This is a genomic window from Kordiimonas lacus (genome assembly GCF_001550055.1).
In the GTDB taxonomy this organism is placed as follows: Bacteria; Pseudomonadota; Alphaproteobacteria; order Sphingomonadales; family Kordiimonadaceae; genus Kordiimonas; species Kordiimonas lacus.
On record NZ_LRUA01000006.1, the window covers coordinates 117843 to 174383 of the forward strand.

Consider the following 56541-nt stretch of genomic DNA (forward strand, 5'->3'; position numbering starts at 1 on the left):
TGGCCTTTCACATGGGTGGCCAGCGTTGCGCCCAGCATGGCTTCATACTGTTTCCAGGTGCCCCAGAAGGCATCGAACACCGCCTTGCGGTCATCGCGGTTCTGCACAGCCCGGTATTTGGTGTAGGCCGACTGGTTCAGAAGTTTCACTTCCTCGCCGTTCGAGAGGGTAATCGATGGCCACGGGATGCTGGCATTGGCCATCAGACCATAGATCTGGCCAGGACCCGACAGTACATCCCCCGCATTTGCCAATACTTTTTCGGCTTCCTTGCTGAGCGTATAGTCTTTCTGCCTCAGTGTGTCCCTGAGGTTGAAGGCATGCTTTTCAAGGCCGGGCTCGGCGGCAATGAAGCTTTCCACCTTTTCAGGCCCGACCTCCAAAAGCTCCGGCGCGATAAAGGATGTTGCCTGGCTCAGTTCGGCGAAAAGCGACTGGGCAAGGGTGCGGCGTTCCTGCGTTTCGGATACGCGCAGGTCTTCATCTGCCGACAGGGTCGCATAGACCAGAAGGCGCAGGGCCGATTTCTGCAGTGCAGAAATTTTGTCTGCGGCCTCAAGAAGGGTGGCTGCGCTTTCCCCGAGTCGGCCACGATATGCGTCCAGCTCCTTCATATCCGCAAGGACTTGCTGGCGTTCGGCTTCCCATGTCGCAGGGCTGGCATAAAGGTCAGTCAGGTCCCACATGGTGGCCTGCGCGTCGTCCGCCGAATGGGCGGGCATCACAGCAGGTGTTGTGGCCATAAGGGCTGTCGATGTAAGCAGGGCGGCCAGAGGCAGCCGCAGTTTTCTTGTGATTTTCATTGTTTCCTCCCACAAATAAGAAGCCGATAGATTGGCGCTGGAATGCTGGGCTGGCAAGACAACCAAAGTTGATTTCGTGGCTTTCAGAACACTCTGCTGTCACGGCATGGCGAGAATACAACAGTTTCAGTGTCACCATTATTTGATTGGAAGAGAAGAACCTGTTTCAATATGTTTTTGAATTCAAACAGTTAGTGTTGGGGTTAGAATGAAATTCAGAATGCTTGCGCTGGTCTTCGGGCTTATGGGCCCACAGGTCGCAGCTGCCGACCTTGCCGTTGAAATCAGGGACAGCGGCGGCCAGCCTGTGCCAAATGCAGTTGTTTCGTTCGCGCCAAAATTCACGCTGACACAACCGGTGCCGGCGTCAGCCAGCGCCGAGATGCGTCAGGAAGGCACGATGTTTTCGCCGTTTGTCTTGCCGGTTCAGGTTGGTACAACGGTTTCATTCCCCAACTTTGATGAGTTCCGCCACCAGGTTTATTCCTTTTCCAAGCCCAAAAGGTTCGAGCTTCGGCTGTATGGCCAGGATGAAAGCAAGACCATTCATTTTGAAAACTCGGGCGTTGTTGCCCTTGGGTGCAATATCCACGACAATATGCTGGCCTATATCTATGTGAGCGAGCACCCAATCGTGGCCAAAACCGGGGAGGATGGTAAAGTCCTGGTGCAATCACTGGAACCGGGCGAATATGATATTCATATCTGGCACCCGGACCTTGCTTCAGGCGCAGACCCGATACTCAAAAGTGTTTCAGTGTCTGCAGACGGGCGCACTGTATCTGGCCAGATTAACCTGCGGTCCATTCGGAGTATTCAGCAGCCGCCAGCAGAGGATGACTATAACTGATGCTTGCGTTTCGTTTCAGGACCAAACTGACAGTCGTCTATCTCGCGCTATTCCTGGCGGTGATGGGTATTATCTTGCTGGCGTTCTACCGGTCCGTAACCACCAACGTGGAAGACCAGACGCGCGACCAGCTCGCAGCTTCCGCCCGGGTCTTTGAACGCATCGTCAACTACCGGGTCAGGACGTTGGGCGAAAGCGTGACTGCGCTGGCGCAGGACTATGGCTTCCGCGAAGCGCTTGGGACAGATGATAAACCCACAGTGATCTCTGCGTTGCAGAACCAGGCCCGTCGGCTTGAAGCGGACATGGCGGTGATCACCGATATTGACGGCAATCCAATTGCTGCACTCCTGGATGGTGAAGCCACAACGGCTATGCCGATGATCAGCGATGACCTGAAGCAGATGGCCGAACGGAACGGTGTGGCCTCGCGTATGGTGTCGGTCGACGGCCGCATTTTCGAGCTTGTTCTTACGGCTGTCCGCGCGCCAGTTCCCATTGCCTGGGTTGCGTTCGGTGTCGAACTGGACAAGGCTACGGCGCAGGACATCAAAGGGCTGTCGCCCATCGAACTTGAAATCGGCTTCCTCTACCGCGCAGAAGGGCAGCAGTATCAGGTGGCTTCGGCAACATCCCATGCGGATGCTTTGTCAGACTTCCTGAAGACCAGCCAGCCCACAGACGAGGCCTTTCGGGCAACATTCATGAACCAGGAGCATATGTTCCGCCATTTGTCGCTGGTTTCCGGCGATGACGGCAATGAAATCTCCGCGCTGCTCTATTACTCCATGGATACGGCGCTGGCGCCATATGATCCCTTGGTGATCACCATGGTTACCGTACTTGTGCTGAGCCTGCTGCTTTTGATCGCCGGTAGTGTGGTTGTGGCGCGCGGCGTCACCAAGCCGCTGACGAATTTGGCGTCGGCTGCCAGGCAAATCGCCGAAGGCCGGTATGAAGAGGTTGAAACCGAAAGCAGGGGCGATGAGGTTGCGGACCTGACATCCAGCTTCAATCAGATGATCTCGGCCGTCAAAGAACGCGAGAAGCAAATCACGTTCCAGGCATACCATGACCCCGAAACCGGGCTTCGGAACCGGTTGATGTTTGACAAGATGATCCAGCAGGAGATTGATCAGTCTGACTCGTTCGTGCTTGTGATCGCGGAAGTCCAGCAATTGCCTGAACTCAGGACCGTTCTGAACCACCAGAATATCAATGACCTGATCAAAGGCGTTGCCCGGCGGATTGAGAAAGTGGCCGATACCGAAGTGGCTCGCGTGTCCACCGAAGCATTCGGCTTCCTGGTGCGCGACGCCGAAGATGCCGAAACTCGCGCATCCCTCGTGCTTAACAGCTTCATGACGCCCTTTGATGTGGCAGATATCGTCATTGATGCCAGTGTGAAGCTGGGCCTGGTGAAGTTCCCGGGTGACGGTGAAGATGGTGCGACGCTCCTGCGGCACGGTCAGGCGGCACTCGATAAGGGGCGCGGCGCCCCTCGCGGCGTTGCCTGGTATGACCCGGATCGCGACAGTTCCCAGAAAGCGCGCCTGTCTATGATGAGCGAGCTGCGCGGCGGCCTCAAGAATGGCGAGGTAAAATTCGCCTATCAACCGAAACTGGACCTTGAAAGCGGCAAAATCACTGCCGTGGAAGCCCTGATCCGCTGGATCAGTCCAAGCCGTGGGTTTGTGCCGCCGGATGATTTCATCCCGATGGCAGAGCGTACGGGCGATATCCGCCACGTGACCGACTGGGCGCTGAGGCAGGCAATCATGCAGGCGGCTGACTGGCGGGCGAGGGGACTTAACCTTGCCGTGGCGGTCAATCTGTCCACCAATGATCTGATGAACCAGAATCTGCCGGCGCAAATCCTCGCCCTGCTCAGGGAACATGATCTGCCGGCTGAATTCCTGAAGCTTGAAGTGACAGAAAGCGCTGTGATGCATGACATGGCCCGCGCGCTGGATGTTCTAAACATGCTGAGCGCCATGGGGCTTGCGCTGTCGATTGACGATTACGGCACAGGCTATTCGTCGCTCAGCTACATCAAGAAGCTGCCGGTGGGTGAGATCAAGATCGACAAATCGTTTGTGCTCAATCTGGCGAAAAGCGACGAAGACAATATCCTTGTCCGGTCAACCATTGAGCTTGGCCATAACCTGGGCCTCTCGGTTACCGCGGAAGGGGTTGAGGACGAGGATTCCATTGGGCGGCTGCGTGAATATGGCTGTGACGTTGTTCAGGGCTATCATATCGCCCGGCCACTACCACCAGCTGAGCTGGAAGAGTTCCTGAAAGAGAGTGAGTATGGACCGGCCTAAAGCCACCCCTTTGGTGGCTCTCTCTGTTGCCCTTGCTCTCTGCGCTGCGACAGCTGTTGAAGCTGAAGGTTTGCCAGCTGTCGACTTTGAAGTGCTGGCAGATGCCCGGCTTTCTGTTGTCTCAGGCGAACAAAGCTGGTTCGATGACTGGCTTGGCAAGCTGCGGTACGGTGGCGACCGTGGGGGCGAAGGGCAAGGCCGTTTCAGGCTTGCTGAACTGTCGCTGATGGCCCGGTCAGACATTACCTGGGACCTGCAGGCCTTTGTGCATGCTAAGTTTGACCCAGAGCAGGATAAGCCTGCTGATCTGGTGGAAGCTTTCCTGCATTATAAGCCCGTCCCCACCTCCAGCGTGCAGTATGAAGCGCGGGCAGGGCTTCTGTTCCCGCATATCTCCCGCGAGAATATCGGGGCGGCGTGGACCAGTCCTTTCACCATCACTCCTTCAGCTATCAATAGCTGGGTGGGGGAGGAAATCCGTGCCCTTGCGCTCGAGGGCAAGGCAACGCTGCGACTGGAAAACCAGAAGCTGTCGCTGACAGCCGCCGTCTTTGGTTTCAACGATCCGGCGGGTTCATTGCTTGCGATCCGGGGCTGGGCATTGGGCGACTATAAAACCGGCGCCTTCAGTCAGGTGCCACTGGCACCAGTTCCTTCAATCCAGCCGGGTGGGTTCCTTGAAGACCAGCCTTTGTGGGTTCACCCGGTCCGCGAGCTGGATGGCCGCCCGGGCTTTTATGCGTCGCTTGATTGGGATTATGCCAAACGCGTCAAGCTGGGCGCATTCTATTACGACAATCGCGGTGACCCGGAAACTTTCAAGCATAATCAGTATGCCTGGGATACCCGCTTCTGGAATTTTTACGCAGAGGTGGAGGCTCCAGCTGGTATCAAAATCATGTCTCAATTCATGACTGGCAATACCATGATGGGAACGCTCTATGACGGAATGCGCATGGTAGATGCGGATTTTACGGCAGGCTATGTGATGGCGACCAGAAAGCTGGGCCCGCACCGCATCAGCCTGCGTCGGGACTGGTTCGATGTGGATGACAACACGTTCGTTAGCCAAGACAACAACAATGAGGTTGGCACCGCGTGGACGCTGGCGTTCAATGCAAAGGTTGGAAAGAAAGCCAATTTGATCGCAGAATTCCTGCATGTGGACAGCAACCGTCCCGCGCGGGAGGGTATTTGGCGCGACGCAGAGCAGGACCAGACACAGCTGCAGGTCAGCTACCGGCAGCGCTTCTAGGCTGCGGATGCCTTTTGGCGGCTGGCACAGACCGCAATCACTAGCAAGTTCAGCATCAAGCCCCACAGCCCGGCATGGATGCCGCCCAAGTGGCTATAGTCCGTCCCTACAAGGTAAGACAGCTTCAGCACAAGCGTAACGGTCACCCCGGCCAGCAGGCCCCACAGCACGCCTCCTGTGGTCACCCGCGCTGTGCGTACGCCCAGGATAAAGGCCGGGGCCGTCTGGATCAGGAACTCAAACTTGAAAATCAGAAGCGCCCAGATGGTTTGCGGCAGCACGATTGCAAGCACAGCCATGACCATCATCAGCGCCCAGGACAGATAGCGGCTGACACGGTACAGGCGCTTGCCGCCGTCTTCCTCCAGATCGCTGCTGATCATATCCTTGGTGACGATCGACCCCAGCGTCAGCATGGCGGAATCGATGGTGGACATGATGGCCGCGATGGCAGCACCCAGATACAGGATCAAGAGCCACGCCAGTGACGGGTAGGCGCCGGTGATATGCTCAACAGCATAGATGATGACATTTTCGCTTTGCTCGCGGCTCAGGTCGGGTCGCCATTCCGCGACGCTCATACCCACCAGGATCATCGGCAGTGTTGTCAGGATAGGCATGACCAGAAGCGGCGCGTAGGACCGCTTCAGCGTACGGGCATCCTTCGCAATATAAATACGCTGGATGGCTTGGGGGTAAACAGCACCACCAATTGCCACGAGCACCACGATGCTGAGGAAGCTGGCTGTCTGGATGTCGTCCGTGAAGTATGTGGTAAGTTTGCCTGCCAGCACAGTTGGGTTGGTAACGCTTTCTGGCCCGTTCAGGCTGACGACTGCGAAAAACAGCATGAGGCAGCCAAGGAACAGCAGGCTGCCCTGTATGACGTCTGTCCAGACAACGCCCCTCAGGCCGCCCAGACTTTCATAGAAGGCCATCACAAGCGCCAGCACCAGAATACCAACAGGGAAGGAAATCGCCCCGCCACTGGCGGTCTCCAGCAAGAGCCCCACAGCCTTGAAGTTGCCCAGCGCATAGGTGATGAGCGTCAGGATCGCGATCACGTTGACGGCGATCAGGAGCGGTTTGCTGCCAAAGCGCCATTTGATGAAATCGCCAATGGAAACAAAGGATTGCTTCTTAGAAAGTCGGTTCAGGGCAGGGGCGTATGTATAGTAAACCAGCACGATGGCCATCACGGCCACGACGATGCTGAGCCCAATGAAGCCATTCCTGTAGGCGTTGCCGGGCACGGCAGACAGGGTATTGCCGCTATACTGTGTGGCATAAAGCGTGAAGAACACGCTGACAGCGCCCATGGAGCTGCCGGCCAGATAATAATCCTTGAGGCTGGTTTCCCGGCTCGCGCGGTTGGCGCGCCAGCCGATGACAAGAAGTGATGCCAGATAAAGAAAGGTGGCGATCAGGCCGCCAGGGCCCAGGATTGCTTCTGTGCCCTGCATGGTGCGCCTTAGAGCCCCAGATGGGTCATGTAGGCGCTCAGGCCAGCTTCCAGGTCGGCGATCAGGTCGTCTGTGTCTTCAAGGCCGATATGCAGGCGGATTACGGGGCCATCTGAAGCCCATGTGGTGGCGGACCGCGCGCTCGATGGGTCACTCGGCAGGATCAGGCTTTCATAGCCGCCCCAGCTGAAGCCCATCTTGAAGTATTTGCGGCCGTCAACAATGTGCGCCGTGTCTTCATAGGCGCCTGCTTTCAGGACGATGGAAAAGAGCCCGGTGGAGCCGCCAAAGTCGCGTTCCCAGATCTCGTGACCGGGGCAATCCTCAAAGGCAGGGTGCAGCACCCGTTCGACCGCCGGGTGATCCTTCAGCCAGGCCGCAACCTTGAGGGCATTTTCTTCATGCTGCTTGAGGCGCACGCCAAGCGTCCGGAGGCCGCGCAATACCAGAAAGGCGTCGTCGGCGGATACGGTCTGGCCCAGCTGATAGGCTGTGCGGCGCAGCTTCTGGAAGGCGCGCTCGCCTGCAGTCGCCGTGCCCATCATCACGTCCGAATGGCCGCCCAGATATTTGGTCGCGGCATTGACGGAGATATCAGCGCCCATGGAAATCGGGTTCAGAAACAAGGGGGTCGCCCAAGTGTTATCGGTGATGACAAAGAGGTCATGCTTCTTGGCCACATCGATGATCGCCGGCAGGTCCTGCACTTCAAAGGTCAGGGATCCCGGGCTTTCGGTGAAGATCAGCTTGGTGTTGTCCTTGATCAGCGCTTCAACGCCGCCCGCGATCAGCGGGTCATAATAGCTGGTCTCCACGCCCATCACCTTCAGGAGGCCGTTGGCAAAAGACCGGGTCGGGTCGTAGGCGCTGTCGGTAATCAGGATGTGATCGCCCGCGCGCACAAGCGACAGGATCGCAGTAGTGATGGCCGCAACCCCAGATGGGAACAGCATCGTTCCGGACCCGTTTTCAAGTTCCGTGACGGCATCTTCGAGCGACCACTGGGTTGGGGTGCCCTTGCGGCCGTAAAACAGATGCCTGGCTGCCGGGTCCGCAACGCGCTCGCGATATTCGGCGTAAGTGTCAAACAGGCAGGTGGACGCCCGGTAGACAGGCGGGTTGACAATGCCGTGGGTCCATTCCTTGCGGCGACCGGTAACGGTGAGCGTGGTGTCGGATTTCTTTTTAGTTGTCATGGCTTTGCGCGGGTCCTGTCTCAACGGGTAGGGCAGGGTCTGCGCCCCACTCGGTCCAGGAACCGTCATAAACGGAGACGTCGCGTTTGCCAAGGGTCAGGAGCGCGAGTTTCAGCACGCAGGCCGTGACGCCGGAGCCGCAGGAGGTAACAACAGGCTGGTCGAGGTCCACGCCCGCCGCTTCGAAGGTCGCACGGATTTCATCCTCCGGCTTGAGCGTATGATCAGGGGCATAGAGCGAGGAAAAGGGCACATTAAGGGCATAGGGAATGTGCCCTGACCTAAGTCCCTTGCGGGGCTCCGGCTCTGTGCCTTCAAACCGGGCTTTTGACCGTGCATCAATCACCTGTTCTTTTTTCGATTTCAGGTTCATGTAGAGGTCATCCTGACAGCGCAGGCGGTCAGGCTTCAGGGCGGCCTTGAAATCACCAGGCGCGCGCTCTGTCGGTGCGTCTGTCACGGGCTTGCCTTCGGCTTGCCATTTCTGCAGCCCGCCATCCAGCACATAGACATTCTCATGACCCATGACACGGAAATTCCACCAGACGCGCGCGGCGGAGCGCACGTTGCTGTTGTCATAGACAACGATGGTGTTGCTGTTGGAGACGCCAAGCTTCCTGACGGCGCCTTCAAATTCATCGGCGCGCATCATCATGTGGGGCAGGTGGGCCGCCACTTTGGTGTTGGCATCAATATCGAAGAAAATCGCGCCCGGGATGTGGGCTGCGTCATATTCTGCGCACGCATTCCTTTTGTCGGCAGGCATATGCCAGGAGGCGTCGACAGGTAGGATCGTGGCATCACTGCCAAGTTTCTCAGCAAGCCAATCTGTGGTTACCAGTGGAAACGGATTCATGAAATGGCCTTTTCCTTATACTCAAACCAAAATCGGCAGCGCCCGGCTCATGGGTCAAACGCTGCCAGCGCGTAGCGTAAGCGCTTGAGGGTTGTGATACAATCAAGCAATTGGCAGGTCAGCTATGACTTTAGTGCATGGGTGGCGGCCGCTGCAGGATCCGAAATCAGAGGGACAAGGGCTCTGGCTTGCCCGCTGCGTCGACCGCCACCATGACAAATTCGCTTCTGGCGCACAAGCGCCTGTCCCCGGCTATCAGGTCTTCCGCTGTCATGGAAACCTCGACCACCAGCGACGAGCGTCCGGTATATTTCACCCGACCTTTGAGGTCGATAATCTCCCCGCCTTGCGCGGGTGCGATAAAATCGGTGCGCTGGCTTGAGGCCATGACGAAAACCCGCCGACTGTGGCGGCTGGCGGTGATAAAAGCGGTTTTGCCCATCATGGCAAGGGCATTGCCGCCAAACAGCGTGCCATAATGGTTGGTCTGGTCCGGGAACACCATTTCGACCCGGTTGCACAGAATGTCTTCGTCGACCGGTTGGGTCTCATCCGTCGGGGCTGGGGGCAGGGGCGGCTGGTCCTTGTCAGGCGACACCATGGTGAAATGACCGCGCGTACACAGCTGCCGGTCACCGGTCAGCAGATGCTCGGCATACATGTCTACCTGCACGGTGGCGGAGCGCCGCCCGGCCTTGACGATGTTAGCCTGCAGGTCAATCAGGTGGCCCCGTGACGCGGGGGCCGTGAAATCAATGCGGTCACAGGAGGCGGTCACGAAAGGGCGCCGCCCGAAGCGCGTGGCCGCAACAAAGGCTAGCTTGTCCATGTGCGACAGGGCCGTGCCGCCAAACAAGGTGCCGTGATGGTTGGTGTCACCGGGGAAAACGATATCGATCAAATGGGTGGTGGCAGTCATGGGCGTGTCCTTGTGTGAAAACCAGGCCACCTGATGGTGGCCCGGCTGTTGGCTGGTTGGTCAGGCGCTGCGGGCGTCGCGGGCCGCGGCCACCATATTCTCAAGCGCTGGGGTGACCTCTGCCCAGGAACGGGTCTTGAGGCCGCAATCCGGGTTGACCCAGATCTGGTCGGGCGCCAGCCGCTCGGTCGCTTTTCTCAAGAGGGCCGTCATCTCTGCCTTGTCGGGCGTGCGCGGTGAATGGATGTCATAAACGCCGGGGCCGATCTCGTTGGGGTAGGCGAACTCTTCGAATGCCGCCAGCAGCTCCATGTCCGACCGCGAGGTCTCGATCGAGATGACATCAGCGTCGAGCGAGGCCACGTCCGCGATGATGTCGTTGAACTCGCTGTAGCACATATGGGTGTGGATCTGCGTTGTGTCAGCAACACTTGAAGACGCTAGGCGGAAACAGTTCACGGCCCATTCCAGATAGCCCGCGTGGTCCGCTTTCCTGAGCGGCAGGCCTTCCCTGAGCGCCGGCTCGTCGATCTGGATCAACCGGATGCCAGCAGCCTCCAGGTCTGTCACCTCATCCCGGATCGCCAGTGCGATCTGTTCGCAGGTTTCCGACCGCGGCTGGTCGTCGCGCACGAAGGACCATTGCAGGATGGTCACAGGTCCCGTCAGCATGCCTTTCATCGGCTTCTGGGTCAGGCTTTGGGCATAGGCCGACCATTTGACCGTCATGGGTTCGGGGCGCGACACGTCACCATAGATAATCGGCGGTTTGACATAGCGTGAGCCATAGCTTTGCACCCAGCCGGATTTGGTGAAGGCAAAGCCCGCCAGCTGTTCGCCGAAATATTCGACCATGTCGTTGCGCTCAAACTCGCCATGCACCAGCACGTCCAGGCCCAGGGCTTCCTGGCGCCTGACCGCTTCCCGGGTCTCTGCCTCAAGGAAGGCGTCGTAGGCTTTGGCGGTCAGATCGCCGCGCTTGAAGGCCGCGCGGGCCTGGCGGACTTCTTTGGTTTGGGGGAAGGACCCGATGGTGGTGGTTGGGTACAGCGGCAGGTCCAGCGCTGCCCGCTGCGCGGCGCGCCGTGTCTCATACTTGCTGGCGCGGCGGAAGTCTGACGGCAGCGTATTCTGCATCCGGTCATCCACCAGCGGGTTGTGGATGCGGGCAGAGGTGCGTCGGCTCTCGGCCGCTGCGGCGCTGTCGTCGAAGGCGGAGGCGACATGGTCGCGGCCATGGTTTGCTGCGCGCGTGAGCAGGCTGACTTCTTCAAGCTTCTGGGTTGCGAAGGCCAGCCAGCTCTTGAGTTCCGGGTCCAGCTTGGTCTCATTTTCCAGGTCCACCGGGCTGTGGATCAGCGAACAGGAGGGCGCAACCTGCAGCGCCCGGCCATCGAAAGCCGCGGCCTTCGCAAGCACCGCGAGTGCCTTATCAAGGTCGGTCCGCCAGATGTTGCGGCCATCCACCAGCCCGAGCGACAAGAGCTTGTCTTTACTGATAACCGACAGGCAGGCCGGAAGCTGGTCGGGCGCACGGACAAGATCGATGTGCAGACCATGGACGGGCAGGCGGGACGCCAGTGCCGTGTTGTCACCCAGCCCTTCGAAGTAGGTTGCCAGCAGAATTTTGAGCCCGCACTTGCCGAGGCGCGCGTAGGCTTGTTCGAACGCCTGACGCTGTTTGTCTGTTTCCGCGAGCGCAAGGACTGGTTCGTCAATCTGTACCCAGTCCGCGCCGGCGTCGACAAGCGATTGCAGCAGGTCGGCATAGACAGGGAGGATACGGTCCAGCAGATCGAGTGGGTCACCAAGGGCCGCGTCCTTGCTTTTGCCGAGCGTCAGGTAGGTGACGGGGCCGATAATCACCGGGCGGGTGTGGATGCCCTGTGCCAGTGCTTCCTTGTATTCGTCCACCAGCCGGGTGGACGACAGGCTGAAGCGCTGGTCTGCGGTGAATTCCGGCACGATATAATGATAATTGGTGTCGAACCATTTGGTCATTTCCATCGCGGGCGCACTCTTGCTGCCGCGCGCCATGGCGAAATAGGTGTCCAGGCTGACGTGGCCGCCTGTGTGCCCAAACCGCGCGGGCACAGCGCCCAATGTGGCTGTCATGTCCAGTATCTGGTCATAAAAGGAGAAATCACCACAGGGGATGACATCAACGCCCTTTGACTGCTGGAGCTGCCAGTGGTGCGCACGCAGCGTTTTGCCGGTGCTAATCAGGTCTTTTGGGGAAATTTCCTGGCGCCAGTAGGCTTCCAGGGCTTTCTTGAGGTCGCGCGCCGCGCCGATGCGCGGGAAACCGAGATTGGCCGATTGTATCATGGCTAACCTTCCTTCTTGAATTTGAATGTGAAAACGGGCTGCGCGCAGGCAGGCTGCGAACAGGAAAGCTGGGGACAAAACGCGAAAGCACAGGCGGCACAAAGCGGCCCGGCATGCGGCTTACATGTCAGGGATCAGGGAAGCGAACTGAGCTTCACATTCGGCGGGAAAATTGGGTCTTGGTCATCTGTCGTCTCCACCGTCTCACCCCGGACGGACATTGGGTTGCATTTCACCGATGGTAGGTCTCCTGGCTCGCGGGCTTGGGCTGGTCGCCTTCCCGGACAATTGTCCAGTGGCATGATGACCGGCCTTCACCGCTTACAGTTGCGGGGGCAGCTTCGGACTGACGCGCCACCTGGCGCACCGAATTCCCTGTTATCCCCTTGCGGGGACCATCGATGAGAAAGTATATATAAAGAAATCTTTATATTGTCAACCATGTGTATGCCGGGCTGGCGCGGTTTGGATTACGCGCACAAAAAAAGGCGCGGAACTCTGCGCCTTTTAATGTGTACCCGTATTCCTAAGGGGGGAAGGATGGGCGGGTACGGCTTGGAAAACTCAGGTACTCGAAACTAATTCACGACATGGCGGGAGGCGAAGTCTCCGCCGCTACTGGCCTCAAACAGGCGGCTCAGAAGCGGGTGATCGAACTCTTCCGTCTGGTCGCATTCCACCAGATTGTCTTCCGCCACATAGGTGGTGTGGGTCTCGCCGTCCACGAGGACGTGATACCAGGGGCGGTCTTTCGGGGGATGCGAGCTAGCCATGATGTCATACCATTCAGGAGACTGGCTATACACAGCATCCACATCGAAAATGAGACCGCGGTAGCCGAACCTCCGGTGGATGACCACCGTACCCGGCGCAAAGCGTGCTCTGCAGATTTTTTGTGCCATTGTTCTTCTCCTACTCAGTCGGTCGTCCAGGACCCTTTCGCTGTGTTTGCCTGAACTCGACAAGGCCACTTCTTGGCCCGTTAATTCCAACTATAAAGGGCCTAAATTAATAAAAGCTGAACTAATCGTTCAAAATTGTTAAGAAATTGGTAATTATATTTCAAAGGTTAACGCGTGCGATCTCAATTCCTTAACGCGGCTGGGCGGCGTTAAAGGACACAAAGGGGTTAAAACCTTTGACAATCGGCGCCCTCAAAAGCATAGAGAAGCGCATGTAGCAGGGGATAATTCACCCTCGACTGTTTTGGCCTTATTATATGGGTCGGCCTTAAGGGATACATGGGATGACGAAAGAGATTTATCAAGGGCTCGAACAGCTGGGCGCCAAGTCGGACGCACCACAGACGCCCGAGGAAGCGGTGCTTGAATATGTGAAGAACCCGCGCCCGAAGTCTGATTACTGCGTGCGCTTCACGTGCCCTGAGTTCACGTCACTTTGCCCCGTGACCGGCCAACCCGATTTCGCCCACCTGGTGCTGGATTATGTGCCGGGCGACAGCCTGGTTGAAAGCAAGAGCCTGAAGCTGTTCCTGCAGTCTTTCCGCAACCACGCCGCCTTTCATGAAGACTGCACGGTGGGCATCGCCGAGCGGCTGGTGGAGGAAATGAAACCCAAGTGGCTACGGTTCGGTGGTTACTGGTACCCGCGCGGCGGCATCCCGATTGACGTATTCTACCAGACCGGCGAAGCCCCAAAGGGCGTGTGGATCCCGGAACAGGACGTCCCCACCTACCGCGGCCGGGGTTGATATGTATTATCTGGTCGCCGCCCTCATTGCAGCTGGGGTTCTGTTCCTCTTGAAGGGGCTTGTTACTGCGGTGCGCTCGGGCGAGCTCAAGAAAATTGGCGGCGGCGGTGTGAAGGCCCGAAAGGATGACCCGAGTGGCTTCTGGGCTGCCATTGCTTTTGAAGCGCTTTATCTTCTCGCTGGTGTCTGGCTGGTTCTGTATTTGATTGCGCCGGAGATGTTTTCGATCTCTGCCGACTAGGAGTAATTCCATGCATCTTTGTTTTCTTTCCAGCCGGGTAACGATGCCCGGGTCCCCCGTCCGCCGTGTTGACGCGTTCGAGCATGACCAGATGATGGAAAACCTGACCGCCGCCTTCGAGGCGCGCGGCGGCCGCGTGACCGACGTGTCGTGGGACGACAAGGATGTCGATTGGTCCACGTTCGACGCCGTGATGATTGGCACCACCTGGGATTATTGGGACCGGCTGGATGAGTTCCTCGAGACACTCGAGAAGATCGAGACACAGACCCGGCTCTATAACGCGTCCGCATTGGTGCGCTGGAACATCGACAAGCGCTACTTGCGCGACCTTGAAGGTAAGGGCGCGGCACTGATTCCGACCATCTGGGCCGATAAGGCGACGCCTGAGGTGATTGCCGAGGCGTTCGAGACGTTCGGCGCCGAGAAGCTCGTGGCCAAGCGCCAGGTAGGCGCAGGTGCCGACGGCCAGCATATGCTGAAGCGCGGTGATGCGGTGCCAGAGATGCCGCACCCGATGATGATCCAGCCTTTCATGGACGCGATTGTGGATGAGGGGGAGCTCAGCTTCATCTTCATCGGTGGCAAGCTGTCGCACACGCTGCTGAAAACCGCAGCCAAGGGCGATTACCGTATCCAGAGCGCCTATGGCGGGCAGGAGACGCCCGTTGACCCCGCGCCCGAGGACGTGGCGCAGGCGGCCAAGGTGCTGGCCGCAGCGCCCGTCAAACCCCTCTATGCCCGGGTGGACATGATCCGCGGCGAGGACGGCAGCCTGTGCCTGATGGAGATGGAACTGATCGAGCCGTTCCTATACCCGCTGCAGGGGCCGGAGCTGGGCGCCCGCATTTATGAGGCTCTCAAAGGGTAGGGCTTGGCAAGTGTATCTGCCTCCCCATATCTGTTATAGAGAGATTTGGGGAGGACAGCGATGACAGACCAGCAACAACCGGAAGACGACACTCAGGAAAACGGCACTTCGCCGGGCAGGCGCAAGCGTGACCCCAAGTTCATTGCCGTGGGCCTGGCGATTGGCGTGGGCGTGGGGGTTGCCATCAGCAACATCGCCGTCGGCATCGCGCTTGGCCTTGTCTGGGGCGTGGTGATGAGCCGCAGGAACAGCGACGACTAGTTACGGAATATCGATGAACTTGTGGGTTTGCAGGCTCAGGCGCCACTGTGGGTGGGCCTTGCAGTAGTCTACGGCCTTGGCGGTATTCTCTGCCTGCACGTCACAGTCCATCGGCTGCAGGAAGAAATGCTCGAAATCCAGGCCTTCAAACTGCGCCGGGTCACCGCCTTCTTGGGGGTACACAAGCTTCAGCTCCTGGCCGCCTTTTACAATCATCTCTGACCCGATCTTGGGGCTGATGCACAGCCAGTCGATGCCCTCGGGCGGCTCGACCGTGCCGTTGCTTTCAACCGCAATCTCAAACCCTGCGTCATGAAACGCCTCAACGGCGGCACCGTCCAGCTGCAAGAGGGGCTCACCGCCCGTGCAGACAACCAGCGGCTTGCCGCTTTTGCCAAGCCACAGGGACTTTACGGCAGAGGCGAGGTCTGCCGCGGTCTTGAACTTGCCGCCGCCTTCACCGTCCGTGCCAACGAAGTCCGTGTCGCAGAACTGGCAGATGGCCTTGGCGCGGTCGCGCTCAAGCCCGGTCCAGAGATTGCAGCCGGCAAAGCGGCAGAACACGGCCGGGCGGCCGGCTTGCGCGCCTTCGCCCTGCAGTGTGTAGAACATCTCTTTGACCGTATAGACCATGTGTTTCCGTCCGTTATCTCGTCACCCTGAACTTGTTTCAGGGTCCATGTTTGCCGAAAGCTTTGTTCCTGGATGCTGAAACAAGTTCAGCATGACGGCAAGTAATTAGTCCTGGTACCGGGTTGGGTCGGCAAGGCCGGCCTCTTTGAAGCCTTTCTTGCGCAACAGGCAGCTGTCGCAGTGACCGCACGCCTTGCCCGCGGTGTCCGGGTCATAGCAGCTGATCGTCAGGCCGTAATCAACGCCAAGCTTTGTGCCCGCAGCTGCGATCTCGGCTTTTGTCATATCCAGAAGCGGCGTCCGGATACGGATGCGTTCGGCGTCTGTCACACCCACTTTGGTGCCCAGGTTTGCTGTTTCCTCATAGGATTTGATGAATTCGGGACGGCAGTCCGGGTAGCCTGAATAGTCCAGTGCATTCACGCCAATGAAGATATCCTTGGCGCCCACAACTTCAGCGTAGGCAAGGGCAAACGACAGGAAGATGGTGTTGCGCGCAGGCACGTAGGTCACCGGGATATCATGGCTCATGTCATCGTCGGACCGGTCCTTGGGCACGTCGATGTCAGCCGTCAGGGCGCTGCCGCCAAAGAGCGTCAAGTCGATCACGGCGGTCTTGTGTTCGGTGACACCAAGGTGGTCTGCAATTCTGTCGGCAGCTTCCAGCTCAACGCTGTGGCGCTGGCCATAGCGGAACGACAGGGCATAAACCTCAAAACCCTGCTCTTGGGCGATCGCGACACAAGTCGCGCTGTCGAGCCCGCCGGAGAGGAGTACCACTGCTTTTTTTCTATCGCTCATATTTCACTCTTATAAATCAAAACCGCCCGGCGTATAGCACCGGGCGGCTCGTTTGATAAGAAAAAACCTCGGGAACGGCTTAGTCGACAGGTTCGGCCTTGAAGACACCTTCGTCCAGCTCGCCTTCCCATTTGGCCACGGCTGTACCGACCGAGAGGTCACCTGTCACGTTCACAACGGTCCGCAGCATGTCGAGCGGACGGTCAAACGGGAACACAAAACCCACGATCAGGAAGGTTTGTGCGTCCTCAATGCCAATCACGCTGAGGACTGTTGCCAGCAGGAACAGGGACGCCGACGGCACAGCCGCTGTGCCGATGGATACCAGCGTCGCAGCAAAGGCGATTAGCAGATACTGCTCAAGCCCCAGCGGTACGCCCAGCACCTGCGCGGCAAAGACGGCCAGGATGCCCACATAAATGCCGGAGCCATCCATATTGATGGTGGCACCGAGCGGCAATACAGAAGACGCAACCGTTTTGCTGACGCCCAGGTTTTCCTCGGCCACCGTCATGGTGACGGGTAGGGTGCCTGACGATGACGAGGTCGAGAAGGCCACGAGCTGGGCGCCCGTGATGTCCCGGAAGAAGCGGCTGGGCGGCAGTTTCAGCAGGAATTTCATGATGGAGCCGTGGGTGATCAGTACGTGGATTGCGCATGCTGCAATCACGGAACCGGCCAGCGGCACAACAGTGAACAGCTGTTGGACACCGCCTTCACCGACAACTTCTGAAATCAGGGCGAAAACACCAAATGGTGCAACTTCCATAACGACGTGTGTTACTTTCAGCATGGCCTCAGAGCCCGCATCAGCGAATTTTGCCAGCTGCTTGGCCTTGTCGCCTGCCATCAAAATGCCGGCCCCAAGGATCAGTGCAAAGAAGATGATAGCAAGCATGTCACCGTCAGCAAGGGCTGCAAGCGGGTTGGTCGGAATAATGCTCAGAAGGCGTTCAGCCAGTGGCTTGGCGGGCGGCAGTTCTTTTGCCACAGCGCCAGAAATGTCAACGCCGATACCGGGCTGGACAATGGCAGCCACCGTTAGGCCAATGGTAATGGCAACCAGGGTTGTGCCGACATAAAGCGCCAACGTCTTGATGCCCAATGAGCCAAGGCGTTTAGGGTCGCCCATGGCGATAACACCGGATACCAGCGTGATAAACACCAGCGGTACAACGATCATCCTGATCAGATTGATGAAGATATCGCCCATCCAGGAAATCTTCGCCGCGTGCTCGCCAGCGAGTGCGCCAAAGATAATCCCCAGCACCAGCATTGCCATGATGCGCTTCCACAGCGTGATTTTAAACCAAGCGGAAAACATGTGTCCCTCTCCCCAGAACATTGTTGGCTGTGTGGTCCGCAGCCATTTGATATTTGGGCCTAGGGTTAAGCGAAACGGCTTGAATGGCAAGGATATTCCGAAAAAACATTCCCACATTCCAGGCGCCTGCCGTCTCTTTTTTATGGCGGGCTCCGCGCGGTGGTAGCGCCTTAAAATTGTAGGCGTTTATGGACTATTCATCTTCGCGTGATAAAGTGGCGGTCGAGGTTAACTGAGGAAACAGGGGCGGTAGTGGGAAAATTCCCAACATTCGGCTTGAAATCCGTATTGCTTGCGGGCGTTGTTGCGCTTTCGAGCACATCTGCACAGGCGTGCATCAAAACGGCTGAGCTGAAGGCGGACCAGATGCGGTTTCTTGAACTGCAGCTGAAGGTCGCCGCGCTTCGGTGTCGATTTGAAAACCCTCAATTTGCATCGCTTTATAACCGGTTTGTGGTGGCGCACAAAGGGGCCATCAAGGCCAGCCGCTGGCCTGTTGAGGCATATCTTGCGCGCCAGACCCGGATGGATATGGACACGTATGTCACCAAAACAGCCAACCGAATCTCGTTTGAAAGTATGGACGCGGGCTATTTCTGTGAGAATGCGGCGGCGGTCGCCGATATGGCGGCAAGCCATGCCGATCCCCTGATGGTGATTGACCTGTTGCCGGTGCGCTATCAGACGCCGCGCCCTGTTTGCGCCGACAGGACCGCCCCCACCACAGCAACGGTTGCCACGCCAGACAGGACCGGGGCAATCGATCGCTAGGATCACCTGATCCTTCCAAAAGAAAAGGCCGCCTGGACAGGCGGCCTTCTTTGTTTCTGCGTGGAGGCGCCGACTAGCGCTTCAGCAGGATTTCCGAACGGCGGTTCTGCGGCTCGCGCACACCATCATCGGTGGCAACAAGCGGCGAGCTTTCGCCTTTTGCAGCCATCATGATGTTGCCGGCGTCGATGCCTTCAGCGATCAATGCAGCCTTCACGGCAGCGGCCCGACGCTCGGACAGGCGCATGTTGTATTCTTCGGAACCGGCACGGTCAGCGTGGCCAGTTGCCATGATGCGGACAGCTTTGTGTTCCTTGAATGCCTTGGCTGCGGCCTTGATGATTTTCGCGGCGTCCGGCGTGATGTCCGACTTGTCGAAATCGAAGAACACCATGAACGGGCCGGGCAGTGCCACTGGCTTTGGCTCAGGTTTCTTTTCTTCTACAACCTGCGGCGTCACAACAGGGGCCGGTGCTGGTGTCGGCTCAGCGCGAACAACAGGCTCTGGTGCCTGGCGTACCGGCTCTGCCTGCATGGGCTCGGATGACGCACCAAAGCGCCAGCTCAGGCGTACGAACACTTCATTGTTGACCACTTTATAGCTGGAGGTGCGCGCTTCGGTCACGAAGTCGCGGCTGTGGGTACGGAAGTGGCGGAAGCCCATGCCGAACTCAAGGCCGCCGTCGATCGGCTTAACGATCTGTGCCATGACCTGGTTGGCAAACTGCCAACGGCTGTCGTCCAGAACCAGTGCCTGGCCTGAGCGCTCGCGCTTCACTTCGACGTCAGCAAAGCCAAGGCCTGCACCAACAAGAGCTTTCCAGCCACTGAATTCAGCGAATTCGTACCAGGCGTTCGCCATGATGGCGTCCGATTTCTGAACACCGCCAGCCAGATTGTGGCCCTGATCCAGGTCGAGGCCGCCCGTGCCGGCAACTTCCATGGAGTGATAGCGGTTCTTGCGAATGGCATATTCGCCTTCAAGGCGCCATTTGCCAAAAGTGCGACCAGCATAAAGGCCGCCCATCGTGCCGAGGTTCTTCTTGTCTGAAAGCGACAGGCCGGTCAGGTCATTTTCAAGCGACCCGCGGTCGGCCCGTGTGGCGCCCAGCTCAAAACCGGCATAGAAGTTATCGTCGGCCATTACGGCAGTGGCGCTGGTGCTCAGCAAAAGCGACGCGATGAGAACACGCATAATCTAATTCCCCTTTTAAAGATCAATATGATCGATCTGTACGTTTAACCGGGGAATAAGCTCGAATTTGGGCAGAAACAAGCTGTTTTCATGCCTTTTTTCACCCAGAGCGGGAAACGTGGGCCGCCTGTTGTATTTAGGTCGCAACGGTAAAGGGCTGTATTACGCCCTTAGGTAAGCAATCTCGCGGGAAAAGGCGGGTTGTTTCGGGCGCATAATGTTGCAAGTTCCATGTAATTTCAGGCGGCTGACCGAGGCGCAATCCTTGTGGCCGGTCGGCTGTGCCACAGGGCAGGGTTGCCTACCTCGCGGCGGCCACGGGCAGCGCCATAGTGACGGCGGGCCAGCTTTTGAACGGCCTGAGCTTGTGTTACATCCAGATCGCAGTCTTGCATCAGGGCCCGAAACTGTTTGGGATTGGCGAGATGCAGTGTCTCCCGTACGTCGGTCAGGGTTCTTGATGACAGGACGGCAAGTGTACTCTCGAGGAACGCAAGGCAGCCACGGTCAGCCATCCCCAACATCAGGTCTGGGGTGAGCTTGCCCGCTTGGCGCAGATCGATCACATGGGCATGTATCTGGCCGGGTGCCGCATGACGAATTCGGCGCCAAATTGTCTCATGCTGGCTGTTGATGGCAGCTGATTTCGATATCTGTGCCTCGATGCCATAGGTGTCGCAGAGTTGCCTTTGAAAGTCGTCGCTTACCTGCTGAAGAATATGGGTGACAACCGAAAGCGCCAGGTTTGGGCGTCCTACGACGGCTTCGATGACCCGCCTGTTGTTGCCAAAATGATCCAGAAGGAGAGAGGCCAGGCTAGTGTCGATCGCGACGCTGGGGTTGCAGATCACCGTAAGGGCCGCATTGTCGTTGGCGTGGCAGATCAACTGGCGGCAGGCCTTTATGCCGAGGTCGGACCGAACCGCGAGAGCAAGATGGGCATTGTCGCTGAGGAGGGGGATCAATTCAGCCATCAGTGCGTCCGACAGAGCAGGCGTCACGCGCAGGAAAGGCACTGCAATCTCATCCACATCGCAGGCGATTTTCACAGCAATCGATTTTGGCAGCTTCTTATATTTTCGAAGTTCAAAGGCGAGGGTCTCCCGTACCTCCAGGCAAAGATCGGACACCAGGGCTTCAGCGACGCGCTGGGCCGCAAGGTATTTGTCCTTGTTGCGTAGTTCCGGGGCAAGCTGCTCGCCAGCCTTGCGGGCAAGGGCGATACGCTCTTCAACAGCCAGGCTGCTGATGCAGTCGCTGGCTGTTAGGTTCTTCTGTGTGTCTCGTTTTTCGGACATGACATCCACCTGCATTCTACCTGCGTATCACCTGAGCCCCGTTGGATCCTGACCACCATATCAGGATAAACCTATACGCGAAGCTATAAAAAAATTAGGCGGGGAGGTTGTGCTGTGCCGCGTCAACGATAGGTAATTCTTAAGATATAGGTATTAGCTTGGTCGGTGCGCAATTGGGGCGTGGAGGGAAAGGACTGCCATGAAGGCATTTCTTTACGGAATATTTGCCCTGTTTGTTTTGGGCGCTGTTCAGCTCTGGCCCTCAAAGGACGGGATGTGGCTCGTCCAACTATCGCCCCTCCGCAGCGACGCTCAGGCGGTTTCCCAGCTCTTTGGGATGCCGGTAGACCTTGTTGATGTCGTCGATAAAAACTCGTTTCTGATCAAACCACATGAAGGTGTGTCGCCAGGACTTTTGATCCGACACGGCGCGATTCTAGTAATAGAGGCGCCCCTTTCGTTCGGGTGCGTGCCCATCAACCAAACTGCTGCGTGGCAGGCAAAGGTAAGACCATAATGGATATCATCGACAATATTCGGGCAACTTTTTCGCGGTTCCTGACATATGCGCTGGCAGCGCATGTGCTCTTGGTCGTGGTTGCGGCCCTATCTCTGGGACAGGATGTTCTGGTACCAACGATTTTGGCTGCGCTGCTTGCCGCTGTGCCGATCGTGATTTACTGGCGGTTGGGCGCTTCACAGTTGCAGAGGGAACTTGCGGGTACATCGATGGTGCTGTTTGCCGCGCTGCTGGTTTATGTCTTCCGCGGACACCCCTGGCAGATCGACATACATATGTATTTCTTCGCGGTTCTTGCGCTGCTCACGGGCTTTTGTGACTTCCGGGTGATCATCGTGAGCGCGGCCGTCGTGGCGGTCCATCACCTTCTTTTCAATTTCCTGGTGCCAACCTGGGTGTTCCCCGAAGGCGCAAACTTCTGGCGCGTGGTGTTGCACGCCGTTGTCGTGGTGGTTGAGGTTGTCTGCCTGATTTGGCTGAGCCAGAAACTTGTCTCGTCCTTCCGTCAGGCCAGCCAGGCGCAGGGGAAGGCCGAAGATGCGGCAAAAGATGCGCTTGTGGCAGCCGAGGACGCCGAGAAGATGCGTGCCGAAGCCGAAGCAGCGCTTGAGCAGCTCAAAAGGAATGAAGCTGAAAAAGAGGCAATGCAGCAGCAGGCTGCAGAAGAACGTCAGGTAGCTCTCGAACGGGCCGCCGCAGAGCGGCTGGAGGCTGCCAATGATTTCGAAAGCTCGGTCAATACGCTGATTGCGGAACTGTCCGCGTCAATCGAAGACCTCGGGGGCAACGCCCATTCGCTGCAGGAAGCCGTTTCGATTGCCGACGACAGGGTTGGCAGTGTCAGCGATAGTTCAAGCCGCGTGAATTCCAATGTGAGCACAGTTGCTGCCAGCACGGAGGAGATGTCAGCCACGGCGCAGGAAATCTCCCGTCAGGTCGTTCAGACAACCAAGGTTGCGACAGAGGCCGCGGACCAGTCTGAGGTCAGCGAACAGGCCATCAAGGAATTGATGCAGCGGTCAAACGAGATTCGCAACGTGATCGTGATGATCAGTGATATTGCCGAGCAGACCAACCTGCTGGCCCTGAACGCAACCATTGAGGCCGCGCGGGCAGGGGAGGCCGGCAAGGGCTTCGCCGTTGTTGCCAGCGAAGTGAAAAGCCTTGCAAACCAGTCGGCCAAGGCGACCGAGGAAATCGAAGGCCTGGTTGAACGGATCATCAAGGCAACAACGGCCGCTGAGGACGCCAACAAGAACATCGTAAGCATCATCAACAGCGTTCGGGACAATACCAACGGCATAGCGGCGGCAGTTGAAGAACAGTCAGCCTCCACCCAGGAAACAGCGCGGGCAGCGCAGGTGGCGGCGGAGGAAACCGCGGGTGTCGATGAGGCCGCCGCCGAGCTTCTGGCGATCGTTTCAACCGTATCGAAAACGTCACAGCATTCAGCCTCGCTGGCGGAAGTTCTGGGCGGCAAGATCCAGGAGGTTCGCGACCGGGCCAACGCCTTTGTGATGCAACTGTCGAAAAGCTGAGGCAGCCAGGACAACCCCAGAAAAGAAAAAGCCCGGAAGCAAAACTTCCGGGCTTTTAAAATTGGCTCCCCAGGGCGGATTCGAACCACCGGCCAAGCGGTTAACAGCCGCTTGCTCTACCACTGAGCTACTGGGGATCATGGTAGAAGTTCGGGGCGTCAGGAGTGTGTCTCCGTGGCCGCGAATGGGTGCCTTTATACTCATATTTTCCAGCGTGCCAAGCACAAATTTACATTTTTCTTGTGGTCATGTGAAAATACCTTGAAACGCTGGGGTTTAAACGGCTTCATGGGGCCAAAGCGTGAGAGGGGACCGATGACCGAAGAAGAAAACAGCTGGTTCTGGCAGGACTATTGGCAGCAGGGGCAGCTGGCCTGCTGTCTGGCCGATGACCTGCGCGCGGGCTATGACGGCGTGCTGGCGGATGCCTGGGTTGATTTCTTCGAGTCTCTGGCTGGCGGTACGTCCATCCTGGACATATGTACAGGTAATGGCGGGGCGGCGCTGTTGGCTGCGAAGGCTGGTCACAATTCGGGGCGCGCATTTGATATTCTGGGTGCTGACCTGGCCGCGATTGAGCCGATGGCCTATGTGCAGGCAGCCCCGGAGTTGATGCGGGCCATCCGGTTTGAAGGCGGCGTGGATGCGGCCGCGCTACCCTATGAGGATGCGCAGTTTGACGCAGTGATCAGCCAGTTCGGTATTGAATATGCCGGGCTGTTGCGCGCCGGACCTGAAGCCGCCCGGGTGCTGAAAAGTGGTGGCCGGTTGCGCTTCGTTATCCATGCCGCGCAGGGCATCGCCGAAGCCGGCGCACGGGAGGAGCTGGCGCTGGTGCCCACCCTTGGGTCTGCCCACCTTCATGATGCGCTCAGGCAGGCGCTCATCGCGGTTGATTCCCTGACGCACGGCCACGGCACCAGGCCTGCGGCGGACGCGGCTGTCGAGTATTTTGTCGGCGAAATGGAATCCCTCGACGCGCGGCTGAAGGATCACCCGAACCAGGCAACGATCCTGACGCTCGGGCGGCGGCTCCTTGGCCTTTTCGAATCCATGGAAACGGTACCGGTGCCGGATATTCTGAAGAAGGTCGACGCGTCGGAACGGTCCGTGGAAGCGCATCTGTTGCGGCTCGAATCCCTGGCTGCGGCCGCAGCCAATGAAGGTGACATCATCGCCGCCATAGACGCCCTTGAAACCGCAGGCATGGGCGCCGGGTTTCACGCGCTGATGGACGGCGCTGACATGCTGGCCTGGGTGATTGAAGGCCAGAAGGCCTAGCCGGGCAACGAAAAAGGGCCTGGCTGAATGTCAGCCAAGCCCTTTGCTATTTCTAGCTAAATTCTGGAGGCGCGAACCGGAATCGAACCGGTGTACACGGATTTGCAATCCGCTGCGTCACCACTCCGCCATCGCGCCTCTCGTGGTGGTCCGGAACGTATAGTCAGACGTATCAGATGGGTCAATAGCTTTTTAGCGTCTGGTTTTCCTTGTCGGCCTGCCGGTAACAAATTTTTGCAGGCAATGTTTTTTTAAGGCATTGTCGCTAAACAGGAATGAGGCAGAGGCGGCAACAGGCGGGAATGAGGCGTGGACCATAAAATCCTTATCATTGATGACCTTGAGATCATGCGGACGATGCTGTCGGGCATCGCCAAGGAATTTGGCGAGGTCGTGACGGCCGCGACAGGCAAGGACGGCCTGATCGCGGCGCTTGAACACAAGCCGACGCTGATCCTTTTGGATGTTGTCCTGCCGGATATTGACGGCTTCAAGGTATGCGAAGCGCTGAAGAAGGATTACCGCACCCAGCATATCCCTGTAGTGCTGGTGACCGGCATGGAAAAGGACGAGGACGCCGAATCCAGGGGCCTGACCATCGGCGCGGCGGATTATATCCTGAAGCCGATCAAGGTGCCGGTGGTGCGCGCCCGGATACAAACCCAACTGACGCTGGCCGAGAAATCCAAAGCGCTTGAAGAGGCCAACAAGGAACTGACGCATCTGGCCATGACAGATGCACTGACCGGCTGCTTCAACCGCCGTTACTTCATGAATGCCGCCGATATGGAGCTGAGTCGCATGAAGCGCCACGGCTACCCTGTTGTGGTGGCCATGATTGATGTCGACCATTTCAAGCGCATCAATGACCAATATGGCCATGAAGTGGGTGACGAGGTGCTTTCCGTGGTAGCCAAATGCTGTGACGAGACGGTGCGCTATGAGGACACACTCGGGCGTTTGGGCGGAGAGGAGTTCGCAGTGCTTCTGCCTGTGGCCGACGCTGAAGGCGCTTACGGGGTGCTGGAGCGCCTGCGCCAGACGGTTTCCGACCTGACCTTTCCGAATGTCCCGGACCTGAGGGTGACCGTCAGCATCGGCATTGCGGAACTCACGGGCGAGGATATGTCAATCGACGCTGGGATCAAGCGCGCGGACGAGGCCATGTACAAGGCCAAGAAGGCCGGTCGCAACAAGGTTGAAATCGCCTGAACTGTAAATGCGTTCCCGTTGGCGTGGCGCCATCCTTCTGTCGCAAAAAGCGGTCAGATCGCCGCAGGGCATGGTGCCGTGCGCGCGTACTATGATAAATCGTGCCATATAAACGCCGAATTTATGGGTTTTTTGCGTGAAAACGCGTTGCTTCATGACGCCTTGCTATTTATAAAGCGGCGAGATCGTCACTGTAGATATTAATATAGAGGTTCAAACCGTGACCCAAGCAGCAGTCGCCCGCAGCCACATGATCGATTGTCAGCTTCGCCCCAATGAGGTGAATGACGAGCGTATTATTTCTGCCATCGAAGGCGTTGCGCGTGAGCTTTTCGTTCCGAAAGCCAAGCGTTCCATCGCCTATGTGGACGAAGACCTGGATATCGGCGAAGGCCGCTTCCTGATGGAGCCCATGATTTTCGCGCGTCTCGTGACCGCCGCAGAAATCGGCCCCAAGGACCTGGTGCTGGATATCGGTTGTGCGACCGGCTATTCCGCGGCTGTGATCGCCAACCTCGCCGACGCTGTCGTCGCGCTTGAGGAAAACGAGAAATTCGCCACGGCAGCAGAAAAGAAACTGTCTGACCAGGGTGTGATGAACGTGGCCGTCATGAACGGCAAGCACCGCGACGGTGTGGCCAAGCAAGGCCCGTTTGATGTGATTATCATTGAAGGCATGGTTGAAGACGTCCCTGAAGCGCTGGTGCAGCAGCTTAAGGACGGTGGCCGCCTTGTATGCGTGAAGCTTGAAGGTGGCGTGGGGCGGGCCCATATCGTGAAGATGGAAGATGGTGTCGCATCCGTGCGCAACCTGTTTGACGCGAATGTGCCGCTTCTGCCAGGCTTTGAAGTAGAAAAAGGTTTTGTATTCTAGGGCTTGATTGGATTTAGGTTTTTTCCAATCACGCTAGAGTTGATATCAAAAAGGTGATAAAAACCGAATACCCCTAAGGGTCAGACAGAAAAATATACAGGAAAAAATGAACCTGGAACTCTGCGGCCCGTCAAATAAACAGCGAGGAAACAAGGAGAATAAAATGAAAAAGGGGATTGTATCACTGCTTGCGGTGACAACTGTGCTCATGGGAACTGGGGCTGTGTCGGCAGAATCGCTTGAGGAAGCGCTGGCGGCAGCTTACGAGAGCAACCCACAATTGATGGCCCAGCGTGCCGCGCTTCGTGCGACGGACGAGGGCGTGTCCCAGGCCAATTCAGGTTTTTTGCCCAACCTTTCTGGCACTTATACCTATTCGGAACGTAAGGGTACTCAGGGGTCTGGCAGCGTAGTAGACACAATTGACACGCAATCGGACACATACCAACTGAGCCTATCTCAGAACCTGTTCAACGGCTTCCAGGATCGGCATGCATTGCGTGGCGCCAAAAACTCAGTAATGGCTGGTCGCGCTCAATTGCAATCCGTTGAGCAGCAAGTGCTTCTTGATGCTGTGACCGCCTATATGAACGTGCTGCGTGACGAAGCCGTTGTGGACTTGAACAAGAATAACGTCCAAGTACTGGAGCGCCAGCTTCAGGCCAGCCAGGACCGGTTCCGAGTGGGTGAAGTAACCCGCACTGATGTCGCACAATCAGAAGCACGTCTCGAAGGAGCGAAATCAAGCCTGCTTACAGCAGAAGCAACACTCGCTGCCAGCCGGGCGCAGTATCGCCGCGTCGTTGGTCATACGCCTGCAGGGCTTGACACGCCGACTGGCCAGCCGGCTCTTCCTGCGTCGCTGGATGAGGCAATCGAAATCGCTATGGAAATGAGCCCCGGTGTGATTGCTGCCCGCTATAATGAAAAAGCGGCGAATGAAAGCGTTAAACAGGCACGCGGTGCCTTGTTGCCGTCTGTTGATGCTTTCGCTCGTTGGGACAAGAGTACGACCGACGGAAATGCTGCCTTTACGCTTTCTCAGAGTGATGAAACGCGCATTGGTGTACAGGTGTCGGTCCCGATCTTCCAGGGTGGTGCTCGTTATTCATCCGTCCGACGAGCAAAGCAAACGCGCAGCCAGCGTCTGATGGATATCCGTCAGGCTGAGCGTGTGGCACAGGAAAATGTGTTTGTGGCATGGGACCAGTACCGCGCGGCCGTTGGCCAGATCAAGTCGACCGAAGCGCAGGTTCGTGCCAGCGAGATCGCGCTTGAGGGCGTGCGTCAGGAAGCCTATGTGGGTTCGCGCACAACCCTTGATGTGCTGAACGCCGAACAGGAACTGCTGAACGCCCGGGTGGCGCTTGTTCGTGCCCAGCGTGACGAAGCCGTAACGGCCTACAGCCTGGTGTCTGCGGTTGGCAAACTGACCGCCAAAGACCTGCGCCTTGGCGTCGCTGCCTATAACCCAGAGCGCTACTATGACAAAGTCGACACCAAATTCATCGGTACCGACATCGAATAGAGCGACTGGCACATAAAAAAGATTGAAGGGGTCCTTGGGCCCCTTTTTTATTGCCTACCGGTTCTTTTCACCCCCATACCGGGTCGGGGTCGTTGCACTTAACCGCTTTTGTGCGCTTAAGAATTATTGACACGGGACTCGCTTAACGGTACCTCTGGTTTAGGGAGTGTTAACAGTGGCTGGTCAATGAGCGATAACGCATCTGAAGACGAACCGACTATGGAAGAGATCCTGGCGTCTATACGCCGGATCATTTCTGACGAGTCGGAGGAAGAGGCAGCGGAACCTGAAGTCGAGGAAGACTTCGAGGAAGCCCCTACGCCTGAGCCCGAGCCGGAGCCAGAACCCGAGCCAGAGCCCGAGCCTGCTTTCGAGCCGGAACCTGAGCCGGAACCTGAGCCGGAACCTGAGCCTCTCCCCGAACCTGAGCCCGAGCCTGAGCCCGTTTACGAGCCCGAGCCTGCGCCTGTTCCGGAGCCGGAACCAATTCCAGAGCCTGAAGAGGAAGATGTCTTTGAGCTGACTGAGCTTGCGAGCGAAGGTGAGGTTGAGGCAATCGTTTCGCCACCGGTAGAAACCAGGACGGCTGAGAGCTTCGCGCACCTGACCCAGATGATGGTGGCTGGCTATGAAGGCGCTGACAACACACTGGAATCGCTCGTGCGTGCCATGCTCAAGCCTATGCTGCAGGGCTGGCTGGATGAAAACCTGCCCAGCATCGTGCAGGACGCGGTGGAGCGCGAAGTGGCGCGGATCGCCCGCCGCAAATAGGCATAATCACCAGAGATTGACATCAGGGCGCCTGAAGGCGCCCTTTTTTGTGGCCTTGATGCGGAGAAGGGACCCTAGTCGGGGACGACTTCTGTGTCCCTGCGCAGCACAATCGTGGGTGTGGCGCTGATCCTCGGTGGGAAATCCTTGACCTTGAAATCCTCATTGCCTGGTGTGTAGATCACCTTGTTGCTGATCTGATAGGCATCATTGAAGGACCGCACCCGCGGGTTCAGCCACAGGCTTTCTCTATTCAGGTCAACGGCATAGCGAAAGGGCAGCAGCATGCTGGCGCCGATGATGCCTTCCCGGTCGTCTGTTTTTTCCGGCGCATGAGGGCCGATGAAGATCGGGATGTTCTTGAACAGCAATCGCCCGAATTTGATGATGCCGTAATAGATCACGCCCTGATTGTTCGCCAGCATCTCCTCCCGCTCACCGGGATCGGTGGCGCGGTTGAAATGCCCGGTATCCCACAGCACAATGCCGCCCGGATAGCCGGTGTCCAGCAGGAGCTTCTTCGACGACGGGTGAGGCTCCCATGGCAGACGGGACCGGTGCAGCAGGTAGGGCGTATCGCCGTCCATATAGAGCTTGTGACGATACTTGAAGCGATCACCAATGGTGCTGCCGGGCTGGATGATTGCCATGGTCTGCTTGGACGGGATGACCTCAATAATATAGGCCTTGAAAAAGTCTCGGCCCAGGATGCCCTCGATCTTGAAGCTGAGGTCAGAAGAAATCTCATCCCGGTTATCGATATAAAGGGTGTTGTGGCTGGTGAAGCGAAAATCACCGGCGGTGAATTCAACGGACGAAAGACGGTAACCGGTCGTGGCAGTTCGGAACGCCGGGAAATTGATGTCTATGGATTTGCCGGCCCTCAGGGTGCTTTCCGGCAGGCCCGGGTTCTTGAACAGAACGCTGGTGCTGGCGCCCGTGTCCAGCAGCATGGTCACGGGTGTTCCGTTGACGTCCAGCGTGACATGCACCCGGTTGTTTATGATATCGATAGGCAGGCGGGCCAGGACACCGATGTCTTCGGCAAGAATGGCCTCTTCCGGGAGGTCGGCATCAGCAGGCGTGTCCTGCGCAGAGGCCGGCATCGGCGGCGCCACCATGGCAAAGCAAAGGAGCAGGCCGCCAAATGCAATGCCAGACCGGAAAGTCCCCCTTAATGCCTTGTAAAACCCAATCATTTCTACAGCCTACCGGAATACTTATGCGAATTAAAGATCAACCAAAGCTATAGCGCCTATTGCTGTGACGCCCGGCCGTCGCAATTTTGGAACAGATGGCGCTGAAAAGAGCAAAAAACATATGATTTGGGCCGATTGAGGGTTTCGTTTTTTCCCGTTTTTGTGCATTGTGCGGCGCTGTTTTAAGGAATGAAAACGGATGGTGTGCGCGCCGCGTGCATACGTCCCGAAAAATAACGGATTTTTTGAGATGTTGGATAAGACCTATTCCCCGGCGGATATTGAAGGCAAATGGTACGAACATTGGGAAACGTCTGGCGCATTCAAGTGCGGCCAGCGCGCTGATGCCGAGCCCTATGTCATCGTCATGCCTCCGCCGAATGTGACAGGTAGCCTCCACATGGGCCATGCGCTGGATAACAGCTTGCAGGATGTGCTGATCCGTTTTGAACGCCTGCGCGGCAAGGATGTGCTGTGGCAGCCAGGAACCGACCATGCGGGCATCGCGACCCAGATGGTTGTCGAGCGCCAGATGGACGCTGAAGGCGGGCCAACGCGCCAGGAAATCGGCCGCGAGGCGTTCCTTGAGCGCGTGTGGAAATGGAAAGCGGAATCCGGCGGCACCATCACGGGCCAACTCAGGCGCCTGGGCGCGTCGTGTGATTGGTCGCGCGAGGCCTTCACCATGGACGAGCCGCGCTCAAAGGCCGTGATCCAGAAATTTGTCCAGCTCTATAAGGAAGGGCTTCTCTACAAGTCCCAGCGCCTTGTGAACTGGGACCCGAAACTGAAGACCGCCATTTCCGACCTTGAGGTGGAGCAGAAGGAAGTTGACGGCAACTTCTGGCATTTCCATTACCCGATCGACGGCGAAGAAGGCCGCTTTATCGAGATTGCGACCACGCGGCCCGAGACCATGTTGGGCGATACGGCTGTGGCCGTCCACCCCGAGGACGAGCGCTACAAGGATCTGATCGGCAAGTTCGTCAAGCTGCCGCTGGTGGGTCGCCTGATCCGCATCGTGGGCGATGAGCACGCAGACCCGGAGCAGGGCACCGGTGCCCTGAAGGTCACGCCTGCGCATGACTTCAATGACTTTGAAATCGGCAAGCGCCATGACCTGGAGATGATCAACATCTTCGACGAGAACGCCTGCATCAATGAAAACGCGCCTGAAAAATACCGCGGCATGGACCGGTTCACAGCCCGCAAAGCCATCGTGGCCGACATGGAAGCCGCCGGTTTCCTGGTGAAGGTTGAGCCGCACCGCCACATGGTGCCGTATGGCGACCGTGGCGGCGTAGTGATCGAGCCGTGGTTGACGGACCAGTGGTATGTGGACGCGGAGACCATGGCGAAACCGGCCATCGAGGCGGTTGAGAGTGGCAAGACCAAATTCATCCCGAAGAACTGGGAAAAGACATACTATGAGTGGATGCGCAATATCCAGCCATGGTGTGTGTCGCGCCAACTGTGGTGGGGTCACCGTATCCCGGCCTGGTATGCGCCGGACGGGTCTGTCTTCGTTGAGGAAACCGAAGAAGCCGCCTATGAGGCCGCCCGCGCCAAGCTGGGCGCTGACGTGACGCTGACGCAGGACACAGACGTTCTGGACACATGGTTCTCATCCGCCATGTGGCCCTACAGCACACTGGGCTGGACCGGCCCAGAGGACGCTGATCTGGACACAGTGAAGAAATATTACCCGAACACCACGCTCATTACCGGCTTTGATATCATCTTCTTCTGGGTTGCCCGGATGATGATGTCCGGCATTCATTTCATGGGCGAGGTGCCGTTCAAGGATGTCTACATCCACGCGCTGGTGCGCGATGAGAAGGGCGCCAAGATGTCCAAGTCCAAGGGAAATGTGATTGACCCCTTGGAGTTCGTTGAGAAATACGGCGCCGATGCGCTTCGTTTCACCCTGATCGCCATGGAAGCCCAGGGCCGCGACATCAAGATGAGTGAAAAGCGGGTTGAAGGCTACCGGAACTTCGGCACCAAGCTTTGGAACGCCGCGCGTTTCTGCGAAATGAACGGCATTGCGGGCTCGGATAGCGTCGAGGCGCCTGAGGCGACGCTGGCAGTCAATAAATGGATTATTGGCGAGGTGACCAAGGCGGCTGAAGGCGTGACCAAAGCGCTTGAGGCCTTCCGCTTCAACGACAGCGCCGACGCCATCTATCACTTCACCTGGGGCACTTTCTGCGACTGGTATGTGGAGCTGATCAAGCCGGTCTTCTGGGGCGAGGACGAAGCGGCGAAAGAAGAGACCCGCAAGGTTGCCGGTTGGGTGCTGGACCAGATTCTGGTGCTTCTGCATCCCTTCATGCCGTTCATCACCGAAGAGCTGTGGCACGCCACCCGCGATGACCGCGCCTATGATTTGATCCAGGCGGCGTGGCCAACAGTGACAGCCGCGAACGAAGCCGCGGGCGAGGAAGTCAACTGGGCCATCAAGTTCATCTCGGAGGTCCGCTCGACCCGGTCAGAGATGAACGTACCGGCAGGCGCCAAGGCAACCGCGCTGGTGGTTGGTGCGTCTGACGCCACCAAGGCCCGGCTGGAGAGCTTCCAGGACATGATCTGCCGTCTGGCGCGCCTTGAGAAGGCCGAAGCGGTTGATGCGGCCGAAAGCAAGGGGGCTGCCCAGCTTGTGGTGGACGAAGCAACCGTTTACCTGCCACTCGCGGACCTCATGGACCTGGACGCTGAGAAAGCCCGGCTTGATAAGAACCTTGAGAAGCTCTCGAGAGAGGCGGGCTCGCTCAAGGGCCGCTTGGGTAATCAGGGCTTTGTGGCCAAAGCGCCGGAGCATGTAGTGGCGGAAGCCAAGGAACAGCTCGCAGACCTCGAAGGCCAGATCGAAAAGGTCAAGGCCGCGCTCACGCGCCTGGGCTGAACCAGCTCAATATAACAAATTCGGAAGGGGCCCTCTGAGGCCCCTTTTTCTTGGCCTGCCCCCGAAGCCTTCCTTCCATTGTGTTTCCGGCAATTTTGTGTATAAGGGCAGCGGGGCTAAGGGAAAATTCGGGAAGCTTATGCGGCAACTGCTTGCATCATTTATACTGTCTGGCGCGCTTCTGGGCGCGGCATCTCCTGCGCTTGCGGAAGATGTGAAGCTGGTGATGGCCGGCGCGGCTATCCCCAAGGTTTTTGAGCCCGGCAAGGGCGGCCCCTATAACGCCTTCTATGATGATGTGGTCGCCAAGGCGCCGGTTCAGCTCGATATGGTGATGTTGCCGGTGAAACGCCTGGCACGCTCTTTCTTCGAAAAGCAAGTCGACTGCATGTATATGGCTACCGACGACAAGACCTTCTATATCCAGAACGGCGTGCCGCTTGAGACACTGACGGTGGCAAAGCCCTTCAATCGTCTGTTCATGCGCGCTTACAGCAGGCCGGGTGGTACACCGCCGGGCAATTGGGCGGCGTTCGACGGTAAACTGATTGCGGGGGACGAGGGCATCCACGTAAGCACTATTGCCCAGCGCACGCTGCCGTTTGCCAAACGCATGCTCTATACCAAGTCGGTGGATGAGGCGTTTGAGCTTTTGGCCGCAGGCCGCGTGGATGTGGCGATCGCCTATTCGATTGACGCGCGCCAGTATTTCACCCGTGCGCAGAAGCCAGCTTTCCCGGCAGACAAGAGCTTTTCCTTGCTGACATTGGGGGAGGGGGTCACCTGCTGGCCGTCTTTAGAGGCCAGCAAGCTGGTAGAGTATCTGGATGCGGTGGTCGAACGACTTCATACCGATGGTACGCTTTTAAGCCGCTATGGCTTTGAGCTGCACGACTGACGCACAGCTCACCGTTTTTTGTGATCACAATTCCCGTGCAAGGCCGAGCAGATAGAGCTGATCGGCGGCAATTGTGGCGCCTGCCACAGCCGTAATCTGGCCTGGCCCTTCATAATGCGGGGCCACTTCCACCTGGTCTGCGCCCTTGATGTTGAGGCCCGCAAGCCCCTGCAGGACGTGCCGCGCGTACGCCGTGTTCGGACCACCCGAAACCGGCGTGCCGGTTGCTGGCGCATAAGCCGGGTCGAGGAAGTCGATATCGAAGGTCACATAGGCCGGATGGTCGCCAACCCGGTCGCGAATGGCCTTGGCCACGTCGGCTGCGGGTGTGCGTAGGCAGTGGTCCGCATCCAAAATCAGGATGCCATGGGTTTCCGGGTTCGGTGTGCGCAGGCCCACCTGCACACTGCGAGCGGGGTCAATAATGCCTTCCTTGATGGCATGATAGAACATGGTGCCGTGGTTGAGGTCTTCGTCCACCCAGGTGTCGGAATGCGCATCAAAGTGAATGAGCGCCATGGGGCCATACTTCTCGGCATGCGCCCGCAACAGCGGCAGGCTGACAAAATGATCGCCGCCGATCGACAGGAGGCTGGCGCCCGTGTCCAGCACCTGCTTTGCCTTGGCTTCCACAGCCGGGCACAGCCGGTCAGGGTAGGCGGTGAAGCCGGTGACATCGCCCAGGTCCTTGACCACATGGCGGTCGCGTACGTCATGATCCCACGGGAATACGCCCCATTCGAACTCGCCTACAGCCAGGGAAAGCTCGCGCACCGCGCGCGGACCAAATCGGGCGCCTGGTCGGCCCGTCGTACCCAGGTCATAGGGAATGCCGATAACGGCAATATCCACACCTTGGGGGCCATCGGCATAGCCGACACGCATAAAGCTTTGTTCACCTGAGTAGGCATCGTTCCAGGACGTCAATTTGGTCTCCTAAGATAAATATCGCAGCAGCATAAAATGTGATCACATTTTTGTCCAGAGGGAAAGCATCTGCGCCTCGAAAGCATGATCAGACATTTGGGTGTGCTGCAATTGAATTTGGTGGCCATGCAATAAAATTACAAAAAATGATCAAAAAACTATGCATTAGTTATCGACACGGTGGGGGCGCATCGCTAAAGTCGCGCACAGATTTGAAGACCAAATCGGGCATTGCCCGAAACCAGTGGAGAGCCTGATGGCCCAGTATCGTTCCCGCACATCAACCCACGGCCGCAACATGGCAGGTGCCCGCGCACTCTGGCGCGCGACCGGCATGAAGGATGAGGATTTCCAGAAGCCGATTGTAGCCGTGGTCAACAGCTTCACGCAGTTTGTGCCGGGCCATGTGCATCTGAAGGACCTGGGCCAGATGGTGGCGCGCGAGATCGAGGCGTCGGGCGGTGTGGCGAAGGAATTCAACACCATCGCCGTCGATGACGGCATCGCCATGGGCCACGACGGCATGCTCTATAGCCTGCCAAGCCGGGAGATCATCGCCGACAGCGTTGAATATATGGCCAACGCCCACTGCGCCGATGCGCTTGTGTGCATCTCCAACTGCGACAAGATCACGCCGGGCATGCTGATGGCAGCGCTGCGGCTCAACATCCCAGCTGTGTTTGTGTCCGGCGGCCCGATGGAAGCGGGCGAGGCGGACTATGACGGGGAAACCCACAAACTGGACCTGGTGGATGCCATGGTCCAGGCAGCTGACCCCAATGTGTCGGACGAGCAGGTTGCCGCGGTCGAACGTTCCGCCTGCCCGACATGTGGCTCCTGTTCAGGTATGTTCACGGCGAACAGCATGAACTGCCTGACAGAAGCCCTGGGGCTCAGCCTGCCGGGGAACGGCACGACACTGGCGACCCATTCTGACCGCAAGGAACTGTTCCTGACGGCGGCCCGGCTGATTGTGGACATTTCCAAGCGCTATTATGGTGGCGGGGATGAAAGCGTGTTGCCGCGCAATGTTGCCAACTTTGGTGCGTTTGAAAACGCCATGGCGCTGGATATCGCCATGGGCGGCTCAACCAACACGGTGCTGCATATCCTGGCCGCCGCGCAGGAAGCCGAGCTTGATTTCACCATGGAAGACATTGACCGGCTGTCAAGGAAAGTGCCGAACCTCTGTAAGGTCGCGCCGGCCACTGACAAATATCACATTCAGGATGTGCACCGCGCTGGAGGCATCTTCAGCATCCTGGGCGAACTGGGCCGCGCGGGCCTGATCAACACCGATTGCACCACGGTGCACACAGCCACCATGGGCGAAGCGCTGGCGCGCTATGACGTGCGCGTGTCGAACGACGGGGACCTGCACCATTTCTTCAAGGCTGCCCCCGGCGGTGTGCCCACACAGGTCGCCTTCAGCCAATCCAAGCGCTATGACGCGCTGGACCTGGACCGCGAGAATGGCTGCATCCGCGCGAAAGAGCACGCCTACAGCCAGGATGGTGGGCTTGCCGTGCTGTACGGCAACATTGCCGAAGAGGGCTGTATCGTGAAAACAGCGGGCGTTGATGAAAGCATTCTGAAGTTCACGGGGCGTGCCCGCATTTGCGAAAGCCAGGACGCATCGGTGGAAGCCATCCTCGCCGGCGAAGTGGTCAAGGGGGACGTGGTGGTTATCCGCTACGAGGGCCCGCGTGGCGGCCCGGGCATGCAGGAAATGCTCTATCCAACCAGTTACCTGAAGTCCATGGGGCTGGGTAAAGACTGTGCGCTTCTGACGGACGGGCGTTTTTCGGGCGGCACGTCGGGCCTGTCGATCGGCCACGCAAGCCCTGAGGCCGCGGAAGGCGGCGCCATCGGTCTGGTGGAAGAGGGCGATACGATCGAGATCGATATCCCCAGCCGGTCCATCAATGTGATGGTGTCGAACGAGGAATTGGCCTCCCGCCGCAAAGCCATGGAGGCTAAAGGCGCGGCCGCCTGGAAGCCAGTGGCTCCACGGACGCGGAAAGTATCAAAAGCACTGAAGGCCTATGCAGCCATGGCGACATCTGCTAGCAAAGGCGCCGTTCGGGACGTATCTGCTTTTGAATAGGACTTTTTATGACATTTCGTCAGGCGCGGGCTACTGATCACGCCCGTCTTTTCGATATCTGGCACGCGGCTGTCGTGGCCACGCATCATTTCCTGAGCGAGGCCGACCTGGCCGAAATCGCCGGGGTGGTGAAAGACCAATATCTGCCGAACGCCGACTTCTCTGTATTTGCAGATGCCTCTGATCGGCCGCTTGGCTTCATGGGCTGCACCGACAATAACATTGATGCGCTTTTCATTGACCCTGCGGCCCACGGGCAAGGCATCGGCAAACAGTTTATCGCCAAGATGAAGGAACTGTTCGACACCGTCACTGTACAGGTGAATGAACAGCAGCCACAGGCCCATGCTTTCTATAAGGCATGCGGCTTTGTGGATGTCCGCCGCGATCCGCTTGATGATGCCGGGCGCCCGTTCCCGATCATTCATATGGCATGGCGTAAAGCTTCCTAACCTTCATTGGTTCAGAAAAAAGCTGTTTGCCGTTGCGGGCGCGCAGGCTAGTCTGCGTCCAAGCTAGATATTTGTTGGGGGATTATGATGAAACAGATACCGATTTTGGCCATTGTGAAGCAGTCGCTGGCGATGCCATTTTCCAGGCCTCTTGAAATTTTTAAGGCCTTGGGCCTTTTTGCTGCAGCCTTCCTGTTTATGTCGCTATTGATTGCGGTCGCCATGATTGTGTCGGGCGACCCTGCCTTGTTCCAGGAGCTGGGGCAAGGCGGCGGTGAGCCGACAGAGGCGACCATTGAAGGCATGGCAGAACTGATGCTTGGGTTGGCCCCTGCGTTATTGCTTGGGCTCGCAGTGATGCTGATGGTGGCCGCTCACGTCTTCAATTTTTGGGTTCGGGCGGGTGCTTTTGGCGTTGAGAATGCCAAGTTTGAAACTTTTGGCAAAGCCCTGTCAGCGGCAGGGATCAACGCCCTGAAATTCTTCGCCCTCTCCCTGCTGTTGGGGGTTGCCAGCTTCGTTGCCTTTTTCGTTCTGCAGGCCCTTGGGCTGTCGGTTGGTTTTGCCAAGCAAATGGAACTGGCCATGTCCAACGATATTGCCGCGGCGACCAAGGCCGGGCTGATGAACCAGATCGTCATGACTGTGGTAACTTGCGGTATATATTCCTGGGTATCGGCCAACCTGACCCAAACTGCGGTCGGTGAGGATAGGGAAGGTCTTCAGCATCCTCACGTCATGGACTTCGGGATTGTCCTGTTCCTCCTGTATGTAATTGTGCTTGTTCCGCAGGTACTTTTAAGCCTGACGGGGAACCCACTGCTGATGACCGTCGTCTATTGGCCGATGCTTCTTTTCATAACGCTGGCGATCGGCGTGGCCCACGGCATTCGCTACCGCATCTGCATGGCGGAAAACGAACAGAAGGTGTTCGAATAGGCCTTCGTTCCTGACGAAAAGGTCAACGAAAACCGGGGTTTTCCCCGGTTTTTTTATGCAGCAAGGCTTGACCGGTGCGCCCTCCTGCGCCATATCCGCATCCTGATTGCTTTTGAGAGGGCCCTGACATTGACACAACCAAGCCTCGACGGCGCGCTGCGCCAATTCATGTATGGCAAACTGCACCGTGTGACGGTGACAGGGGCCGACCTGGACTATATTGGTTCTATCACAGTGGACCCTGTGCTTCTGCGCGCATCCGGCATTCTGCCACACACACAGGTGGATGTGGTGAATATCACTAACGGGGAACGTATCCAGACATATGTGATCGAAGGCACGGAAGGCTCTGGCGTGATTTGCCTGAACGGTGCGGCAGCGCACCAGTTCTCTAAAGGCGATCTGGCCATCATCATGGGCTATGAGGCGGTACCGGCGAACCAGCTGCCGGGTCGGATTTCCCGCGCCGTGCATGTGGACGCCAAAAACCAGATCGTGGACATGGACGAATATGTCACGCCGGGGCTTGATGGCCTGGGTAGTCCGGCTGCCAATCGCGAATTCGAAAAATACGAGACCGTAGACGCTTAAGAAGCGGCTGATCTGCTAGTCGAGGGCCACGTCCAGATCCACCCAGATGGGGGTATGGTCGCTGGCCTTTTCCTTGCCCCGCGGGGCCCGGTCAACCTGGCAGTCACGCAGGATATCGGCGGCCTGTGGTGACAGCAGCAGGTGGTCGATCCGGATGCCGTGGTCTTTCTGCCAGGCGCCGCGCTGATAATCCCAGAAGGTATAGGCCTCGCCCTTCGGCTTGACCTGCCTGAGCGCATCCAGATACCCCAGGTGCCACAGGCTTTTCAGGCGCGCCCGGCTTTCGGGCTGCGTCAGCGCATCATCCACCCAGGCGGCGGGGTTGTGACAGTCTTCATCAAACGGGATGACGTTATAGTCACCGGCCAGCACGATCGGCATCTCTTTTTCAAGCAGACGCTCGGCGTGGGCAATCAACCGGTCCATCCACTGGAGCTTATATTCGAACTTCGGGCCCGGTTGCGGGTTGCCGTTCGGCAAGTAAATAGAGGCCACGCGCACACCCTTGATTGTGGCTTCAATATAGCGTGCCTGTTCGTCTTCCGTTTCCTCGCCACCATCAAGGGCGGGAAGGCCGCGCCGGATATCCTCAATCGGGTGCTTCGAGATCAGCGCCACGCCGTTGAAGCTTTTCTGGCCGTGCGTTTCAACATGCCAGCCCTTTTCTTCAATCTCCAGGCGCGGGAAATTATCGTCCACGCTCTTGATCTCCTGCAGGCAGGCGACATCAGGCGAAAATTCATCCAGCCACTCAAGAAGCCGGGGCAGGCGCGCCTTGACGCCATTGATGTTGAAGCTGGCAATTTTCATCTGATATCCCTCGGCAATGCTAGTTTTTGTTTTCGGAACATAATTCTTCCACCTCACGAATGGTCATATCTTCCGTGATCAATCCTTCGGAGAAGCAGGATGGGGTGGCTTGATAGTGATAGACACCAATAGCGCCAACGATACAGGCAGCAAAGCAGATATCAATGACCGGGTTGATCTTTTTAGGGTCTTCCTGAGGCTTCACCCGATCGATAAAATTATTCGCGAGAAGCACAGGTAATGAGAAGAGGGCAAGTCCTGAGACAAACAACAGAAGCGATGGCCAGACACCGTTTGCGATCTCTGACGCGATCATGATCCCTACCATGACGACCATAGCTGGCCAAATCCGCGAGGGTGCGGGCCACTGTTTTCTTTGAAGCAGGATCAGGACGGCAATTGGAGCCAGAATTGTGGCAAACAGATACAGCACTCTCGCGCCTTAGACTGAGAAAGAAGAGCCGCAGCCACAGGAAGCGGTTGCGTTCGGGTTTTTCACCTGGAAGGAGGCGCCGACCAGGTCTTCGACAAAATCGACCTCAGCGCCGGAGATATAGAGGAGCGACATGGGGTCGACCAGCATGGTCACACCGTCGCGTTCAACAACGATATCGTCGTCTTTCTGCTGTTCATCGAAGTCAAAGCCATACTGGAATCCGCTGCAGCCGCCGCCAGAGATGGTCAGGCGCAGTTTCAGGTTTGGATTGCCCTGCTGTTCGATCAGCGCTTTAACGCGCGCTGCGGCTTTTTCACTGAGCCCAACGGGGGGCTGATTATCGGTCATGCTTGTTCGCCATGGTTTTCTTGATCAGTCATGCCCCATATGTAGGGACCATAGGCCCAATGGTCAATTCACGAGCGCGATATAATTGAGGTATATTCAGGCGGTCGGCTCGTTTGGCTGATCGCCGGTCATTTCCTCAAGGGGGAAAACCAGCTCCAGCTTGCGCGTCTTGCTGAAGTCGAAAGCCAGCATCAGCGTGTCCAGCACATCGGCGTCGCCATTGTGCGAGAAGGGCAGCACCAGCGCCGTGAAGGGGATGCTTGCGCTTTCCGCGGGCTGGAAGTTGCCTTTGAAATAGATCGGGCCATTTGCCTTGGACGCGCGGTTGAGCATGTCATGAATGATCTGCTTCACAGCGGCATCAGGCGGTGACACCAGCCGGTCATGTGTGCCCTGAAGTTTCAGGACTTCCGAAACCGTGGCGCCGGTGAGCCTGTCGTCATAATCATTGGAGCCGGCTATGGAGACAATGGCCAGCTGCGGCAGAAATTTCGGGAACTTCTGCGGGCGGAACTCACGCTTGTCTGGATATTTTCGGTTGTGTTGGATCTCACGCCAATGGTTGAGCAAGTCCTGCTGAAACCTGGCTTCTAACGCGGGTTGGTCGTTACCAATGCTGTCAGCGTTTTCGATCATCCTGATATAATAATTAAAAAAGCATTAACACACAAGGCATGAGTTAACTATTCGTTAATACTTTTGCAAATGCAGCAATCCGGGGCGGTCGGCGAGGGGCATTCCGGGGCAATCCTTAGCCAAAAAAAATGAAAGAGTTGCCCTTCGTCAGGGGCGGGGATAATGTGCCCAAAACCACCAACCTATTCGGGCTGCCTGTGCCTCAGGCAACCTGAGCCCAAGGAGAAAGACATGTACGATAGTTTGCCACGCTATGAAGACACACTGGCCCCTTATGCGTGCCGTCCTTCAGAAAGCCGTGGTCGTGTCTTTAAGGAACCGGAAACGCCGAATCGCAGCTGTTACCAGCGCGACCGCGACCGGGTGATCCATTCCTCGAGCTTCCGCAGGCTCAAGCACAAGACGCAGGTCTTTGTTTATCACGAAGGTGACCATTTCCGCACGCGCCTGACCCACTCGCTTGAAGTGGCGCAGATCGCGCGGTCTGTATGCCGGTCGATGCACCTGAATGAAGATTTGGGTGAGGCGCTGGCGCTGGCGCATGATCTTGGCCATCCGCCTTTTGGTCACGTGGGCGAGACCGTTCTGAATGAATGCATGAAGGATTACGATGGGTTCGACCATAACGCCCAGGCGCTTCGCCTTCTGACGCGCCTTGAGCACCGCTATGCGTCCTTTGAAGGCCTGAACCTGACGTGGGAAACGCTCGAAGGCCTCGCAAAACACAATGGCCCGCTTGTGGATGCGGCGATTGATCACAAAAAGCCACCAGCCCAGCTGTCGTTCGGCTTCCGGGATTACCTGCCGGAAAATGACTTGGAGCTGCACACTTATGCGTCCGCCGAAGCACAGATTGCGGCGCTGGCGGATGATATCGCTTATTCATCCCACGATCTGGATGACGGCCTACGCGCGGGCCTGTTTGAGTTCGACGAGTTGAAGAAAATTCCTGTAGTAGCGCAGGTGCTGGATGAGGTGAAGTGGACCTATCCGAACGCGTCCAAGGATGTGATGATCCACGAGCTTGTCCGACGAATGATCAACCGGATGGTGGCGGATATGATGGTGGAAAGCGGGCGGCGCATCGAAAGGCTTGCGCCCACGTCCCCTGACGATATCCGCAATGCAGGCCAGCCCACGATTGCCTTTGGCAAGGATATGGGCGAGGCGGTGAAGGAGCTGAAGTCCTTCCTGTTTGAGCGCATGTATCGCCACTATCTGGTTAACCGTATGGCCAGTAAGGCAAAAAGGGTGGTATCGGACCTGTTCGATCTGTATATCACCGAACCAGAATGTTTGCCGACTGAATGGAACGAGCGTGCGCAGGGCGCCGGAACGCCGGAAACGGCCCGGGTGGTTGCCGACTTTATCGCCGGCATGACCGACCGCTTCGCCTTCCGCGAGCACGCCAAACTGTTTGATTTGAACCGAGTATCACTATGAATGTTTTTACCGAGTTTCGGGCCGCGATTGATGCGGTCCTGAGTGACCTTGCCGCAAAGGGCGAGCTGCCGTCCGATATGGACACCTCCAACGTGGCGGTGGAGCCGCCGCGCGATGCAAGCCACGGCGATATTGCGACCAACGCGGCGCTTGTGCTGTCCAAGCAGGCGGGCAAGAACCCGCGCGAGATTGCAGGGCTGCTGGCCCCGGCGCTTGAAGCGCTTGATGCGGTTGAAAGCGTGGACGTTGCAGGGCCCGGCTTTATCAACCTGCGTATTGCCAAAAGCTTCTGGCAAGCTCAGGTGAAAACCATCCTGACAGAAGGCGTGGGTTACGGCGCCAGCACCATGGGCGGTAATGACAAGGTGAATGTCGAATATGTGTCTGCGAACCCGACAGGGCCGATGCATGTTGGCCACGTGCGCGGCGCCGTGTTTGGCGATGCGCTGGCGAACCTGCTGATCAAGGCGGGCTATGACGTCACCAAGGAATATTACATCAACGATGCGGGCAGCCAGATCGATACCCTGGCGCGTTCAGCGCACCTCCGCTACCAGGAAGCGCACGGCCGCGACATTGGCGAAATCCCTGAAGGGCTTTACCCAGGCGACTATCTGATTCCTGTGGGCGAAATGCTCAAGGAAAAATATGGCGACCAGTATCTGGACGCGGACGAGGGCGAATGGCTCGCGCAGTTCAAGGTTGATGCTTCGGGCGCCATGATGGAGCTGATCCGTGAAGACCTGGCGGCACTGGGTGTTGAGCACGAAGAATTTTTCTCTGAGCGGTCTTTGCATGAAAGCGGCCGTATCCCGGAAGCCATCGCGGTTTTGAAAGAGCGCGGCCATATCTATCGGGGCGTGCTGGAGCCACCGAAGGGCAAGAAGCCCGAGGACTGGGAAGAGCGCGAGCAGACTTTGTTCCGTGCGACTGATTTCGGCGATGATGTCGACCGGCCGCTGCAGAAATCCACGGGTGAGTACACGTATTTTGCTGCAGACATCGCCTATCACCACGACAAATATGTCCGTGGTTACAAGCAGATGATCGATATCCTCGGTGCCGACCACGGCGGTTATGTGAAGCGGATGCAGGCTGCAGTGAAGGCGCTGTCGGAAGACGGCACACTTGACGTGCGGCTGTGCCAGATGGTGAAGCTGTACCGTGACGGCGAGCCCTTCAAGATGTCCAAGCGGTCGGGCAACTTCATCACCCTCCGTGAGGTGGTGGACGAAGTAGGCCGTGATGTGACACGTTTCATCATGCTGACGCGCAAGAACGACGCCCACCTTGATTTCGATTTCAAGAAGGTGATGGAGCAATCGAAGGATAACCCGGTCTTTTACGTGCAATATGCCCACGCGCGGGTGTGTTCGGTACTGGCCAAGGCACAGGATGCTTTCCCGGGCCTCGATGCGACTGACGCAAGCCTTGCTGATGCGGACCTCAGCCTCCTGGCGGACGAGAATGAGATTGCCATGATCAAGCAGTGCGCGGCCTGGCCGCGCATGGTGGAAAGTGCAGCCGAAGCGCACGAACCGCACCGGATTGCGTTTTTCCTGTATGATCTGGCCTCCGAATTCCATACATTCTGGAATAAGGGGAATGACAATCATGACTTGCGCTTTATCATAGACGGCGATGAGCCGCTGACAAAAGCGCGGATGGCGCTGGTGCGCGCGGTGGCGTTGGTGATTGCCAGCGGCCTGGGCGTGTTGGGCGTAACGCCAATGGAGGAAATGCGGTAAATGAGCGAGAACGAACAGCAGGGAGCCGACAAGGATATCCCACCATGGCTTCAACCCGTCCCTGAGGAAGAGGAAGCAGCAGGCTTTTTCGAAGGCAGGAAAACGCTGGTGATCACGGCTGCAGCCGCGCTCAGCGTGGTTGTGCTGTTCGTGCTTGTGCTTCTTTATCTTTACGACAGCGCGCCTGACGGCCCGCCGCGTCATGTGGTGGCCGAAGCGACGCCGATCAAAACCAAGCCAACGGATCCGGGCGGCATGGACGTGCCAAACCAGGACAAGCAGGTGTTTGACCAGGGCGCTGCTGGCGGAAGCCTGACGCTTGCGGACCAGCCGGAAGAGCCCCTGAAGGAACTGCCTGCAGATCCGGAACCCGAAGTGGTGGATGACAGCCACGCTGAAGACGAGGCCCGGATCGCCGCCGAAGCTCAGGCGCGGGAGCAGGCTGAGGCTGAAGCGGCCAAACAGGTCGCTGCGCAAGCTGCCAAGCCTGAAGCCGAAGCTGAAAAGCCGGCTGCAGAGCCTGCAGTACCAGCGGGCGCCTTCAAGGTTCAGCTGGGGGCGTATGGGTCTGAAGAGTCCGCAGCCACAGCCTGGCGCACCATTCGCGGCAAGCACCGTGACGTGCTTGATGGCCTGTCACCGGTTTACGAATCTGTTCGCACGGGCGACCGCACGCTATACCGCCTTCGGGTTGGACCACTTGAAAGCCGCGCCGCGGCGGACGAGGTTTGCCTGGGGCTTCGGGCCCAGCAGCAGGCCTGTATCGTCGTTAATCCGTAAAAGAGTAATTTGATGATCCCAGCAATTTTCGGCTGTTCCGGCCCGGCCCTTACAGCCGAAGAGCGGGCCTTTTTCGCTAAGGTGAAACCCGCCGGGTTCATTATCTTCAAGCGCAATGTGGAAGACCCGGACCAGCTCTCAACCCTGATCAAGGAATTGAAGCTGTCCGTCGGGCGCCACAAGGTACCGATTTTGGTGGACCAGGAAGGCGGCCGCGTGCAACGCCTCACGGAGCCTTATTGGCGCAAGTATCCTGCCATGGCCACCTTCGGCGAAATGTCGAAGAAGGACCCCACCCTTGCAGCCAGCGCCCTGCGCCTGAATGTGCGGCTGATCGCCGATGACCTTCGGCGTGTGGGCATCAATGTGGATTGCCTGCCGGTGCTCGATGTGATGAACGACTGGGCAGACCCCATCGTGGGCGACCGGGCTTTTTCAAACGACCCGTCACTGGTGACTGCCATGGGGCGCATTGTCGTGGACGCCTTGATGGAAGGTGGCGTGCTGCCTGTGATCAAGCATCTGCCGGGCCACGGACGGGCCACAGCGGACAGCCATCTGGAGCTGCCGGTGGTGGACGCCACGGTGGCGGAGATGGTCGACAGCGATTTTGCGCCGTTCAAGGCCATGGCCGACGCGCCGTTCGGCATGACCGCCCACATTAAATACACAGACATTGACCCAAAACAGTGCGCCACGCTTTCCCGTGTGGTGATTGGCCGCATCATTCGCATGAAGATGGGGTTCACAGGCCTTCTGATGTCAGATGATCTGGCGATGAAGGCGCTGACCGGGGAGTTTGAGGACCGTACCCGCGGGGCATTCTCGGCGGGCTGCGACCTGGTGCTGCACTGTAACGGCAATATGGACGAGATGCAGTCCATCGCATCAGCCTGTCATGTCGCCTCAGGAAAGCTTGAGAAACGCCTGGCGACCCTTATATCCGAAGCTGACCGAGCGCCGCGCGCAGACCGGGAAGACTTGTGCCGTCGCTATGACGCGCTGATGGAAAAATTTTAGAAAAGATCTGAGGCACCCATGGATTTCCTGGCCGGAAGCATACAGCTCTTAACCGTTATGGCCCTGCCTTTTCTGCTTGCAGTAACCCTGCATGAGGCCGGTCACGCGCTTGCGGCTTACCGCTTGGGGGACCCCACAGCCAAGCTGGAAGGGCGTCTGTCACTCAACCCGGCTGTCCATATCGACCCAGTCGGTACGATTGTGATCCCGCTTGTGGCCATCCTGGCGAATTTCCCGTTCCTGATCGGCTATGCCAAGCCGGTTATGATTCAGCCGCGGTATTTCAAGAACATGAGGCGTGACATGGTTATTGTTGCGCTGGCAGGACCTTTGGGGAACCTTTTGGTGGCAATTTTCTTTGCCATTGTGCTCAAGGTCGCGATCTCGTCCGGCGCCAGCCCGGAGGGGTGGCTCTTCCAGACTGCGGTCTGGGGCGTGCGCCTGAACTGCCTGTTTATGGTGTTCAACCTGCTGCCTATTCCGCCGCTTGACGGTGCTGGCGTGGTGGAGCAATTCCTGCCGCACGACGTCGCGCAAAGTTATCGGTCAATTGCGCCCTTTGGATTTTTCATCCTTATGGGCATAATACTGGTCGCACAGGAAGTGATTACGGTACCAACCATGCTCGCAGCGGAGGGAGTGCTGACCCTGGTTGGCTTGGCATAAAATGGAATTTGAAGAAGACACAATCGGGCCAACCCCAAACCGCCAGGCAGACCCGGCGGATCCGAACCAACTTGTCCTGCATATGGACGGGTTCGAGGGGCCGCTTGATGTGCTTTTGACGCTGGCGCGCGCCCAGAAGGTGGACCTGACGCAAATCTCCATCCTGGAACTGGTTGAACAGTTCCTGACCTTCGTAACAGCGGCCAAGCGCCTGAAGCTTGAGCTGGCGGCGGACTATCTGGTGATGGCCGCGTGGCTGGCTTACCTCAAGTCCCGCCTGCTCCTGCCGAAGGAAGACGACGACGAAGAGCCGTCTGCCGAGGAACTGGCCTTCCGCCTGCAGCTTCGCCTGCAACGGCTTGAGGCCATGCGCGAGGCCGGCGCCCGCCTGATGGCGCGGGACCGCATGGGCCGCGATGTGTTCCGCCGCGGGCGCCCCGAAGGGCTGAAGCTTCTTAAAAAGGGCTCCTATGACGTGACGCTCTATGAGCTGTTGCGTGCTTACGCTGACAATCGCCAGCGCCATTCGATCACGGAAATCCGCATCGAACGCCGGCCGATCTATTCGCTGGAGGATGCCATTGAGCGTCTCTCGGGCCTGATTGGCGATACCTTCACCTGGGCAACGCTCTCGACCTTCCTGCCGACCGACCTGAAGGACGACAGGCTCAGGCGTTCGGCACTCGCCAGCATGTTTGCGGCAACGCTCGAACTTGCCAAGGCGGGCAGGGCGGACCTCAGGCAAATGGAAACTTTCGGCCCGATCTACTTGCGCCAACGCCACGACGAAGAAGGCGGCGCGCCGGTGGAAAAGCAGGCAAACGATAATTCAGAATAAGCCAATAAAGATCAGAACAAGAACGATAAGACATTTGAAGATGCAAGAGACGGAAACAAAACAAGTCGCTACAGACCCGGAAGTGATCGTGCAGCACCGCCGTATGGTGGAGGCCGTGCTGTTCGCCAGTGAAAACCCCTTGTCGGTGGATGATATCGCCGAACGCCTGCCGGACGGTGTGGATGTGGAAGCCCATATCGAGGGACTGACCGAAACCTATGCAACGTCCGGGGTGAATTTGGTGCGCCTTGCAGGCAAATTCCTGTTCCGCACGGCGGAGGACCTGTCGTTCCTGCTGAGGCGCGAGGTAGACGAACCGCGCAAGCTGTCGCGCGCCGCCGTCGAGACCATGGCCATCATCGCCTATCACCAACCGGTGACCCGGGCGGAGATTGAGGAAATTCGCGGTGTATCCATCTCCAAGGGGACGCTGGATGTGCTGATGGAAGCAGGCTGGGTGCGCATGATGGGGCGCAAGCGCACGCCGGGACGCCCGGTAACCTATGGCACCACAGAAGACTTCCTGGTGCATTTCGGCATTGAGACCATCAAGGACCTGCCGGGCGTTCAGGAACTGAAAGCCGCCGGGCTTCTGGACAGTGTTGATATGGCGCTTGAAAAAATGGGCGGCATGCCGGACCCATCGAAATCGCTTGAAGAAGCCGAGGGCCAGATTGACCTGGAAGAAGCCATCGCCGCCAAGGAACGCGCGACGCTGGCTGGGGCTGACGCGTCAGGCATGCCGGAGGATGGCGATACAGACGCTGGTGACGCAGACGGTATGGATGACGGCGACGCCAACATGGACGCTGACACAGAAAACAATATGGCGTGAATTGCCTTGTGTGCATCAAGACACGCCATTACATAGAGACAAGGCCGGACTGAACCGGCAAAAGGGAGTTACAACATATGTTTCCGGGATGGTTACAAATTGCGCTTGTGGTGCTGCTGATCGTGCTTCTGTTCGGGCGCGGCAAAATCTCAGGCCTGATGGGCGATGTTGCCAAAGGCATCACCAGCTTCCGCAAGGGCCTGAAGGACGGCATTGATGAGCCGGAAGAAGAGCCAAAAGCTGTTGAGGACAAGAAGACCATCGACGGCGAAGTGGTTAAAAGCGAAGAGAAAGACAAGGCATAAGCTGCCCTGTCTTCACCCCTGAGACCCTAGGGGCAGGAGCCCGTTTCCATGTTTGATATCGGTGCAACGGAACTTTTCCTTGTGGCGGTCGTCGCGCTTGTTGTCGTGGGGCCGAAGGAGCTGCCGCGTCTTTTGAAAACGGTTGGCGGGCTGGTGCGCCGCATGCGCGAATTGGCGGCTGAATTCAAGGACGGGGTCGAACAGTTGGCCACCGAGGCCGAGCAACAGACAGACCCTTTCGCAGACCTGCGCAAGAAAGAAGGCCTACGCCCCGGCATGAGCGCGGAAGAGGTGACAAACCACATCATGCGCAACCGCGAGCGCGAGGCCCGGGAAAAGGCGGAAGCCAAGAAAGCTTCAGGCGCCGCGAAAGCCGATACGCCCAAGCCTGACGCCGGCAAGGATGGCGCGGGCAAGGATGACGCGTCATGATGGGGCCAGAGGAACTGCAGGGCGAAACCGCCAAGCCAGACATCATCGATGAAGACGAAGTGGACGCCAGCAAGGCGCCGCTGCTGGATCATCTGAATGAATTGCGCTCACGCCTGATCAAGGTACTGCTGGGCATGGCTGTTGCCTTTGGTGTTGGCCTTTATTTCGCGGACGAGCTTTTTAACATCCTTGCCAAGCCTTATATGGATGCCACGCAGGCGACAGGCGAAGAACGGCGGATGATCTTCACGTCGCTGACGGAAGGCTTCTTTGTGGACCTCAAGGTGGCGCTGTATGCCGCCTTCATCTGTACCTTCCCACTGCTGGCGTCCCAGATATGGAAATTTGTGGCGCCGGGGCTTTACCGTAACGAACGCCGGGCGTTCCTGCCGTTCCTCTTGGCCACACCCATCCTGTTCGCGCTGGGCGCGAGCCTGGCTTATTTCATGGTGATCCCCTGGGCCTGGCAGTTCCTGCTGAGCTTCGAACAGGCGGCCGGTTCTGGCGCCATCGAGATCGCGGCCGAGGCGAAGGTCAGCGAATATCTGTCGCTGGTGATGCAGATGATCTTCGGCTTTGGTGTGGCATTCCTGCTGCCCGTGGCGCTGACCCTGATGGGCCGCGCGGGCATTGTGACGGCAGACGGCCTGCGGGCAAAACGCCGCTATATGATTGTGGCCACCTTCCTGGTGGCAGCCTTCCTGACGCCGCCGGACCCGGTGAGCCAGATCGCCCTTGGCATTCCCATGTTGCTCCTGTATGAGCTGTCCATCATCCTGATCGGTGCTTTTGAGAAGAAGCGCGCAGAGGCCGAAGAGGCCGATGAAGACGAAATTTGACCCGATTTTAACTGACCTGATTTGAAACTGAGACGAGCGCAATGTTTGATCTGAAATTTATTCGCGAGAACCCTGAAGCTTTCGACAAGGCCCTTGCCCGCCGCGGTGAGGAAGCCAAAGCCGAGGAGATCATCGCGCTCGACAGTTCCCGCCGCGCGGTCCAGACCGAAGCGCAGGCCGCCCAGGCCCGCCGCAACGAGGCCTCGAAGCTGATCGGCAAGGCCAAGGCACAGGGCAGTGAAGCAGAAGCCCAGGCGCTGATGGACGAAGTTAGTGGCCTGAAGACGCGCCTCTCTGAGATGGAAGAGGAAGACCGCACGCTGGGCGAAAAGCTCAACACGCTGCTGATGAGCCTGCCGAACATGGTCTATGACGATGTGCCGGACGGTGACAGCGAAGACGACAACACCGAGGTTCGCACCTGGGGCAAGCCCGCGCGCTTTGATTTTGATCCCAAAGAGCATTTTGAGCTAGGCGAAGCGCTGGGCATGATGGATTTCGAGCGCGCGGCCAAAATGTCCGGCTCGCGTTTCGTGGTGCTCAAGGATCAGCTGGCGCGGCTTGAGCGCGCGCTGGGCCAGTTCATGCTGGACCTGCACACCACTGAGCATGGCTACACAGAAATGCTGACGCCCGCGATGGTGCGCGACACAGCGCTTCTGGGTACCGGCCAGCTGCCGAAATTTGGCGAGGACGCCTTCAAGACGACAACGGATCACTGGCTGATCCCGACGTCTGAAGTGACGCTCACGAACTTCCATTCCGATGAAATCCTGGACGAGGAAGAGCTGCCGTACCGCTTTACCGCCCACAGCCAGTGTTTCCGCGCCGAAGCGGGCTCTGCGGGGCGCGATACGCGCGGCATGATCCGCCAGCACCAGTTCGAGAAGGTGGAGATGGTATCCATCACCGCGCCGGACCAGTCTGACGAGGAACTGGAACGCATGACCGCCTGCGCCGAAGAAGTGCTGAAGCGCCTGCACCTGCCTTACCGCGTGGTGAAGCTGTGCACCGGCGATATCGGCTTCGGTGCACGCCGCACCTATGACATCGAGGTATGGCTGCCAGGGCAGGATAAATACCGCGAGATTTCCAGCTGTTCCACTTGTGGTGACTTCCAGGCCCGCCGCATGAAAATGCGCTGCCGCCCCAAGGGCGAGAAGAAGACCCAGTTCGTGCATACCCTGAACGGGTCTGGCCTTGCGGTTGGTCGTACGCTGATTGCAGTGATGGAAAACTATCAGCAGGCCAATGGCTCGATCCGCGTGCCCGAAGTGCTGAAGCCTTACATGCGCGGCATTGACGTGATTGGTGGCTAAGTCATGACAGCTATCTCAACAGCCCGCATCCTGGTCTCGAACGATGACGGCATCCACGCACCAGGGATTGAGATTCTGGAGCGCATCGCCCGCCAGTTCACGGACGACGTGTGGGTGGTGGCACCTGAGGAAGAGCAGTCTGGCGCCGGGCATTCCCTGACGCTGTCGCGCGTTTTGCGTATCCGCAAGCTTGAGGATAAGCGCTGGGCCGTGGCTGGCACGCCAACAGACTGTGTGGCCATGGCGCTCAACAAGATTATGGGCGACGAGAAGCCAACGCTTATCCTTTCCGGCATCAACCGGGGCGGAAACCTGGCTGAAGATGTGACCTATTCGGGTACGGTTTCCGTGGCCATGGAAGGCACACTGGCGGGTATTCCGTCGATTGCGCTGAGCCAGTGCATCCGCCCGGACCAGCGCACCAAATGGGAAACCGCAGAGCAGTATGCCCCAAAGGTGATCAAAAGCCTGATCGAGATGGGCTGGCCGCAGGATGTGCTGATGAATGTAAATTTCCCGGCATTTGAACCTGATGAGATTCAGGGCGTTCGCGTGACAGAGCAGGGTGCGCGACAGATCATGGGCAACCATATCGAGGAACGCACAGACCCGCGTGGTTTCAAATACTATTGGTTTGGGCTGGGCCGCGAAGTCGGCCAGCCGGGCCACGAGACGGATCTCAAGTCAGTGCGGGAAAAATGGATTTCGGTGACACCGCTGCATCTCAATATGACTCATGATGAAACGCGTCGGTCCATGGCAGAGGCCATCACCCAGACATTCTGATGCCAGCATGATGCCTTTCTGCCGTGCTTCCGCCTTAATGATCAGGGAAATATTGCCCCAGTTCACACTTGTGGGTATCTTGAATTCATGATCATGGGAGGACAGAATAGACGGCATGCAATGCGCCTTAGCGCCTTGATCCTGCTTGCCTTCTCGGTTTCTGCCTGTTCCACCATCGATAAACGAATCATCCGACCTGTGTTCGGCTCGCTGACGTCACCCAAAACCAAGAATGCACCTTTTCCTGTGCCATTGCCGCGCACCAAGCCTTCTGTGCCGAACCGCAGCTACGCGTCTGCCAGCAAGCCAGCGCCAGCGGTCACCAGCCGCAGTACTGTCCAGTCCAGCGGCGCAACGCATGTGGTCAGGAAAGGCGATACGCTTTATGCCATCTCGCGTCGTTATGGCGTACCAGTACGCGACCTGATTTCCCTGAATAGGTTCCGCTCGCCTTACACGCTGGAGATCGGGCAGAAGGTCAAGGTGCCGACGGCCCAGGTCTATGTGGTGAAAAAGGGCGATACGGGCTACAGCATTTCCCGGCGGTTTGGCGTCAATGTGTCTGCACTGATGCGCGAAAACGGTATCAAGGCGCCCTACAGGCTTGAAATCGGCCAAAGGCTGAAGCTGCCGGGTGGGGCCAGCAGTGCACCGGTTCAGACGGCCTCAGCCTCAAGCCCCACGGTTGTCAGGCCCGCTCAAACCACCCGCCGTACGGTGGCACGGCCAACACCGCCACCCCGGACATCCAGCGGATTCGACTGGCCGGTGCAGGGCAGGCTGGCGTCGCGCTTCGGCCCCAAACAGGATGGCCTGCATAATGACGGCATCAATATCCTGGCGCGACAGGGTACGCCTGTGAAGGCCGCAGAAGCCGGGGTCGTGGTATATGCCTCGAACGCGCTAGAGGGATACGGGCATCTTCTGTTGGTGAAGCATTCGGATGGCTGGATCACGGCCTATGCCCATAACGAGCGCCTTCTGGTGCGCGAAGGGCAGACCGTCAGCAAGGGGCAGATCATCGCCCGCGTCGGCAACACGGGCGGGGTGACCGAACCGCAGTTGCATTTTGAAATTCGTAAGGGCCGTCGGGCCTTGGACCCGCTTCGGTACCTGAGCCGCGCACAGGCGGATGCCGCCATGACAGGCCGCTAGAAGCTAACCTTAGCGCCCAACTCACCCGCCAGATTCGTTACAAACTGCCAGGCTGTCCGGCCAGACCGGTTACCGCGGGTCTTGGACCATTCAAGGGCCGCGTGCCGCCAATCATCCGCGGGTGTCAGGCCAAAAGCCTTGAGGTAGCCCTCAATCATCGCCAGATACTCGTCCTGGTCAGCCGGGTGGAAGCCCAGCCACAGGCCGAAGCGGTCAGAAAGCGCAATGGTTTCGTCCATGGCCTCGTTGGGGTGGATGCCAGTGGCGCTTTCCTGATCCGCCATCTGGCGCGGCAACAGGTGCCGGCGGTTTGATGTGGCGTAAAAGATCACATTCTCCGGGCGGCCTTCAAGCCCGCCCTCAAGCACGGATTTCAGGGCTTTGAAGTCCTGGTCCGGCCGATTGAAGGACAGGTCGTCACAAAAGACGATAAACAGGCGATCGGCTTGCCTGAGCTTGCCAAGAAGCGCGGGCAGGGCACTGATGTCTTCGCGGTGGATTTCCACCAGCGCCGGGGCCGAAGCGCCTTTTTCTTCAACAATGGTGCGGTGGATGGCCTTGATGAGCGTGCTTTTGCCCATGCCGCGCGCGCCCCACAACAGCGCATTGTTTGCGGAAAAGCCGTTCGCGAAGCGCTTGGTATTCTCAAGCAGTGTGTTCTTGGCGCGGTCAATGCCCATCAACAGGTCAATCGCAGGTGCCGCGACACGGTCGACAGCTCGCAGGTTTTTGCTGTCGGCGTCATAGACAAAGGCGTTGGCGGTATCGTCCGTCAATGCAGGTGATGCCTTTCCTCTACCGCTTACCGCGTCGGCAAGGCGGTTGATCGCATCAATCAGCGCTTGATCCTGGTTTGGCACTTGCAACCCTTTCCTGTCATGCCCATCTAGGGGTGGATAATTCGATTATGCCCGCTCGACAGCGCTCATAACATGCCGGGTAACACTAGGCGACTGTTGCATTTGAAAGCAATAAAGCTATAGTCCCGGCCAATGATATTGCAAGGTGGCGCGTCTGCCGCCCTTTTAATGAGGTTTGTCACATGTTTTCTTCTCCTGCTTACGCTCAAGCGGCTGAATCTGCACAGATGTCTGATCCAACTGGTGGTTTCGGTCTGATCATCATCATGGTTGCGGTTTTCTGGTTCCTGATCATCCGCCCCCAGAACAAAAAGATGAAAGAACACCGTGAAATGGTGAGCAATGTGGCGCGCGGCGACAGCGTTGTGACCGCAGGCGGCCTGATCGGTAAGGTGACCAAGGTTAAAGCTGACGATAACGAAGTCGAAGTGGAACTGGCTGACGGTGTCCGCGTTCGCGTTGTCAAAAGCACCCTGTCTGATGTGCGAGCCAAATCAGAGCCTGCCAAGCCTGCTGAGAAAAAAGCGGCTGAGAAAAAAGCAGCGAAAAAAGAAGAAAAATAAGGATCGTGCCCGGTGTTGCCGGGCCCAATCTTTTTAAGGCAAGAACAACAATAAGGATCGGCGCATGCTGACGTTTCCGCGCTGGAAAATAATCATGATCATGGGAGTGGTGCTTCTGGGCATCCTGACCTCCCTCCCTAACTTTCTGACAGAGAAGCAGCGCGAAGAACTGCCTGGCTTCCTGCCTTCCGACACGCTGAATCTGGGCCTTGACCTCAGGGGCGGGGTTCGCATTCTTTGGGGTGCGGAAACCGACGATGTGGTGAATTCCCGCCTGAACAATATTGCTGATCAGGTGCGCGATATTCGCCGGTCTGAGCAGGGCCTCAACTTCCGGAATATCCGGATTGAAGGCCAAAGCGTGACGGCAGAGGTTACCCGCGATGACATGGTTGAAACCGCGCGTGAAAAACTGCGTGAGCTGACTACGGTGACCGTAGGCGCCGCTAACCCACTCATGGGCGGCGGCATCAAGGAACTGGAGCTTGCGCAGGACGGCAACAAATTCACGCTGACACTGACAGAGCAGGGCATCGAAGTTCAGAAGCGCGAGGCCGTTGCCCGTGCCATGGAAGTGATCCGCAAGCGGGTAGACCCGGACGGCACCAAGGAAGTGACCATTCAGCCTGAAGGCAATGACCGCATCATTCTGGAAGTGCCGGGCGCTGACGATCCTGAACAAATCAAGATTCTTGTTGGCCAGACAGCCAAGCTGACCTTCCATGACGTGAACACGAATGTGAGTGCGGAAGACATTCAGCGCGGCCGTGTGGGATACCGGGAAAAGATTCTGCCTTCGAAAGATGGCTACTCCATGGTGATCAAGGAGCGGGTCATCCTTTCGGGTGAAGACCTGATTGACGCGCGGGTTGAATATGACAAGAACGGTAAGCCAGCCGTTGGCTTTACCTTCAATACATCTGGCGCCAAACGCTTCGGTACCCACACCCAGAACAATATCGGGCGGCCGTTTGCCATCGTGCTGGATAACGAGATTATCAGCGCGCCGAATATCATCACGCCGATCCTGGGCGGGCAGGGTCAGATAACCAACGTTGGTGCGGTTGCCGATGCGCAGGAGCTGGCTACGCTCCTCAAGGCCGGTGCGCTTCCCATCCCGCTGCAGGTGATGTCCGAACGCTCTGTGGGTCCGGACCTGGGTCAGGAAAACATTGATGCTGGCGAGATCGCAGCTGTTATCGGTTTCATTGGTGTGATTATCTATATGATCCTCAGCTATGGCCGGTTTGGCATTGCCGCGAGCATCTCGCTGATCACCAACCTTGTGCTGATCATGGGGGCGCTCAGCTTCCTGCAGGCGACGCTGACCCTGCCGGGCATCGCGGGCATCGTGCTGACAATCGGTATGGCGGTGGACGCCAACGTGCTGGTTTTTGAACGTATTCGCGAAGAACAGAACAATGGCCGCAAGCCGTTCCCTGCAATGGAACATGGCTATGGCGAGGCCTTCTCGACCATTATGGACGCCAACATCACCACATTCATTGCGGCAGCAGTGCTCTATATGCTGGGTTCCGGCCCTGTGCAGGGCTTTGCTGTAACGCTGGCGATCGGTATTCTGACGTCCATGTTCACGGCCGTGGTACTGTCCCGCTTTATCCTTGCAACCTGGCTGAAGCGGGTCCGTCCTGCCAAGCTGCCACTTTAAGGGGAGGGGATTATGTTTTTACGTCTCGTTCCAGACAATACGAAGATCAACTTCATGGCCGCGCGCAAGATCGCGATGGCCCTGTCGGTTCTTCTTATCATTGGCTCGATCGTACTGTTCGCGGTGAAAAGCCTGAATTACGGCATCGACTTCAAGGGTGGCATCTCGGTTGAGGTGCAGATGGAAGGCGAAAAAGCCATTCCTATTG

The 56541-nt window shown here is 57.8% G+C and carries 56 protein-coding genes, 2 tRNA genes and 1 riboswitch (2 of these 59 running past the window's edge); of the genes, 37 read left to right on the forward strand and 21 right to left on the reverse strand.

The window, feature by feature from the left end:
• Positions 1-803 carry the 5' portion of an oligoendopeptidase F gene (gene pepF, locus KORLAC_RS08660; RefSeq protein ID WP_068305506.1) on the reverse strand. It extends 1093 nt beyond the left edge of the window, so the window shows 803 of its 1896 coding nt (coding positions 1-803); the start codon lies at positions 801-803; its stop codon lies beyond the left edge, outside the window.
• Positions 804-1011: 208 nt separating this feature from the next.
• On the opposite strand from pepF, the gene KORLAC_RS08665 reads away from it, so the two are divergent.
• The 3 genes from KORLAC_RS08665 to KORLAC_RS08675 are packed head-to-tail and all read left to right on the forward strand — an operon-like array spanning position 1012 to position 5235.
• A complete protein-coding gene (locus KORLAC_RS08665) occupies positions 1012-1653 on the forward strand; it encodes a cupredoxin domain-containing protein (protein ID WP_068305508.1) in 642 nt (213 codons plus the stop codon).
• Positions 1653-3980, forward strand: a complete 2328-nt coding sequence (locus KORLAC_RS08670; protein WP_068305513.1) for a putative bifunctional diguanylate cyclase/phosphodiesterase — start codon at positions 1653-1655, stop codon at positions 3978-3980. The genes KORLAC_RS08665 and KORLAC_RS08670 overlap by 1 nt, the downstream gene beginning before the upstream one ends.
• Complete coding sequence (locus tag KORLAC_RS08675; protein WP_068305516.1) at positions 3967-5235, forward strand: hypothetical protein; 1269 nt, start codon at positions 3967-3969, stop codon at positions 5233-5235. Before KORLAC_RS08670 ends, KORLAC_RS08675 begins: the two co-directional genes overlap by 14 nt.
• On the opposite strand, the gene KORLAC_RS08680 is transcribed toward KORLAC_RS08675, so the two are convergent.
• The 6 genes from KORLAC_RS08680 to hspQ form a co-directional block, all read right to left on the reverse strand.
• Positions 5232-6698: a sodium:solute symporter family protein gene (locus tag KORLAC_RS08680; protein WP_068305517.1), complete on the reverse strand. Its 1467-nt coding sequence runs from the start codon at positions 6696-6698 to the stop codon at positions 5232-5234. The two genes, KORLAC_RS08675 and KORLAC_RS08680, sit on opposite strands and share 4 nt — an antisense overlap.
• An 8-nt stretch (positions 6699-6706) precedes the next feature.
• Positions 6707-7894 carry a cystathionine beta-lyase gene (gene metC / locus KORLAC_RS08685; protein ID WP_068305519.1) on the reverse strand — a complete coding sequence of 396 codons (1188 nt, stop codon included), beginning with the start codon at positions 7892-7894 and terminating at the stop codon, positions 6707-6709.
• Entirely contained in the window at positions 7884-8750 is an 867-nt protein-coding gene (gene sseA, locus KORLAC_RS08690; protein WP_068305522.1) for a 3-mercaptopyruvate sulfurtransferase, read from the reverse strand. Before sseA ends, metC begins: the two co-directional genes overlap by 11 nt.
• Positions 8751-8916: 166 nt before the next feature.
• Positions 8917-9669, reverse strand: coding sequence for an acyl-CoA thioesterase (locus KORLAC_RS08695; RefSeq protein WP_068305526.1), 753 nt, complete (start codon positions 9667-9669; stop codon positions 8917-8919).
• A gap of 60 nt (positions 9670-9729) precedes the next feature.
• Positions 9730-11997 carry a 5-methyltetrahydropteroyltriglutamate--homocysteine S-methyltransferase gene (gene metE / locus KORLAC_RS08700; protein ID WP_068305529.1) on the reverse strand — a complete coding sequence of 756 codons (2268 nt, stop codon included), beginning with the start codon at positions 11995-11997 and terminating at the stop codon, positions 9730-9732.
• Between the two features lie 223 nt (positions 11998-12220).
• A riboswitch (cobalamin riboswitch) is annotated at positions 12221-12412 on the reverse strand.
• Between the two features lie 163 nt (positions 12413-12575).
• Positions 12576-12899, reverse strand: a complete 324-nt coding sequence (gene hspQ, locus KORLAC_RS08705) for a heat shock protein HspQ (protein ID WP_068305531.1) — start codon at positions 12897-12899, stop codon at positions 12576-12578.
• A 344-nt stretch (positions 12900-13243) separates the two neighbouring features.
• On the opposite strand from hspQ, the gene queF reads away from it, so the two are divergent.
• From queF to KORLAC_RS08725, 4 genes are read left to right on the forward strand one after another with little or no spacing between them, the layout of a single operon-like run.
• Positions 13244-13708 carry a preQ(1) synthase gene (gene queF / locus KORLAC_RS08710; protein WP_068305532.1) on the forward strand — a complete coding sequence of 155 codons (465 nt, stop codon included), beginning with the start codon at positions 13244-13246 and terminating at the stop codon, positions 13706-13708.
• A gap of 1 nt (position 13709) precedes the next feature.
• A complete protein-coding gene (locus KORLAC_RS08715) occupies positions 13710-13949 on the forward strand; it encodes a hypothetical protein (protein WP_068305534.1) in 240 nt (79 codons plus the stop codon).
• A 10-nt stretch (positions 13950-13959) separates the two neighbouring features.
• On the forward strand, positions 13960-14820 hold the full coding sequence (locus KORLAC_RS08720) for an ATP-grasp domain-containing protein (protein WP_068305537.1): 861 nt from the start codon (positions 13960-13962) through the stop codon (positions 14818-14820).
• A gap of 60 nt (positions 14821-14880) precedes the next feature.
• Positions 14881-15081 (forward strand): hypothetical protein, encoded by a 201-nt coding sequence (locus tag KORLAC_RS08725; RefSeq protein ID WP_068305539.1) that lies wholly within the window; start codon positions 14881-14883, stop codon positions 15079-15081.
• Here the strand turns inward: KORLAC_RS08725 and queE are convergent, their stop codons facing one another.
• The 3 genes from queE to KORLAC_RS08740 all read right to left on the reverse strand — a co-directional run bounded on the left by queE (position 15082) and on the right by KORLAC_RS08740 (position 17839).
• A complete protein-coding gene (gene queE / locus KORLAC_RS08730) occupies positions 15082-15714 on the reverse strand; it encodes a 7-carboxy-7-deazaguanine synthase (RefSeq protein WP_068305541.1) in 633 nt (210 codons plus the stop codon).
• Between the two features lie 105 nt (positions 15715-15819).
• A complete protein-coding gene (gene queC / locus KORLAC_RS08735) occupies positions 15820-16515 on the reverse strand; it encodes a 7-cyano-7-deazaguanine synthase QueC (RefSeq protein WP_068305544.1) in 696 nt (231 codons plus the stop codon).
• A gap of 79 nt (positions 16516-16594) precedes the next feature.
• Entirely contained in the window at positions 16595-17839 is a 1245-nt protein-coding gene (locus tag KORLAC_RS08740) for a dicarboxylate/amino acid:cation symporter (protein ID WP_068305546.1), read from the reverse strand.
• A 252-nt stretch (positions 17840-18091) separates the two neighbouring features.
• Between KORLAC_RS08740 and KORLAC_RS08745 the strand changes: the two genes are divergently transcribed.
• Entirely contained in the window at positions 18092-18610 is a 519-nt protein-coding gene (locus KORLAC_RS08745; RefSeq protein ID WP_068305549.1) for a hypothetical protein, read from the forward strand.
• Positions 18611-18683: 73 nt separating this feature from the next.
• Here KORLAC_RS08745 and KORLAC_RS08750 read toward each other — a convergent pair whose 3' ends face one another.
• Both KORLAC_RS08750 and KORLAC_RS08755 read right to left on the reverse strand, forming a co-directional pair.
• Positions 18684-19805 (reverse strand): OmpA family protein, encoded by a 1122-nt coding sequence (locus tag KORLAC_RS08750; protein WP_068305551.1) that lies wholly within the window; start codon positions 19803-19805, stop codon positions 18684-18686.
• Positions 19806-20044: 239 nt separating this feature from the next.
• A complete protein-coding gene (locus tag KORLAC_RS08755; RefSeq protein ID WP_160328619.1) occupies positions 20045-21103 on the reverse strand; it encodes a DUF2336 domain-containing protein in 1059 nt (352 codons plus the stop codon).
• A 199-nt stretch (positions 21104-21302) separates the two neighbouring features.
• Between KORLAC_RS08755 and KORLAC_RS08760 the strand changes: the two genes are divergently transcribed.
• Entirely contained in the window at positions 21303-21620 is a 318-nt protein-coding gene (locus tag KORLAC_RS08760) for a hypothetical protein (RefSeq protein WP_068305554.1), read from the forward strand.
• Positions 21620-23161 carry a methyl-accepting chemotaxis protein gene (locus tag KORLAC_RS08765; RefSeq protein ID WP_068305555.1) on the forward strand — a complete coding sequence of 514 codons (1542 nt, stop codon included), beginning with the start codon at positions 21620-21622 and terminating at the stop codon, positions 23159-23161. The genes KORLAC_RS08760 and KORLAC_RS08765 overlap by 1 nt, the downstream gene beginning before the upstream one ends.
• Positions 23162-23223: 62 nt before the next feature.
• Here the strand turns inward: KORLAC_RS08765 and KORLAC_RS08770 are convergent.
• Positions 23224-23298: transfer RNA gene (locus tag KORLAC_RS08770), tRNA-Asn, on the reverse strand.
• Positions 23299-23476: 178 nt separating this feature from the next.
• On the opposite strand from KORLAC_RS08770, the gene KORLAC_RS08775 reads away from it, so the two are divergent.
• The gene (locus KORLAC_RS08775) at positions 23477-24442 is read left to right on the forward strand and encodes a methyltransferase domain-containing protein (RefSeq protein ID WP_068305556.1); all 966 of its coding nucleotides are present in this window, start codon (positions 23477-23479) and stop codon (positions 24440-24442) included.
• Positions 24443-24506: 64 nt separating this feature from the next.
• Here the strand turns inward: KORLAC_RS08775 and KORLAC_RS08780 are convergent.
• Positions 24507-24580, reverse strand: a tRNA-Cys gene (locus KORLAC_RS08780).
• Between the two features lie 171 nt (positions 24581-24751).
• Here KORLAC_RS08780 and KORLAC_RS08785 point away from each other — a divergent pair.
• From KORLAC_RS08785 to KORLAC_RS08800, 4 genes are all read left to right on the forward strand, one after another.
• On the forward strand, positions 24752-25654 hold the full coding sequence (locus KORLAC_RS08785; RefSeq protein WP_074519301.1) for a GGDEF domain-containing response regulator: 903 nt from the start codon (positions 24752-24754) through the stop codon (positions 25652-25654).
• A 220-nt stretch (positions 25655-25874) separates the two neighbouring features.
• Positions 25875-26528 carry a protein-L-isoaspartate O-methyltransferase family protein gene (locus KORLAC_RS08790; RefSeq protein WP_139167432.1) on the forward strand — a complete coding sequence of 218 codons (654 nt, stop codon included), beginning with the start codon at positions 25875-25877 and terminating at the stop codon, positions 26526-26528.
• A 163-nt stretch (positions 26529-26691) separates the two neighbouring features.
• Positions 26692-28056, forward strand: coding sequence for a TolC family outer membrane protein (locus KORLAC_RS08795; protein WP_068305559.1), 1365 nt, complete (start codon positions 26692-26694; stop codon positions 28054-28056).
• 186 nt (positions 28057-28242) lie between these two features.
• Positions 28243-28827 (forward strand): DUF2497 domain-containing protein, encoded by a 585-nt coding sequence (locus KORLAC_RS08800; protein WP_068305561.1) that lies wholly within the window; start codon positions 28243-28245, stop codon positions 28825-28827.
• A gap of 74 nt (positions 28828-28901) precedes the next feature.
• Here KORLAC_RS08800 and KORLAC_RS08805 read toward each other — a convergent pair whose 3' ends face one another.
• A complete protein-coding gene (locus tag KORLAC_RS08805) occupies positions 28902-30026 on the reverse strand; it encodes a retropepsin-like aspartic protease (protein ID WP_068305563.1) in 1125 nt (374 codons plus the stop codon).
• A 250-nt stretch (positions 30027-30276) separates the two neighbouring features.
• Here KORLAC_RS08805 and KORLAC_RS08810 point away from each other — a divergent pair, with 250 nt between their 5' ends.
• Positions 30277-32931, forward strand: coding sequence for a valine--tRNA ligase (locus KORLAC_RS08810; protein ID WP_068307089.1), 2655 nt, complete (start codon positions 30277-30279; stop codon positions 32929-32931).
• Between the two features lie 139 nt (positions 32932-33070).
• Positions 33071-33829, forward strand: coding sequence for a transporter substrate-binding domain-containing protein (locus KORLAC_RS08815; RefSeq protein WP_068305565.1), 759 nt, complete (start codon positions 33071-33073; stop codon positions 33827-33829).
• Between the two features lie 24 nt (positions 33830-33853).
• Here the strand turns inward: KORLAC_RS08815 and speB are convergent, their stop codons facing one another.
• A complete protein-coding gene (gene speB / locus KORLAC_RS08820; protein ID WP_068305567.1) occupies positions 33854-34756 on the reverse strand; it encodes an agmatinase in 903 nt (300 codons plus the stop codon).
• A 256-nt stretch (positions 34757-35012) separates the two neighbouring features.
• On the opposite strand from speB, the gene ilvD reads away from it, so the two are divergent.
• From ilvD to panD, 4 genes are all read left to right on the forward strand, one after another.
• Entirely contained in the window at positions 35013-36863 is a 1851-nt protein-coding gene (ilvD, locus tag KORLAC_RS08825; protein ID WP_068305570.1) for a dihydroxy-acid dehydratase, read from the forward strand.
• Between the two features lie 8 nt (positions 36864-36871).
• Complete coding sequence (locus KORLAC_RS08830; protein WP_068305572.1) at positions 36872-37315, forward strand: acetyltransferase; 444 nt, start codon at positions 36872-36874, stop codon at positions 37313-37315.
• Between the two features lie 87 nt (positions 37316-37402).
• Positions 37403-38254 carry a hypothetical protein gene (locus KORLAC_RS08835; RefSeq protein WP_068305573.1) on the forward strand — a complete coding sequence of 284 codons (852 nt, stop codon included), beginning with the start codon at positions 37403-37405 and terminating at the stop codon, positions 38252-38254.
• 129 nt (positions 38255-38383) lie between these two features.
• Entirely contained in the window at positions 38384-38845 is a 462-nt protein-coding gene (gene panD, locus KORLAC_RS08840) for an aspartate 1-decarboxylase (RefSeq protein WP_206594905.1), read from the forward strand.
• A 15-nt stretch (positions 38846-38860) separates the two neighbouring features.
• On the opposite strand, the gene xth is transcribed toward panD, so the two are convergent.
• From xth to KORLAC_RS08860, 4 genes are all read right to left on the reverse strand, one after another.
• Positions 38861-39655 (reverse strand): exodeoxyribonuclease III, encoded by a 795-nt coding sequence (gene xth / locus KORLAC_RS08845; protein ID WP_068305574.1) that lies wholly within the window; start codon positions 39653-39655, stop codon positions 38861-38863.
• A gap of 19 nt (positions 39656-39674) precedes the next feature.
• Positions 39675-40088 carry a hypothetical protein gene (locus tag KORLAC_RS08850; protein WP_068305576.1) on the reverse strand — a complete coding sequence of 138 codons (414 nt, stop codon included), beginning with the start codon at positions 40086-40088 and terminating at the stop codon, positions 39675-39677.
• 9 nt (positions 40089-40097) lie between these two features.
• Complete coding sequence (gene erpA / locus KORLAC_RS08855) at positions 40098-40439, reverse strand: iron-sulfur cluster insertion protein ErpA (protein WP_068305578.1); 342 nt, start codon at positions 40437-40439, stop codon at positions 40098-40100.
• Positions 40440-40535: 96 nt separating this feature from the next.
• A complete protein-coding gene (locus KORLAC_RS08860) occupies positions 40536-41075 on the reverse strand; it encodes a PAS domain-containing protein (protein ID WP_068305580.1) in 540 nt (179 codons plus the stop codon).
• 231 nt (positions 41076-41306) lie between these two features.
• Here KORLAC_RS08860 and KORLAC_RS08865 point away from each other — a divergent pair, with 231 nt between their 5' ends.
• The 13 genes from KORLAC_RS08865 (at position 41307) to KORLAC_RS08925 (ending at position 53241) form a co-directional block, all read left to right on the forward strand.
• The gene (locus KORLAC_RS08865; protein WP_068305581.1) at positions 41307-42518 is read left to right on the forward strand and encodes a deoxyguanosinetriphosphate triphosphohydrolase; all 1212 of its coding nucleotides are present in this window, start codon (positions 41307-41309) and stop codon (positions 42516-42518) included.
• Entirely contained in the window at positions 42515-44266 is a 1752-nt protein-coding gene (gene argS / locus KORLAC_RS08870; RefSeq protein ID WP_068305587.1) for an arginine--tRNA ligase, read from the forward strand. Before KORLAC_RS08865 ends, argS begins: the two co-directional genes overlap by 4 nt.
• Positions 44267-45046 (forward strand): SPOR domain-containing protein, encoded by a 780-nt coding sequence (locus KORLAC_RS08875; protein WP_068305589.1) that lies wholly within the window; start codon positions 44267-44269, stop codon positions 45044-45046.
• Positions 45047-45058: 12 nt separating this feature from the next.
• Entirely contained in the window at positions 45059-46066 is a 1008-nt protein-coding gene (nagZ, locus tag KORLAC_RS08880) for a beta-N-acetylhexosaminidase (RefSeq protein ID WP_068305592.1), read from the forward strand.
• Between the two features lie 18 nt (positions 46067-46084).
• Entirely contained in the window at positions 46085-46732 is a 648-nt protein-coding gene (locus KORLAC_RS08885; protein ID WP_068305594.1) for a site-2 protease family protein, read from the forward strand.
• Between the two features lies 1 nt (position 46733).
• The gene (locus KORLAC_RS08890) at positions 46734-47570 is read left to right on the forward strand and encodes a segregation and condensation protein A (protein ID WP_068305595.1); all 837 of its coding nucleotides are present in this window, start codon (positions 46734-46736) and stop codon (positions 47568-47570) included.
• Positions 47571-47610: 40 nt separating this feature from the next.
• Positions 47611-48405 (forward strand): SMC-Scp complex subunit ScpB, encoded by a 795-nt coding sequence (scpB, locus tag KORLAC_RS08895; protein ID WP_068305596.1) that lies wholly within the window; start codon positions 47611-47613, stop codon positions 48403-48405.
• Positions 48406-48482: 77 nt separating this feature from the next.
• Complete coding sequence (locus tag KORLAC_RS08900; RefSeq protein WP_068305597.1) at positions 48483-48710, forward strand: twin-arginine translocase TatA/TatE family subunit; 228 nt, start codon at positions 48483-48485, stop codon at positions 48708-48710.
• A 48-nt stretch (positions 48711-48758) separates the two neighbouring features.
• Positions 48759-49142 carry a Sec-independent protein translocase protein TatB gene (tatB, locus tag KORLAC_RS08905; protein WP_068305601.1) on the forward strand — a complete coding sequence of 128 codons (384 nt, stop codon included), beginning with the start codon at positions 48759-48761 and terminating at the stop codon, positions 49140-49142.
• Entirely contained in the window at positions 49139-49981 is an 843-nt protein-coding gene (gene tatC / locus KORLAC_RS08910; RefSeq protein ID WP_175445640.1) for a twin-arginine translocase subunit TatC, read from the forward strand. The genes tatB and tatC overlap by 4 nt, the downstream gene beginning before the upstream one ends.
• A 41-nt stretch (positions 49982-50022) precedes the next feature.
• The gene (serS, locus tag KORLAC_RS08915) at positions 50023-51300 is read left to right on the forward strand and encodes a serine--tRNA ligase (RefSeq protein WP_068305603.1); all 1278 of its coding nucleotides are present in this window, start codon (positions 50023-50025) and stop codon (positions 51298-51300) included.
• Between the two features lie 3 nt (positions 51301-51303).
• Complete coding sequence (gene surE, locus KORLAC_RS08920) at positions 51304-52086, forward strand: 5'/3'-nucleotidase SurE (protein WP_068305608.1); 783 nt, start codon at positions 51304-51306, stop codon at positions 52084-52086.
• Between the two features lie 120 nt (positions 52087-52206).
• Positions 52207-53241, forward strand: a complete 1035-nt coding sequence (locus KORLAC_RS08925; RefSeq protein WP_068305610.1) for a M23 family metallopeptidase — start codon at positions 52207-52209, stop codon at positions 53239-53241.
• On the opposite strand, the gene KORLAC_RS08930 is transcribed toward KORLAC_RS08925, so the two are convergent.
• Positions 53238-54101: an ATP-binding protein gene (locus tag KORLAC_RS08930; RefSeq protein ID WP_241493394.1), complete on the reverse strand. Its 864-nt coding sequence runs from the start codon at positions 54099-54101 to the stop codon at positions 53238-53240. The two genes, KORLAC_RS08925 and KORLAC_RS08930, sit on opposite strands and share 4 nt — an antisense overlap.
• Positions 54102-54328: 227 nt before the next feature.
• On the opposite strand from KORLAC_RS08930, the gene yajC reads away from it, so the two are divergent.
• The 3 genes from yajC to secF all read left to right on the forward strand — a co-directional run.
• On the forward strand, positions 54329-54664 hold the full coding sequence (gene yajC, locus KORLAC_RS08935) for a preprotein translocase subunit YajC (protein WP_206594908.1): 336 nt from the start codon (positions 54329-54331) through the stop codon (positions 54662-54664).
• Positions 54665-54728: 64 nt separating this feature from the next.
• The gene (secD, locus tag KORLAC_RS08940; RefSeq protein WP_068305620.1) at positions 54729-56333 is read left to right on the forward strand and encodes a protein translocase subunit SecD; all 1605 of its coding nucleotides are present in this window, start codon (positions 54729-54731) and stop codon (positions 56331-56333) included.
• Positions 56334-56345: 12 nt separating this feature from the next.
• Positions 56346-56541: the 5' end (the start) of a protein translocase subunit SecF gene (secF, locus tag KORLAC_RS08945; RefSeq protein ID WP_068305623.1), read on the forward strand. Its footprint extends 779 nt past the window's final position; 196 of the gene's 975 nt are visible here — the first part of the coding sequence; its start codon is at positions 56346-56348; its stop codon lies beyond the right edge, outside the window.

Coding starts and splice junctions, on each gene's coding strand:
- xth (WP_068305574.1), bottom strand. CDS start 39,655: ATGAAAATTGCCAGCTTCAACATCAATGGCGTCAAGGCGCGCCTGCCC.
- queF (WP_068305532.1), top strand. CDS start 13,244: ATGACGAAAGAGATTTATCAAGGGCTCGAACAGCTGGGCGCCAAGTCG.
- KORLAC_RS08695 (WP_068305526.1), bottom strand. CDS start 9,669: ATGACTGCCACCACCCATTTGATCGATATCGTTTTCCCCGGTGACACC.
- KORLAC_RS08865 (WP_068305581.1), top strand. CDS start 41,307: ATGTACGATAGTTTGCCACGCTATGAAGACACACTGGCCCCTTATGCG.
- queE (WP_068305541.1), bottom strand. CDS start 15,714: ATGGTCTATACGGTCAAAGAGATGTTCTACACACTGCAGGGCGAAGGC.
- KORLAC_RS08810 (WP_068307089.1), top strand. CDS start 30,277: ATGTTGGATAAGACCTATTCCCCGGCGGATATTGAAGGCAAATGGTAC.
- KORLAC_RS08815 (WP_068305565.1), top strand. CDS start 33,071: ATGCGGCAACTGCTTGCATCATTTATACTGTCTGGCGCGCTTCTGGGC.
- KORLAC_RS08670 (WP_068305513.1), top strand. CDS start 1,653: ATGCTTGCGTTTCGTTTCAGGACCAAACTGACAGTCGTCTATCTCGCG.
- scpB (WP_068305596.1), top strand. CDS start 47,611: ATGCAAGAGACGGAAACAAAACAAGTCGCTACAGACCCGGAAGTGATC.
- KORLAC_RS08715 (WP_068305534.1), top strand. CDS start 13,710: ATGTATTATCTGGTCGCCGCCCTCATTGCAGCTGGGGTTCTGTTCCTC.
- queC (WP_068305544.1), bottom strand. CDS start 16,515: ATGAGCGATAGAAAAAAAGCAGTGGTACTCCTCTCCGGCGGGCTCGAC.
- tatB (WP_068305601.1), top strand. CDS start 48,759: ATGTTTGATATCGGTGCAACGGAACTTTTCCTTGTGGCGGTCGTCGCG.
- argS (WP_068305587.1), top strand. CDS start 42,515: ATGAATGTTTTTACCGAGTTTCGGGCCGCGATTGATGCGGTCCTGAGT.
- KORLAC_RS08875 (WP_068305589.1), top strand. CDS start 44,267: ATGAGCGAGAACGAACAGCAGGGAGCCGACAAGGATATCCCACCATGG.
- KORLAC_RS08755 (WP_160328619.1), bottom strand. CDS start 21,103: ATGTCCGAAAAACGAGACACACAGAAGAACCTAACAGCCAGCGACTGC.
- KORLAC_RS08665 (WP_068305508.1), top strand. CDS start 1,012: ATGAAATTCAGAATGCTTGCGCTGGTCTTCGGGCTTATGGGCCCACAG.
- KORLAC_RS08890 (WP_068305595.1), top strand. CDS start 46,734: ATGGAATTTGAAGAAGACACAATCGGGCCAACCCCAAACCGCCAGGCA.
- sseA (WP_068305522.1), bottom strand. CDS start 8,750: ATGAATCCGTTTCCACTGGTAACCACAGATTGGCTTGCTGAGAAACTT.
- KORLAC_RS08860 (WP_068305580.1), bottom strand. CDS start 41,075: ATGATCGAAAACGCTGACAGCATTGGTAACGACCAACCCGCGTTAGAA.
- KORLAC_RS08720 (WP_068305537.1), top strand. CDS start 13,960: ATGCATCTTTGTTTTCTTTCCAGCCGGGTAACGATGCCCGGGTCCCCC.
- tatC (WP_175445640.1), top strand. CDS start 49,139: ATGATGGGGCCAGAGGAACTGCAGGGCGAAACCGCCAAGCCAGACATC.
- hspQ (WP_068305531.1), bottom strand. CDS start 12,899: ATGGCACAAAAAATCTGCAGAGCACGCTTTGCGCCGGGTACGGTGGTC.
- KORLAC_RS08900 (WP_068305597.1), top strand. CDS start 48,483: ATGTTTCCGGGATGGTTACAAATTGCGCTTGTGGTGCTGCTGATCGTG.
- KORLAC_RS08760 (WP_068305554.1), top strand. CDS start 21,303: ATGAAGGCATTTCTTTACGGAATATTTGCCCTGTTTGTTTTGGGCGCT.
- KORLAC_RS08800 (WP_068305561.1), top strand. CDS start 28,243: ATGAGCGATAACGCATCTGAAGACGAACCGACTATGGAAGAGATCCTG.
- KORLAC_RS08725 (WP_068305539.1), top strand. CDS start 14,881: ATGACAGACCAGCAACAACCGGAAGACGACACTCAGGAAAACGGCACT.
- KORLAC_RS08775 (WP_068305556.1), top strand. CDS start 23,477: ATGACCGAAGAAGAAAACAGCTGGTTCTGGCAGGACTATTGGCAGCAG.
- yajC (WP_206594908.1), top strand. CDS start 54,329: ATGTCTGATCCAACTGGTGGTTTCGGTCTGATCATCATCATGGTTGCG.
- KORLAC_RS08805 (WP_068305563.1), bottom strand. CDS start 30,026: ATGATTGGGTTTTACAAGGCATTAAGGGGGACTTTCCGGTCTGGCATT.
- surE (WP_068305608.1), top strand. CDS start 51,304: ATGACAGCTATCTCAACAGCCCGCATCCTGGTCTCGAACGATGACGGC.
- erpA (WP_068305578.1), bottom strand. CDS start 40,439: ATGACCGATAATCAGCCCCCCGTTGGGCTCAGTGAAAAAGCCGCAGCG.
- KORLAC_RS08830 (WP_068305572.1), top strand. CDS start 36,872: ATGACATTTCGTCAGGCGCGGGCTACTGATCACGCCCGTCTTTTCGAT.
- nagZ (WP_068305592.1), top strand. CDS start 45,059: ATGATCCCAGCAATTTTCGGCTGTTCCGGCCCGGCCCTTACAGCCGAA.
- KORLAC_RS08680 (WP_068305517.1), bottom strand. CDS start 6,698: ATGCAGGGCACAGAAGCAATCCTGGGCCCTGGCGGCCTGATCGCCACC.
- KORLAC_RS08925 (WP_068305610.1), top strand. CDS start 52,207: ATGCGCCTTAGCGCCTTGATCCTGCTTGCCTTCTCGGTTTCTGCCTGT.
- ilvD (WP_068305570.1), top strand. CDS start 35,013: ATGGCCCAGTATCGTTCCCGCACATCAACCCACGGCCGCAACATGGCA.
- KORLAC_RS08885 (WP_068305594.1), top strand. CDS start 46,085: ATGGATTTCCTGGCCGGAAGCATACAGCTCTTAACCGTTATGGCCCTG.
- KORLAC_RS08740 (WP_068305546.1), bottom strand. CDS start 17,839: ATGTTTTCCGCTTGGTTTAAAATCACGCTGTGGAAGCGCATCATGGCA.
- KORLAC_RS08765 (WP_068305555.1), top strand. CDS start 21,620: ATGGATATCATCGACAATATTCGGGCAACTTTTTCGCGGTTCCTGACA.
- KORLAC_RS08675 (WP_068305516.1), top strand. CDS start 3,967: ATGGACCGGCCTAAAGCCACCCCTTTGGTGGCTCTCTCTGTTGCCCTT.
- KORLAC_RS08835 (WP_068305573.1), top strand. CDS start 37,403: ATGAAACAGATACCGATTTTGGCCATTGTGAAGCAGTCGCTGGCGATG.
- KORLAC_RS08750 (WP_068305551.1), bottom strand. CDS start 19,805: ATGCGTGTTCTCATCGCGTCGCTTTTGCTGAGCACCAGCGCCACTGCC.
- KORLAC_RS08795 (WP_068305559.1), top strand. CDS start 26,692: ATGAAAAAGGGGATTGTATCACTGCTTGCGGTGACAACTGTGCTCATG.
- serS (WP_068305603.1), top strand. CDS start 50,023: ATGTTTGATCTGAAATTTATTCGCGAGAACCCTGAAGCTTTCGACAAG.
- metC (WP_068305519.1), bottom strand. CDS start 7,894: ATGACAACTAAAAAGAAATCCGACACCACGCTCACCGTTACCGGTCGC.
- metE (WP_068305529.1), bottom strand. CDS start 11,997: ATGATACAATCGGCCAATCTCGGTTTCCCGCGCATCGGCGCGGCGCGC.
- secD (WP_068305620.1), top strand. CDS start 54,729: ATGCTGACGTTTCCGCGCTGGAAAATAATCATGATCATGGGAGTGGTG.